This is a genomic window from Bacillus multifaciens (assembly GCF_030756675.1).
GTDB lineage: Bacteria > Bacillota > Bacilli > Bacillales > Bacillaceae_G > Bacillus_A > Bacillus_A multifaciens.
This window is the reverse complement of sequence record NZ_JAVBXD010000029.1, coordinates 1-56,627: the sequence shown is the minus strand read 5'-3', so window position 1 is coordinate 56,627 and position 56,627 is coordinate 1. Positions and strand designations below refer to the sequence as shown.

The 56,627-nt window shown below is 33.6% G+C and carries 65 protein-coding genes, 5 pseudogenes and 1 other annotated feature (1 of these 71 running past the window's edge); of the genes and pseudogenes, 45 read left to right on the top strand and 25 right to left on the bottom strand.

Annotated features, from left to right (window positions below):
- Positions 1-395: the final stretch of an energy-coupling factor transporter ATPase gene (locus Q9306_RS17440; protein ID WP_306200749.1), read on the top strand. It extends 1,303 nt beyond the left edge of the window; only the last 395 of its 1,698 coding nucleotides appear in the window; the start codon falls outside the window, past its left edge; its stop codon occupies positions 393-395.
- Position 396: 1 nt separating this feature from the next.
- The gene (locus Q9306_RS17435; protein ID WP_306200761.1) at positions 397-1,275 is read left to right on the top strand and encodes an energy-coupling factor transporter transmembrane component T family protein; all 879 of its coding nucleotides are present in this window, start codon (positions 397-399) and stop codon (positions 1,273-1,275) included.
- On the opposite strand, the gene Q9306_RS17430 is transcribed toward Q9306_RS17435, so the two are convergent.
- From Q9306_RS17430 to Q9306_RS17420, 3 genes are all read right to left on the bottom strand, one after another.
- Positions 1,272-1,886 carry a Type 1 glutamine amidotransferase-like domain-containing protein gene (locus Q9306_RS17430; RefSeq protein ID WP_306200747.1) on the bottom strand — a complete coding sequence of 205 codons (615 nt, stop codon included), beginning with the start codon at positions 1,884-1,886 and terminating at the stop codon, positions 1,272-1,274. The two genes, Q9306_RS17435 and Q9306_RS17430, sit on opposite strands and share 4 nt — an antisense overlap.
- Positions 1,887-1,920: 34 nt before the next feature.
- Positions 1,921-2,658: an HAD family hydrolase gene (locus Q9306_RS17425; RefSeq protein ID WP_306200745.1), complete on the bottom strand. Its 738-nt coding sequence runs from the start codon at positions 2,656-2,658 to the stop codon at positions 1,921-1,923.
- Positions 2,659-2,740: 82 nt separating this feature from the next.
- Positions 2,741-3,505, bottom strand: coding sequence for a hypothetical protein (locus Q9306_RS17420; protein ID WP_306200743.1), 765 nt, complete (start codon positions 3,503-3,505; stop codon positions 2,741-2,743).
- Positions 3,506-3,752: 247 nt separating this feature from the next.
- On the opposite strand from Q9306_RS17420, the gene Q9306_RS17415 reads away from it, so the two are divergent.
- From Q9306_RS17415 to Q9306_RS17375, 9 genes and pseudogenes are all read left to right on the top strand, one after another.
- The gene (locus tag Q9306_RS17415) at positions 3,753-4,262 is read left to right on the top strand and encodes a GNAT family N-acetyltransferase (protein ID WP_306200741.1); all 510 of its coding nucleotides are present in this window, start codon (positions 3,753-3,755) and stop codon (positions 4,260-4,262) included.
- 212 nt (positions 4,263-4,474) lie between these two features.
- Positions 4,475-5,359 (top strand): alpha/beta fold hydrolase, encoded by an 885-nt coding sequence (locus Q9306_RS17410; protein ID WP_306200739.1) that lies wholly within the window; start codon positions 4,475-4,477, stop codon positions 5,357-5,359.
- Positions 5,360-5,383: 24 nt separating this feature from the next.
- Positions 5,384-5,560 (top strand): annotated as a pseudogene (locus tag Q9306_RS17405) (transposase domain-containing protein); the annotation flags it as partial.
- A 250-nt stretch (positions 5,561-5,810) separates the two neighbouring features.
- Positions 5,811-6,647 (top strand): endonuclease I family protein, encoded by an 837-nt coding sequence (locus tag Q9306_RS17400; RefSeq protein ID WP_306200735.1) that lies wholly within the window; start codon positions 5,811-5,813, stop codon positions 6,645-6,647.
- Positions 6,648-6,844: 197 nt separating this feature from the next.
- On the top strand, positions 6,845-7,708 hold the full coding sequence (locus tag Q9306_RS17395; RefSeq protein ID WP_306200733.1) for a helix-turn-helix domain-containing protein: 864 nt from the start codon (positions 6,845-6,847) through the stop codon (positions 7,706-7,708).
- A gap of 51 nt (positions 7,709-7,759) precedes the next feature.
- Complete coding sequence (locus tag Q9306_RS17390) at positions 7,760-8,137, top strand: VOC family protein (RefSeq protein WP_306200731.1); 378 nt, start codon at positions 7,760-7,762, stop codon at positions 8,135-8,137.
- Between the two features lie 181 nt (positions 8,138-8,318).
- Complete coding sequence (locus tag Q9306_RS17385) at positions 8,319-8,525, top strand: hypothetical protein (RefSeq protein WP_306200729.1); 207 nt, start codon at positions 8,319-8,321, stop codon at positions 8,523-8,525.
- Positions 8,512-8,700: a hypothetical protein gene (locus Q9306_RS17380; RefSeq protein WP_306200727.1), complete on the top strand. Its 189-nt coding sequence runs from the start codon at positions 8,512-8,514 to the stop codon at positions 8,698-8,700. The genes Q9306_RS17385 and Q9306_RS17380 overlap by 14 nt, the downstream gene beginning before the upstream one ends.
- Positions 8,701-9,008: 308 nt before the next feature.
- Positions 9,009-9,719, top strand: a complete 711-nt coding sequence (locus Q9306_RS17375; RefSeq protein WP_306200725.1) for a hypothetical protein — start codon at positions 9,009-9,011, stop codon at positions 9,717-9,719.
- A gap of 317 nt (positions 9,720-10,036) precedes the next feature.
- Here Q9306_RS17375 and Q9306_RS17370 read toward each other — a convergent pair.
- A pseudogene (locus Q9306_RS17370) lies at positions 10,037-10,871 on the bottom strand (VanW family protein).
- A gap of 778 nt (positions 10,872-11,649) precedes the next feature.
- On the opposite strand from Q9306_RS17370, the gene Q9306_RS17365 reads away from it, so the two are divergent.
- On the top strand, positions 11,650-12,138 hold the full coding sequence (locus Q9306_RS17365) for a hypothetical protein (protein ID WP_306200723.1): 489 nt from the start codon (positions 11,650-11,652) through the stop codon (positions 12,136-12,138).
- A 332-nt stretch (positions 12,139-12,470) separates the two neighbouring features.
- On the opposite strand, the gene Q9306_RS17360 is transcribed toward Q9306_RS17365, so the two are convergent.
- Both Q9306_RS17360 and Q9306_RS17355 read right to left on the bottom strand, forming a co-directional pair.
- Positions 12,471-12,935 carry a DMT family transporter gene (locus Q9306_RS17360; RefSeq protein ID WP_306200721.1) on the bottom strand — a complete coding sequence of 155 codons (465 nt, stop codon included), beginning with the start codon at positions 12,933-12,935 and terminating at the stop codon, positions 12,471-12,473.
- A 13-nt stretch (positions 12,936-12,948) separates the two neighbouring features.
- Complete coding sequence (locus Q9306_RS17355) at positions 12,949-13,371, bottom strand: DMT family transporter (RefSeq protein WP_306200719.1); 423 nt, start codon at positions 13,369-13,371, stop codon at positions 12,949-12,951.
- A 96-nt stretch (positions 13,372-13,467) separates the two neighbouring features.
- Here Q9306_RS17355 and yeiL point away from each other — a divergent pair, with 96 nt between their 5' ends.
- Together yeiL and pssA are read left to right on the top strand one after the other, a co-directional pair.
- The gene (gene yeiL, locus Q9306_RS17350; protein WP_306200717.1) at positions 13,468-14,166 is read left to right on the top strand and encodes a transcriptional regulator YeiL; all 699 of its coding nucleotides are present in this window, start codon (positions 13,468-13,470) and stop codon (positions 14,164-14,166) included.
- 240 nt (positions 14,167-14,406) lie between these two features.
- Entirely contained in the window at positions 14,407-14,898 is a 492-nt protein-coding gene (pssA, locus tag Q9306_RS17345; RefSeq protein ID WP_306200715.1) for a CDP-diacylglycerol--serine O-phosphatidyltransferase, read from the top strand.
- Between the two features lie 235 nt (positions 14,899-15,133).
- Here pssA and Q9306_RS17340 read toward each other — a convergent pair whose 3' ends face one another.
- The gene (locus tag Q9306_RS17340) at positions 15,134-15,334 is read right to left on the bottom strand and encodes a DUF1657 domain-containing protein (protein ID WP_306200713.1); all 201 of its coding nucleotides are present in this window, start codon (positions 15,332-15,334) and stop codon (positions 15,134-15,136) included.
- 362 nt (positions 15,335-15,696) lie between these two features.
- Between Q9306_RS17340 and Q9306_RS17335 the strand changes: the two genes are divergently transcribed.
- Together Q9306_RS17335 and Q9306_RS17330 are read left to right on the top strand one after the other, a co-directional pair.
- Entirely contained in the window at positions 15,697-16,923 is a 1,227-nt protein-coding gene (locus tag Q9306_RS17335) for a phospholipase D-like domain-containing protein (RefSeq protein ID WP_306200711.1), read from the top strand.
- 176 nt (positions 16,924-17,099) lie between these two features.
- Positions 17,100-17,204 (top strand): annotated as a pseudogene (locus tag Q9306_RS17330) (tyrosine-type recombinase/integrase); the annotation flags it as partial.
- 22 nt (positions 17,205-17,226) lie between these two features.
- Here the strand turns inward: Q9306_RS17330 and Q9306_RS17325 are convergent.
- Together Q9306_RS17325 and Q9306_RS17320 are read right to left on the bottom strand one after the other, a co-directional pair.
- Positions 17,227-18,405: an MFS transporter gene (locus tag Q9306_RS17325; protein WP_306200709.1), complete on the bottom strand. Its 1,179-nt coding sequence runs from the start codon at positions 18,403-18,405 to the stop codon at positions 17,227-17,229.
- Positions 18,405-18,971, bottom strand: coding sequence for a PadR family transcriptional regulator (locus Q9306_RS17320; protein WP_306200707.1), 567 nt, complete (start codon positions 18,969-18,971; stop codon positions 18,405-18,407). The genes Q9306_RS17325 and Q9306_RS17320 overlap by 1 nt, the downstream gene beginning before the upstream one ends.
- A gap of 223 nt (positions 18,972-19,194) precedes the next feature.
- Positions 19,195-19,450, top strand: a binding site (T-box leader).
- Positions 19,451-19,535: 85 nt separating this feature from the next.
- On the opposite strand from Q9306_RS17320, the gene lysS reads away from it, so the two are divergent.
- The 4 genes from lysS (at position 19,536) to Q9306_RS17300 (ending at position 22,162) form a co-directional block, all read left to right on the top strand.
- Positions 19,536-21,089 (top strand): lysine--tRNA ligase, encoded by a 1,554-nt coding sequence (lysS, locus tag Q9306_RS17315; RefSeq protein ID WP_306200705.1) that lies wholly within the window; start codon positions 19,536-19,538, stop codon positions 21,087-21,089.
- 228 nt (positions 21,090-21,317) lie between these two features.
- On the top strand, positions 21,318-21,524 hold the full coding sequence (locus Q9306_RS17310) for a helix-turn-helix transcriptional regulator (RefSeq protein WP_306200704.1): 207 nt from the start codon (positions 21,318-21,320) through the stop codon (positions 21,522-21,524).
- The gene (locus Q9306_RS17305; protein WP_306200702.1) at positions 21,521-21,952 is read left to right on the top strand and encodes a hypothetical protein; all 432 of its coding nucleotides are present in this window, start codon (positions 21,521-21,523) and stop codon (positions 21,950-21,952) included. Before Q9306_RS17310 ends, Q9306_RS17305 begins: the two co-directional genes overlap by 4 nt.
- Before the next feature lie 15 nt (positions 21,953-21,967).
- On the top strand, positions 21,968-22,162 hold the full coding sequence (locus Q9306_RS17300; RefSeq protein ID WP_306200700.1) for a hypothetical protein: 195 nt from the start codon (positions 21,968-21,970) through the stop codon (positions 22,160-22,162).
- A 124-nt stretch (positions 22,163-22,286) separates the two neighbouring features.
- On the opposite strand, the gene Q9306_RS17295 is transcribed toward Q9306_RS17300, so the two are convergent.
- Positions 22,287-23,006: a phosphotransferase gene (locus tag Q9306_RS17295; RefSeq protein WP_306200698.1), complete on the bottom strand. Its 720-nt coding sequence runs from the start codon at positions 23,004-23,006 to the stop codon at positions 22,287-22,289.
- The gene (locus Q9306_RS17290; RefSeq protein ID WP_306200696.1) at positions 22,993-23,157 is read right to left on the bottom strand and encodes a hypothetical protein; all 165 of its coding nucleotides are present in this window, start codon (positions 23,155-23,157) and stop codon (positions 22,993-22,995) included. The genes Q9306_RS17295 and Q9306_RS17290 overlap by 14 nt, the downstream gene beginning before the upstream one ends.
- A gap of 302 nt (positions 23,158-23,459) precedes the next feature.
- Between Q9306_RS17290 and Q9306_RS17285 the strand changes: the two genes are divergently transcribed.
- Positions 23,460-23,699 carry a DUF3977 family protein gene (locus Q9306_RS17285; protein ID WP_306200694.1) on the top strand — a complete coding sequence of 80 codons (240 nt, stop codon included), beginning with the start codon at positions 23,460-23,462 and terminating at the stop codon, positions 23,697-23,699.
- A 435-nt stretch (positions 23,700-24,134) separates the two neighbouring features.
- Here the strand turns inward: Q9306_RS17285 and Q9306_RS17280 are convergent, their stop codons facing one another.
- Positions 24,135-25,325, bottom strand: coding sequence for a M3 family metallopeptidase (locus Q9306_RS17280; RefSeq protein ID WP_306200691.1), 1,191 nt, complete (start codon positions 25,323-25,325; stop codon positions 24,135-24,137).
- An 11-nt stretch (positions 25,326-25,336) separates the two neighbouring features.
- On the bottom strand, positions 25,337-25,903 hold the full coding sequence (locus Q9306_RS17275; protein WP_306200689.1) for a gluzincin family metallopeptidase: 567 nt from the start codon (positions 25,901-25,903) through the stop codon (positions 25,337-25,339).
- Positions 25,904-26,081: 178 nt separating this feature from the next.
- Here Q9306_RS17275 and Q9306_RS17270 point away from each other — a divergent pair, with 178 nt between their 5' ends.
- From Q9306_RS17270 to Q9306_RS17260, 3 genes and pseudogenes are all read left to right on the top strand, one after another.
- Complete coding sequence (locus Q9306_RS17270) at positions 26,082-26,987, top strand: winged helix-turn-helix domain-containing protein (protein ID WP_306200687.1); 906 nt, start codon at positions 26,082-26,084, stop codon at positions 26,985-26,987.
- 512 nt (positions 26,988-27,499) lie between these two features.
- Positions 27,500-27,985 (top strand): annotated as a pseudogene (locus Q9306_RS17265) (endonuclease/exonuclease/phosphatase family protein); the annotation flags it as partial.
- A 128-nt stretch (positions 27,986-28,113) separates the two neighbouring features.
- The gene (locus Q9306_RS17260; protein ID WP_306200685.1) at positions 28,114-28,839 is read left to right on the top strand and encodes a metallophosphoesterase family protein; all 726 of its coding nucleotides are present in this window, start codon (positions 28,114-28,116) and stop codon (positions 28,837-28,839) included.
- A 499-nt stretch (positions 28,840-29,338) separates the two neighbouring features.
- On the opposite strand, the gene Q9306_RS17255 is transcribed toward Q9306_RS17260, so the two are convergent.
- Positions 29,339-29,782: an Lrp/AsnC family transcriptional regulator gene (locus Q9306_RS17255; protein ID WP_306200683.1), complete on the bottom strand. Its 444-nt coding sequence runs from the start codon at positions 29,780-29,782 to the stop codon at positions 29,339-29,341.
- A gap of 154 nt (positions 29,783-29,936) precedes the next feature.
- On the opposite strand from Q9306_RS17255, the gene Q9306_RS17250 reads away from it, so the two are divergent.
- Together Q9306_RS17250 and Q9306_RS17245 are read left to right on the top strand one after the other, a co-directional pair.
- Complete coding sequence (locus Q9306_RS17250) at positions 29,937-31,235, top strand: APC family permease (protein ID WP_306200681.1); 1,299 nt, start codon at positions 29,937-29,939, stop codon at positions 31,233-31,235.
- 189 nt (positions 31,236-31,424) lie between these two features.
- Positions 31,425-32,090 (top strand): DUF1349 domain-containing protein, encoded by a 666-nt coding sequence (locus Q9306_RS17245; RefSeq protein ID WP_306200679.1) that lies wholly within the window; start codon positions 31,425-31,427, stop codon positions 32,088-32,090.
- A gap of 278 nt (positions 32,091-32,368) precedes the next feature.
- Here the strand turns inward: Q9306_RS17245 and Q9306_RS17240 are convergent, their stop codons facing one another.
- Entirely contained in the window at positions 32,369-32,614 is a 246-nt protein-coding gene (locus Q9306_RS17240) for a cytoplasmic protein (RefSeq protein WP_306200677.1), read from the bottom strand.
- 216 nt (positions 32,615-32,830) lie between these two features.
- A complete protein-coding gene (locus tag Q9306_RS17235) occupies positions 32,831-33,238 on the bottom strand; it encodes a ribosomal maturation YjgA family protein (protein WP_306200675.1) in 408 nt (135 codons plus the stop codon).
- A gap of 417 nt (positions 33,239-33,655) precedes the next feature.
- On the opposite strand from Q9306_RS17235, the gene Q9306_RS17230 reads away from it, so the two are divergent.
- Complete coding sequence (locus Q9306_RS17230; protein WP_306200673.1) at positions 33,656-34,720, top strand: DmpA family aminopeptidase; 1,065 nt, start codon at positions 33,656-33,658, stop codon at positions 34,718-34,720.
- Between the two features lie 91 nt (positions 34,721-34,811).
- Here Q9306_RS17230 and Q9306_RS17225 read toward each other — a convergent pair.
- Positions 34,812-34,910, bottom strand: a pseudogene (locus tag Q9306_RS17225) (cobalamin biosynthesis protein CbiX); the annotation flags it as partial.
- 25 nt (positions 34,911-34,935) lie between these two features.
- Between Q9306_RS17225 and Q9306_RS17220 the strand changes: the two are divergent.
- The 7 genes from Q9306_RS17220 to Q9306_RS17190 all read left to right on the top strand — a co-directional run bounded on the left by Q9306_RS17220 (position 34,936) and on the right by Q9306_RS17190 (position 38,840).
- Positions 34,936-35,328, top strand: a complete 393-nt coding sequence (locus Q9306_RS17220; protein WP_306200671.1) for a hypothetical protein — start codon at positions 34,936-34,938, stop codon at positions 35,326-35,328.
- Between the two features lie 102 nt (positions 35,329-35,430).
- Positions 35,431-35,565 (top strand): hypothetical protein, encoded by a 135-nt coding sequence (locus Q9306_RS17215; RefSeq protein WP_306200669.1) that lies wholly within the window; start codon positions 35,431-35,433, stop codon positions 35,563-35,565.
- 146 nt (positions 35,566-35,711) lie between these two features.
- Positions 35,712-36,608 (top strand): PhzF family phenazine biosynthesis protein, encoded by an 897-nt coding sequence (locus Q9306_RS17210; protein ID WP_306200667.1) that lies wholly within the window; start codon positions 35,712-35,714, stop codon positions 36,606-36,608.
- Positions 36,609-36,648: 40 nt separating this feature from the next.
- Positions 36,649-37,152: an NUDIX hydrolase gene (locus tag Q9306_RS17205; RefSeq protein WP_306200665.1), complete on the top strand. Its 504-nt coding sequence runs from the start codon at positions 36,649-36,651 to the stop codon at positions 37,150-37,152.
- Positions 37,153-37,605 carry a GNAT family N-acetyltransferase gene (locus Q9306_RS17200; protein WP_371932396.1) on the top strand — a complete coding sequence of 151 codons (453 nt, stop codon included), beginning with the start codon at positions 37,153-37,155 and terminating at the stop codon, positions 37,603-37,605. It abuts the gene before it with no gap.
- A gap of 329 nt (positions 37,606-37,934) precedes the next feature.
- Positions 37,935-38,114, top strand: coding sequence for a hypothetical protein (locus Q9306_RS17195; protein WP_371932398.1), 180 nt, complete (start codon positions 37,935-37,937; stop codon positions 38,112-38,114).
- Positions 38,115-38,462: 348 nt separating this feature from the next.
- Positions 38,463-38,840 carry a hotdog family protein gene (locus tag Q9306_RS17190; protein ID WP_306200658.1) on the top strand — a complete coding sequence of 126 codons (378 nt, stop codon included), beginning with the start codon at positions 38,463-38,465 and terminating at the stop codon, positions 38,838-38,840.
- 180 nt (positions 38,841-39,020) lie between these two features.
- Here the strand turns inward: Q9306_RS17190 and Q9306_RS17185 are convergent, their stop codons facing one another.
- The 6 genes from Q9306_RS17185 to Q9306_RS17160 form a co-directional block, all read right to left on the bottom strand.
- Positions 39,021-39,467: a GNAT family N-acetyltransferase gene (locus Q9306_RS17185; RefSeq protein WP_306200657.1), complete on the bottom strand. Its 447-nt coding sequence runs from the start codon at positions 39,465-39,467 to the stop codon at positions 39,021-39,023.
- Between the two features lie 82 nt (positions 39,468-39,549).
- Entirely contained in the window at positions 39,550-39,993 is a 444-nt protein-coding gene (locus Q9306_RS17180; RefSeq protein ID WP_306200759.1) for an aminoacyl-tRNA deacylase, read from the bottom strand.
- A 175-nt stretch (positions 39,994-40,168) separates the two neighbouring features.
- Positions 40,169-41,248 (bottom strand): RNA-guided endonuclease InsQ/TnpB family protein, encoded by a 1,080-nt coding sequence (locus tag Q9306_RS17175; protein WP_306200655.1) that lies wholly within the window; start codon positions 41,246-41,248, stop codon positions 40,169-40,171.
- Positions 41,249-41,253: 5 nt separating this feature from the next.
- On the bottom strand, positions 41,254-41,655 hold the full coding sequence (gene tnpA, locus Q9306_RS17170; protein ID WP_306200653.1) for an IS200/IS605 family transposase: 402 nt from the start codon (positions 41,653-41,655) through the stop codon (positions 41,254-41,256).
- A gap of 221 nt (positions 41,656-41,876) precedes the next feature.
- Entirely contained in the window at positions 41,877-43,109 is a 1,233-nt protein-coding gene (locus Q9306_RS17165) for an MFS transporter (protein ID WP_306200651.1), read from the bottom strand.
- A 4-nt stretch (positions 43,110-43,113) separates the two neighbouring features.
- A complete protein-coding gene (locus Q9306_RS17160; protein WP_306200649.1) occupies positions 43,114-44,157 on the bottom strand; it encodes an ArsR/SmtB family transcription factor in 1,044 nt (347 codons plus the stop codon).
- Positions 44,158-44,356: 199 nt separating this feature from the next.
- On the opposite strand from Q9306_RS17160, the gene Q9306_RS17155 reads away from it, so the two are divergent.
- From Q9306_RS17155 to Q9306_RS17145, 3 genes are read left to right on the top strand one after another with little or no spacing between them, the layout of a single operon-like run.
- Positions 44,357-46,561: a bacteriocin-associated integral membrane family protein gene (locus Q9306_RS17155; RefSeq protein ID WP_306200648.1), complete on the top strand. Its 2,205-nt coding sequence runs from the start codon at positions 44,357-44,359 to the stop codon at positions 46,559-46,561.
- Between the two features lie 9 nt (positions 46,562-46,570).
- Positions 46,571-47,209 (top strand): ABC transporter ATP-binding protein, encoded by a 639-nt coding sequence (locus Q9306_RS17150; protein WP_306200646.1) that lies wholly within the window; start codon positions 46,571-46,573, stop codon positions 47,207-47,209.
- 37 nt (positions 47,210-47,246) lie between these two features.
- On the top strand, positions 47,247-47,993 hold the full coding sequence (locus Q9306_RS17145) for a Nif3-like dinuclear metal center hexameric protein (protein WP_306200644.1): 747 nt from the start codon (positions 47,247-47,249) through the stop codon (positions 47,991-47,993).
- Between the two features lie 83 nt (positions 47,994-48,076).
- Here Q9306_RS17145 and Q9306_RS17140 read toward each other — a convergent pair whose 3' ends face one another.
- On the bottom strand, positions 48,077-48,796 hold the full coding sequence (locus Q9306_RS17140; protein ID WP_306200642.1) for an alpha/beta fold hydrolase: 720 nt from the start codon (positions 48,794-48,796) through the stop codon (positions 48,077-48,079).
- A gap of 269 nt (positions 48,797-49,065) precedes the next feature.
- Here Q9306_RS17140 and Q9306_RS17135 point away from each other — a divergent pair, with 269 nt between their 5' ends.
- Both Q9306_RS17135 and Q9306_RS17130 read left to right on the top strand, forming a co-directional pair.
- A complete protein-coding gene (locus Q9306_RS17135) occupies positions 49,066-49,632 on the top strand; it encodes a hypothetical protein (protein ID WP_306200640.1) in 567 nt (188 codons plus the stop codon).
- 140 nt (positions 49,633-49,772) lie between these two features.
- Positions 49,773-50,525, top strand: a complete 753-nt coding sequence (locus Q9306_RS17130; RefSeq protein WP_306200638.1) for a WecB/TagA/CpsF family glycosyltransferase — start codon at positions 49,773-49,775, stop codon at positions 50,523-50,525.
- Between the two features lie 44 nt (positions 50,526-50,569).
- Here Q9306_RS17130 and Q9306_RS17125 read toward each other — a convergent pair whose 3' ends face one another.
- Positions 50,570-51,286: a HoxN/HupN/NixA family nickel/cobalt transporter gene (locus tag Q9306_RS17125; protein WP_306200636.1), complete on the bottom strand. Its 717-nt coding sequence runs from the start codon at positions 51,284-51,286 to the stop codon at positions 50,570-50,572.
- Positions 51,287-51,703: 417 nt separating this feature from the next.
- On the opposite strand from Q9306_RS17125, the gene tatA reads away from it, so the two are divergent.
- The 6 genes from tatA to Q9306_RS17095 all read left to right on the top strand — a co-directional run bounded on the left by tatA (position 51,704) and on the right by Q9306_RS17095 (position 56,593).
- Entirely contained in the window at positions 51,704-51,910 is a 207-nt protein-coding gene (gene tatA, locus Q9306_RS17120) for a twin-arginine translocase TatA/TatE family subunit (RefSeq protein WP_306200634.1), read from the top strand.
- A 124-nt stretch (positions 51,911-52,034) separates the two neighbouring features.
- On the top strand, positions 52,035-52,799 hold the full coding sequence (tatC, locus tag Q9306_RS17115; protein WP_306200632.1) for a twin-arginine translocase subunit TatC: 765 nt from the start codon (positions 52,035-52,037) through the stop codon (positions 52,797-52,799).
- A 70-nt stretch (positions 52,800-52,869) separates the two neighbouring features.
- The gene (locus tag Q9306_RS17110; protein ID WP_306200630.1) at positions 52,870-53,943 is read left to right on the top strand and encodes a hydrogenase small subunit; all 1,074 of its coding nucleotides are present in this window, start codon (positions 52,870-52,872) and stop codon (positions 53,941-53,943) included.
- On the top strand, positions 53,940-55,664 hold the full coding sequence (locus Q9306_RS17105) for a nickel-dependent hydrogenase large subunit (RefSeq protein WP_306200628.1): 1,725 nt from the start codon (positions 53,940-53,942) through the stop codon (positions 55,662-55,664). The genes Q9306_RS17110 and Q9306_RS17105 overlap by 4 nt, the downstream gene beginning before the upstream one ends.
- A 13-nt stretch (positions 55,665-55,677) precedes the next feature.
- Positions 55,678-56,472, top strand: coding sequence for a Ni/Fe-hydrogenase, b-type cytochrome subunit (cybH, locus tag Q9306_RS17100; RefSeq protein WP_306200627.1), 795 nt, complete (start codon positions 55,678-55,680; stop codon positions 56,470-56,472).
- Positions 56,459-56,593 (top strand): hypothetical protein, encoded by a 135-nt coding sequence (locus Q9306_RS17095; RefSeq protein ID WP_306200625.1) that lies wholly within the window; start codon positions 56,459-56,461, stop codon positions 56,591-56,593. Before cybH ends, Q9306_RS17095 begins: the two co-directional genes overlap by 14 nt.
- The last annotated feature ends 34 nt before the right edge of the window (positions 56,594-56,627 follow it).

The following is a 56,627-nucleotide window of genomic DNA, read 5'->3' as shown; positions in this document are numbered from 1 at the left end:
ATGGACAAAAAAAGCGTCTAACGATAGCCTCGATTCTCGTTACAAGCCCCAAACTTATTATTTTAGATGAACCTACTGCAGGACAAGATTATTTTCACTACAAAGAGTTTATGAATTTTATAGGGGAATTAGCGAAATATGGAATTTCCTTTTTATTGATTACACATGACATGAACTTAGCGTTAGAATACGCCAATCGCGCGATTGTCTTACATAATGGCGAAATCATTGCAGATGATGCGGTAACTACCGTGTTAGCCAATGAGCATGTTTTAAAACGTGCAAACCTCCGCGAGAGCTCACTTACCCGTCTAGCGAAACATGGGAACATACCAATTCCACAGCTATTTGTTCAATCTTATATGGAAGCAAGAAGGAGGAACCGTCGTGAGTAAGATGGGGACATTATACATGAAAGATGAATCATATTTCCACCGTATGGATGGTGCTGTAAAGCTCATCCTATTTATTATATGGATGATTCTTACATTCCTGTTTTTTGATTTTCGTATTTTATTATTTCTATTTCTAATTGGCTGCATACTGGTAGGTATCGCTAAAATTCCATCGCGTAGGATAGTACTTATTTTTACTGTTATTTCCACATTTAGTATTCTGAATTCCACTATGATTTTATTTATTACCCCAACACATGGATCGGAGCTAGCTGGTACATATACACCACTTCTTCACATTGGTTATGCGACTATTACACTCGAAACTCTTTTTTATACAATGACATTATCATTAAAATATTTTACCTTATTCCCGTTTACACTTATTTTCATTTACACAACACACCCAAGTCAATTTGCTAGTAGCTTAAGTAAAATTGGACTACCATATAAAATTACCTATGCAATTAATATTGCACTGCGCTATATTCCGAGCATACAAGCAGAATACGAACTCATTAAACATGCGCAAGAAGCACGGGGGATTCCGTTTCATAAAGGAGAAGCAACTCTTTTTCAACGCATTAAAAATCGAGTGACGATTTTTTGGCCGCTTGTAGTCAATTCATTGGATCGAATTGATACTGTTTCGAATGCTATGGATTTACGAGGTTTCGGAAAAAAGGAGAAACGAACTTGGTACTATAGAACGGAAATGCAGTTTCTTGATTATGTGGCACTTCTTATTGGTTTTTCTGTTTTGATTATCGCTATTTATTTAAAACTTACAATTTTTCATTCATTTTGGTTTCCTTTTTTCTTATATCGTCCAGCATGTACACATTTTCTAAATTCAAATTTTGAAGCGCTTCCGCTTTAAGTTTTGAATAAAATAGACTGGTTATCTGAGACTCTTACAACATTACATTTATTTAAAGTTTCAAAAGCCACTATTCTATCTTCAATTGTTTTTTCAGCATTATTAGCAAATAAATCCTCTCTATCATAATGAGGGAAAATATATGTATCTGTTAATCCTAATGCAGTTAAATCTCTTAAATTTATGGTATTTATTTGAGGTGTAAAGTAATTTACAATATTGATATTTGGACCCAGAATAACTGCCCCGGCACTTACTCCGACTATGATAACATTTTTGTTTGCTAAACTTTTTAAGATTAGGTCACAACCGCTTTTTTTTATATGATATAACAAATGAAATGGATTTCCTCCGCAAATATAAATAACATCGTATTTTCTAAGAGTTTCCGGATCATCATATTCAATATCCGTAAAATCAATCGTATGAAATCCCATTTGTATAAAATCTTTTTTTGCTTTTCTTGCATATTGATTGTTTTCTTTGAGCAGAGAGGCCGTAGTTATGATTGAAACTTTTAAATTACTAATTTCTTTATCAATTAATTGTAAAAATTGTTTTTTGATTTGTTCTGTGAAGAAGCCGTTTGAGGTTAATAATAATTTACTCATTTTAGTTCACCATCTTTTGAAACTAGTTTTTGTTTCAGTCTCCTATGTTACATGTTTGCAATGACATCCAAGTATTTTTAAATGTTATCATATTCTCTGCAACATATAACGGTTTGTGCTCACTTGGCTGTTTATTTCCCTTTGGATTAATCCAGATGGCGAATATGCCGGCATTAATCGCACCGATTACATCATTTTCCCAGGAATCGCCTACGTATACTGCATTATTTGGCTCGATTCCATAATGTGAGAGAGGTATATGAAAGGCTTCACTTTTCGGTTTTTCAACCCTCATTTCTTCTGAGATAAAGATTTCTTGATCAGTAAACACCTTATGTAGATTTAATTTTATGAGTTTGGCTCGTTGTTCATAAACTTTTCCATTTGTGATAATACCAACTTGATAGGTTTTCTTTAATTCATGGAGATATGTATTGACCGCTTCAGCTGGTTTTAATAAGTGGATGAACTGATTAAAGAATTCACTGAAATAGGTATCCGCCTCTTCTACACTGATCTCTTGATCAAAATGTTTAAGTGTATAAATGAGGCGTTGTTGCCTCACTTCATCTAAGGAAATATGTCCTTGATCGTGCAATTTACAAAAATGATGGTCATAATGATGATAGTGAGAGAAAAACTTTTCAAATGATAAATGTTTCGTGATACTAGATTTATAAAAAGTATTTTTAGTAGCGTGTGCATAATAGATATCAAATGAAAAGAGGGTATTATCTAGATCAAATAGTACTAGTTTTATATCTTGTAACATGCGCATTCTCCTCTATTCAGTAGTATTTACAATCTAACCTGTGATTGGTCGTGACTGTTTTTTTATAACTGTTTTTTCAATTTCAGACTATTTTGGTGACGGAAAGTGAGGGGAAACCAGCACGACTCCATAACCATAAAGGAGTATGTACATCGATGGGAGCAAGTCCACTACCAGCTAGTGCTTTTTCCCATGCTTCTGCTACAATTTGACGATCTTCATTAGTCCCGTTTAAAATCTCTGAAGAACATAATCCTAATTTTACGCTAGCTTTCAAAATGTGTGTATCTGGAGCAATCGTAATAAGTTCACGGGATTTCCATTCAATTCCTACGTAAGTTTCCATAACATATAGCCAATAATTGAAAATTTTCGGTCCAGAAAGATAAGGGAATTCTGATTTCCGTTTTATTTGCATGGTGTTTTTTAAAGAAGCAATGTCGAATTGAACAGAATCAATTAATCCTGAGACATCACCTTTGGGAGACGACTGAATAATTCCTTTACAGACTCGTATCCAGATTTCAGGGTGACGATTAGGTTGTAAGGCTACTCGGTAATGAAGTAACACATTACGTAATTCTTCTAGGTCTCTCTTGGCCACAACATGCGGATTAAAAATCCATCTAGAATTATCATCAAGATATGCCTGAGCAATTGATTGCCACAAGGTATATGAATTTCTTTGATAATTTAAAGACATTCCTAATGTCAACACATTTGGTAATTCGCTTTCTGGAACAATACCAATGAGAGCATCTTCAGGCATTATTTCACCACCAAGAAGTCCATCGGCATGCATTTGTATGAGCAAATTCACATTTTGTAAAAAAGATTTATTGGTCATTATTTTCCTCCCTTCAAAGAGTGAAAACTAACGATCTCTTTGTTTTTTGCGTCAATTAAACATTAGAATACCGTATAGTGTATCAAAGAGACTATTCGACAGTATCTATAATGTTCCTTCATTCCAAAGAAAAAAATGTCGAATTTGACAAGAAATATAAAGGATGAGTTAGGACTAAATAGGAATCTTTGGACGTTTTGTAGAATATTCCAACATACTGTTATTTTTTATTGAAGGAGATGTTGTCATGGAAGTAACTATTCGTCCCGTTCAAATACAAGATGCTAGCGCAATTCATCGGATTTGCATACAAGATGCAGTTTTGCCATATATGGTTTTCCTGCCAAGTATGCGAGTAGATGCTATGGAAAATAGAATTCGTAATTTAGGACCTAATCAATTCGAATTTGTTGCAGAGTTTGATAGTAATGTTGTTGGATTTGTAGGTTTAACGCAAGGACAAGGCCGGAGATCGCATGCAGGAGATCTATTTATGGGTGTAGATAGTGAATATCATAATAAAGGCATTGGGAAAGTATTACTCACAAAAGTTCTCGATCTTACAGACAACTGGTTAATGCTTGAAAGAGTGGAACTTGGTGTTCTTGAAACAAATCCCGGTGCGAAATCTTTATATGAAAAGTTTGGATTTCGAGAAGAGGGAATAAAGAAAGGAAATTTGAAGGCAAACGGTAAATTGGTTGATGAAATCATGATGAGTCGTTTTCGTCCAAATGGTTTGATTATGCAAGATTGATTATTGTGTAATTACAACATAGTTAATAACAAATTGAAATTGCAAGTTCTTCAACTGTAGCTCTAAAATCAATATTTATTGTATGAAGTTACTTGGCATTTACGAAACAAATACAAAAAACAGGTATGATGGCGATTGTTATAGAAAGGGAGGAAATTGACGTAAACATGCCTATGCGCTAGTTAATTTTATTAGAAATAGAGGAGAAGAAAATGAACTGCTTTTTTGTAGAGTTTAATGGTTATAAAGTAAGTGTCTGTGAATGGGGAAATAGAAATAACCCTCAAATTATTTGCTTTCATGGTTTAGGAAGTACAAAATTAAGTTTTATAGAGATAGCTGAACTATTAAAAGATAAATATCATATTGTATCGTTTGATTTACCTGGACATGGGAAAACACCAAGTTTTGAGAAAGATGAAGATTACGGTGTATGCCATTTAACAAATTGGGTAGTAGCATTACTTGAGCAGATAGGAAAAGAAACATTTCATATATTAGCACATTCATGGGGAGCAAGCGTTGCGCTTCACTATGCAGCGGAATGTCCTAAAAAGGTTCGTAAAATGGTTCTTTTAGATGGCGGTTATCATCATGGTGAGATGAATAAGAATTATTTTGCAAAGCTATATAAAGATGCAAAAGAAGGAGAGTGTCCACCGCGATCATTAGAAGAAGAAATCACCCATTATGAAAAAGATTTTGATGAATATATTTTTGACAGTAAAGAAGCATTCATCCAATCAGAAAAAATGGTTTACAGCAGATGGTCACCATTGATAGAAAGTGCTGTTTATGATTTAATGCGAGAAGAAGATGGGAAAGTGAAATGGCATGCTACTGGTAATACTGCTAGAGGTGTAATTAAATTTCAGTATACGGTTTATAAAACATTGAAGTTGCACAAGATCAAGAATGACATACTCCTATTGTATTGTGATCTTCCTCATAATTATTTAGAAATAAGAGAATTGCAAGTTGTTGAATTTAAGAAACATATTGATATAACGACTAAGTTGTATAAAGAAACGGAGCATTTAATGCACTGGGATAGACCTAATGAAGTTGCTGAAGATGTTGTAAATTGGCTGAGATAATGAAAGGAAAGTGCGGTGTTCAAAGTTGAAACTGCAGAAGAGAACAATTTAAGTCCCTATCATTATCTTCGTTATTTGTTTGAAACGCTTCCCAATATCGATTTAATCAATAAAGAGGAAATTGATAACGTCTTACCGTGGTCAATGGATTTATCATCTAGTTGCAAAATACCGAAAAAAAGTGAAGAAAACAAAAAGTAACTCTAAAATCAACCTTTATTATTTTGGTTCTAGATGCTAAGCATTTTGTTGTGTGGTTTTCTCTGAAGGTTTTTAACTAGTAACCAAATATGTATAATTGCATAACTAAATTGAAAAATATGGGTTATTATTAAATTATATTTTTCATGTAGACGAGTAGTCTTACTTAAATGTGAAACCGTTTACATTTTTTGGAAAGAATTATTTTTGTTAATGAGTGAAAATTAAATTTTAAAGGGGATTTGTGTATATGATGTTTCGAAATACAAAACTTGCTATCTTTACTATTTCTTCATTTTTTATTTTAGGTTCTGCATCCTTATCATTTACAGATACCGTGTATGGTGAAGGTGTTTCTACGTCTTCAAAAGTAAATCAAGGGGCAACTTCAACTAATTATGATGATACATATTATAATAGCATGAAGGGGAAAACGGGCTTAGAGTTAAAAAAGGAACTTCATAATATTATTGATAATCATGCAAAGATATCATACAGTGCAGTTTGGGAAGCGCTAAGAGATACTGATGAAGATCCAAATAATAAAAATAATGTACTTCTCTTATATACAGGGCGTTCGCAAGGGAAATTTACAAATGGTTCAGGAGTCGATAATTGGAACCGAGAGCATGTTTGGGCGAAATCCCACGGTAATTTTGGGACGGCTGCAGGGCCTGGAACGGATCTTCATCATCTAAGAGCTACAGATGTATCTGTAAATAGCTCACGTGGAAATTTGGATTTTGATAACGGTGGTGTGAATCATTCAGAAGCAACAGAATGTAAATATGATAGTGATTCTTGGGAGCCTCGTGATAGTGTAAAAGGTGATATTGCTAGAATGCTATTTTACATGGCTGTTCGTTATGAAGGGGATAACGGTGAAGTAGATTTGGAACTAAATGATAAAGTAAACAATAACAAAGCTCCCAATATGGGAAAGCTATCTGTTTTACTAAAATGGAATGAACAAGATCCCGTTGATGCTTTTGAGCGAAAACGTAATGAAATTATCTATACAAAGTATCAACATAACCGGAATCCATTTATTGATCATCCTGAATGGGCAAATGAAATCTGGAAATAAATAAGTAAAATCATAGTTTAAAAAATATAAAGTGGAAAGGAGTGGTCGTAAGGATCGCTCCTTTCTCATGTTTACTATACAATAATTGGTCTGTAAGGGATTGGTGAGGAGAGTAAAAGGATTTTTGCTAAACTTCCATTATTATGTATAATTGAATTATTCGAAAATTAAAATTGCATTCTTACGGAGACGGTGTTATGAATTATATGGATTCTACTAATTTTGCTTTACATGCAAAAAGTAAGCAGTTTTATTGGAAAGGGAACGGTCAATTATCTATTAAAACATTTTCTAACGGAAAAGCACATTACAAGACTAGTAAAGGTTTTTTTGCTGTCGAGGAAAGTAGATATTTACTTCTAAATGAAGGATCATATACTATTTCAATTGATGAAAAAAAGGAAGTAGATTCTTTTTGTATCTTTTTTAGAGAGGGATTTGCAGAGGGAATTTTAAACTCATTAAGTGAATCAAATAATAGACTTCTTAGCGATCCTTTTAAGGATAAGAGCGATATCGGATTCTTTGAAAAAACTTATGATACAAGTAAATTTCTATTGTCTCAAATAACAAAATTTAAAGAGAACTTATTTATTCTTAAGAATGATCCCGTTGGTTATGAAGAACAATTTCATAAGTTAATGCAAATCATTCTATTTGAACATCTTGACGCATGGAAAGAAGTTGAATCATTAAGAGCAATACGTAATTCTACAAGAGAAGAATTGTATAGAAGGATTAGTATCGCACATGAATATATAAGGGCTTATTATGATAGACCAATTAAATTGAATGAAATTGCCCAAATTGCTTGTTTATCGCCAAACCATTTATTAAGAACATATTCACAAATATATGGTAAGACACCTCATCAGCATATATCAGAGTTTAGAATTCGAAAAGCGAAAAAGCTTTTAACACAACTAGATTTCAATATGACTGATATAACATTTGAACTAGGATTACAAAATCCTGTATCTTTTAGCAAAATGTTTAAACAGCATGTTGGGATTTCTCCTATTGAATTTCGAAAAAAGGTGATTTTGGATAAGAAAAACTAAGTTTAATTGTATATTCTTAGAATGAAATAATATTTGAAAGGGGAATTCTCATTGGAAACTACTATGATTCAGAAAGTTGGACAAATTGGGGTACCAGTTAAAGATCTAGATAGAGCAATTAATTTTTACAAAGAAAAACTAGGGTTATTACTTCTATTTAATACTGACACTATGGCATTCTTTGAATGTAACGGGTTGCATCTCTTTTTAAGCCTTCCAGAAAAAGAGGAATTTGCTCAATCTAGTTCAGTCATTTATTTTCAAGTTGAAAAAATAAAAGAGACTTATGAAGATCTATTAAGCAAGGAAATTGTTTTTATCGATGAACCACATATTGTAGCAAAAATGGGACAATTAGAAACATGGATGACATTCTTTAAAGATACAGAAGGTAATACACATGCTTTAATGAGTGAAGTAAAATCGTAATGAAAGAGACTGTTATCAACGGTCTCTTTCATTGCTTTCAGTTGTTTAGCCTCTTACAATATAGGGGGATTTATATATCACTTTACCACTATTTCTGTTGTACGGTTAGCTTTGCTAAATATCAAAAGACACATAAAAGGGTAGTATTAACATCCGTAGGGAGAATAAGGTGGTCATTGAAATGCTTGTCAAAGGATTCAGCATTTGGCTTAGTATCGCTGCAGTTGGAGTTATTAGTTTCACTTTGTTATCTGAACATGTAATATTTGCGGTGATTGTACACATAATATGGAGTACAGCAATTGGTTTTGGACAATCTTCATTAACAGTTTTAATTTCAGAATTAAGTTCAAAAGTAAGAGGTACGTACCGTAATGGTTCTGAATAGCTCAGCGATGTACATTGGAATGATGTTTGCATCCGCGGGAGCTTCTTGGTTATTGATAGACGGGCACACATTTTTAGCTATTAGCATAATGTGTGCATTTGCTAGTTTCTTAGTGTTGCCGATTATTCATTTCTTAATAAAAGAGAATTCGCTTTCATCAGTAGATGAACAATGAGTTCAAGCAAAATAATTTGAGAATGTATCTTAGAAAATATTTTTATTGTTACGGTGACATGCCCCATAACCATAAAGTTAATATCTCATAATTCCCCCAGAACGAAAAAATTGTACATTTTGCTTGTTTTTATTGTTTTGGGTTAACTCGTTCTTTTTAGCTTGATGGTGATGGGGCAATACCCCTTATCGTAGTTAGATCCACATTTTCCTGATTCTACTCCACTTGAGAATCGATAAATATGAAAATTAATTTGTGATGATACATAGTTTAGAGCAAAATATGAAAATAATTTAGGAGGGGGATTTATGGAGAGGCATGTATTATTACCAAATGAATTGAAAAAAGAAGCTCAAGATATGGGTTTTTTTCTTATCGAGGGAAAAGTAGATTTGGATTCAGAAATCAACAAAATAGAAATACCAAATTTAAAAGATTTCCTAGAATTTCAAGTTCATGTAGAAAACAAATTATTATTCTTTGAATATGAGTTTGAATATGAGGAAAACTATATTATTTCTGATGAAGATCAGTGTATGTACGAAGAATATGAAGAAATAATACAATCACAGATAAGATTGAAAATCGCTAAACATAATAAAACAATAAAAGATATCGATTTTAATAAACCATATAGTTTATTAATGTATTATATAAAGGACGGATTCCTATTTTATAACCATACCATTAAAGATGATGACTCTTCTATTTATGAAGAAACATTGGAAGATATTATTGAATCAGCGATACAGGAAATACCAGAGGAAACACTAGAAGAAATTAAAATGAATCGCCGTGCAAAGACTGATAAAGAAGTACAGCAGTTAAAAGAACTAATTTTTGCCGATCCAAAATTTAAAACTGCTACAAACGTAACGTTCAGACAAGCATATTCTTCTCGTTTTTTCAAAAATAACTCTGAATATATAGACCTTTTACATCGTGCTAATTACCGTCATCCAAATCTTTTCATAGAAGAAATTTGGAAAGAGTTTAAGGGAAAGGGATTACATAAATAAGCTATAAGGGGTCACAACACATGCCTATCAAGCTAAGATTTTAAAGTACCCCCTAAATGGAAATTTTTTGTTTTTTATAGCACCGAAGTTCATTTTTATCGTTTTGGGGAAGAATGTGTTTCTTAAGTTGATGGATATGTGGCGGGGCCTCACATCCATCAACTTAAGGATTTAGACTATTCTTGAAGTTAAAAGCACGTTACTATTCTTTTATATTAACAAGAAAGAGTGACGTACTTTTTATACATAATTTCAGTGTACACAATGACATTATGTATTTTTTGCACCAGAACCGGATAAACTACTGGTGTGCTATATTAATTTCCACTTTCCTCGTTATTACAAGCTAATAAGGGTTCGTACATCATTATAGCGTGATTCTCCGTTACGTATTGATCTTCTACAAACTGTTTCTGTTGGCTATATACTCTACGTTGAATAACATTATGTCGTATATAACCACCCCAGTATGCAGGTTGAATTGAGTGTTCTTTTTCGTAAATTTCATATTGAAAAAGCTGCGGATAGGTTGTTCTCCATTCGCCAACTAAATGTGTATCTGTGATATAAAGGTGAAGTTGATACGATTGGTCCGTTTCATTTTTAATTTGTAAGTCCAAATAGTTATAGGAACAAGTTGCTCCGCTTCCAAATGGTTGGGTACGCTTGGAATCAGGAAAGACATCAAAGCTATGACGATATCGCTCTGTTACTGTCAGTGGTGTATGTAAGGTCATCCAATATATTAAATTTGAGAGCTGACAAAGCCCTCCTCCAATGCCTGCTTGAAAAGATCCATAGTGCAGTATCCATACCTTCTACATACCCTTTTCTCCTAGTAGGCTTACCAATTAAACGCCAGTAAGAGAATATTTCTCCCGGTCTAATGACGATACCATCTAGCTGTTTAATGGCAATCTTTAAATTAACAACTTTATTCTGTTGATACCACATATCTACATCCTTGAGCTTACGAAGTAGTATCGTTCGGTGCTGAATCGCTGTACAGGGTAACTTTTCTTGTTGTAAAGTTTTTGCGTATGTTTTTCCGTCTGCTAACCACTGGATGTACCTCTTTGTAGAGTAATACCATGTTCCTAGCATAATACGATACTTAGACCGCTGTTTAGGACGTAAGTTCACTATATTCATTTTATTTCCTCTCTCTCTATCGTTTTCATATTTTGACCTGGTCAAGAAAAACTAGAACACTTTCGCTAAATAAGTGTTCAATTTTGCATAACGCTCACAATGGGACAGTTAAAAAGCAATCTCTATATGTTTTACTTAGCCTTGAAGATATTTTGCATCAGATAAAACCAGGAGATACTTATGAAATTCGGAATGCCTATATTGAACAACAAAAATAGCTGAATTAGAAGAATAAGATATTATTTAGATAAAATTTTATTATTCAATTATAGTAGATCTTTCTCCATCCTCAAACAACATAAATTCCGTTTCCCCATCAACTTTTTAGCGTAAATTTAGAAAAGATTTTGCATCTTTTTCCGTAATGAATCAAATCATGAAATAAAAACCTCACTTTAATTAATTTATCGTAACGATACATAATTCGATTAATATCTATATAAATCATCTTTTTTGAACTAAGAATATTATATACATACCAACATCCTCATTTATGCGGAGGAGAACAAAAAATTTGTTCTGCTAAAATCAAATATCTTACAGTACTAGACTAAATACACGCAAAATTCTCGTTTTAGGGAACAAAGAAATTTTTAAGGTGATGGGCATGGAGAGTCTTTATAGTAAAGAACAACAACACTGAAAATTTTTATTGATAAGGATAAAAAAGGAAAAGATGGAATAATATCAAAAAAATAAGATGCATTTTAATTTAATTACGGATAAAATTGTATATATAACTATATAATGGTATTTTGAGGAGGAAGGGAATTTTAAAATGAGAAATAATAAACAAAAATACTTCTACTATTTTGTAATGGTTTTACTTTTTAGTTTAATCGGTTGTTCTTCTAAAGAAGCAAAATCATCTATAGTAATAAACGAGAATGAACAACAAGTGGAATTAAAATTACTAAAGGATAGCGAAATAGAAGATATAAACATATTAAAATCACAAAAGGATAATGGTCATTTAATAACAAGCAGGTCTCTAACTTCAAATGAATCCTTAATTAAAGATATTGTCAAAACTATAAAAGATGGTACACCAATTAAATCTCGTTTTGATGAAAAGGCAAAAAAATCTTCAATAGAAATGGAAGTTAATTTTAAAAACGGTTCAAAAGAAACTCTTTTCGTTTTAATTAATGATAAAGATAAGGTTTCTGTAGTAAAAGAATCCGGTGAAGGTTACAGGCTTAAAGATGATGCTCCTAAGGTAGTAGTTGATTTCATCTTAAGCAAAGAAAGAAGCAAATCAAACTAAAAAATATACTAAATATTACAACTGTAGATTTATCTTTTTCTCTCTACATAACTTTGTAAATAATTTAAAGGCACTAATTTGTACAAACTGCTTTTTCTCGAATAGGTATTTTCTCTTTATGCCTTATATAAATCCTCTTTTTACAATCATTGTGCAAAAAAGATGGAAAAATCAAACTATCTTTAAGAGAAGAGATTTATAAGATGATCAGAATTCCTGGAAATTTTCCTGTTATTATTCAATTTAATAACTATTGTGGAAAGAGAAATTAGATATTTATAAGTTGAATTTATTAGAAAATAATATGCAATTAAATTTATAAGAAACAAGCCTCAATAGGCTTGTTTCTTACTTTGAACAGATAAATCTGTTCGATCTATAATCAAGTTATATGTGAGTCCCATTAATACTAATAAACCGCCGACTATCTTACCAATCGATATTTCATGTGAACTGAAAAAATCAAGGATAATGCCCATACCTAATTGACCGATAAAAATGAGTAATGTCAAATAGAAGGAAGATATTTTAGGAATAATATAGTTCGATAATCCAATTACTACAACACCTACTAATCCACCTAAATAGGCAAGAAACGGTATGGACTGCAATGTTGTGTAGGACATGTTAAAAGATTCATTACTAAAAACTAAAAATAACAACGAAAAAGCGAGACCAGTAATATAGTTGAAAAAAGTACCTTGGAAAATTCCAATTTGCGTTGCTAAATTTGCGTTAATCACCCGTGCGATTACAATAGAACAGCCAGCTAAAATGGCAATACAAATGTATAACATTATTTCTCCTCCATTAATAAATATTCATAACAATAATTCCAGAAGCGATCAGAAGTAAGCCAACCAATTTCTTTTTTTCAAACTTCACAACTTTCATTTCTAATAAGCCGAAATGGTCGATGACAATAGAAGTAATAGCCTGACCGAGTAAGCCTAAAGCGATTGTTAAGGATACACCGAGTGCTGAAAAGCTCATATTTGTAAAAAGTACAGTGAACACCCCAATAGCTCCCGCGCTATATAAGTAAAGCGGAATCCCTTTATAAATCTTAAGTTTAAATTTACCCACTAATAAAATGATAATAACCGCAATTAATCCAACAGTATGAATGAGAACACTAGCGTTATAATTTCCTATAACTTCTGCTAAGATACCATTTAGTGGAATCATCAGTGCGATGAGAGCACCAATAAATGCGGAAAGTAATTTATACATAGTATTTCCCCCTTGCAATTTTAAGGTAAATTTACCATGATTGAAGTATCGTGTATGATGACATATGTCATAGTAAAGAGGGGATTTGGAGGATTTATGAAAAAAATATATGATTCGAAGAAATTAGATGAGTATATTCAAAAGAATAAAATTGAAGCTTTTTTTAGTCAGGGCATAAAGTCTGTGATGGAGCTATTGTTATTTAAAAAGAATGAATACATATGTAGGGAAAACGAAACGCTTCATTATCTTTACTTTTTTGTAGAAGGGAAAGCAAAGGTATATACGACGTTAAGTAATGGTAAATCGTTATTATTAACTTTTTATAATGGGTTTGAAGTCATGGGAGATGTAGAATTAGTTCGTTCTCAAAAAACGTTTTCCAATGTGCAAGTGATAGAGGACTCCTATTGCATTGGAATCCCATTAGAGAAAATTAGAAAACGTTTACTTCATGATGCAACCTTTTTAAGTTTTATTTGTGATTCTTTAGCTCATAAACTCGCAAGACTTGCCCAAAATAGTTCCATTAATTTACTTTATCCACTTGAGAATCGATTAGCGAGTTATATTCTTGCGACAAGTGAAAGTGTTGAAATTGAAAAGAAAATAATGGTATTTCAAGGGAATTTAACGGAAATATCGGAGCTATTAGGGACAAGCTATCGGCATTTGCTGCGAACATTAAATATTCTTTGTGATAAAGGAGTATTAGAGAAGAAGGACAGTTATTTTGAAGTAATGGACGAGTCTTTATTACAAGAGTTGGCGGCGGATGTTTATAAACAAAATTAGACATATGTTTGTAAGTGAAGCTGTGAGTAGAGTAAGATGATTTTCATTAATGATGAAAATACGATAAAAAATGAAATAAGCTCGATCTTCCTTTAGGCAATGCAGCTTTAAGGGCAATTGGTCCGATTTTCTTGTCGAATTTGCTTAGCGTACACTAGTCATGATTTTTAAAGAATAACGGAAGAATATATTGAAAATGCTACATAAATAGTAAGTTTGATCAACTTAGGGGGGACAACTTTGTTCAATTGGATAGTAAAATCTGTACCTAATTTATTTACGATTGGAAATTTATTGTGCGGTGTTTTTTCAATCACCTTAAATATGAACGACTTTTTGGAAGCCGCCTCCATTTTTATTTTCTTTTCGGCTGTTTTAGATTTTTTTGATGGAAGGATTGCAAGAAAATTAAAAGTGAATAGTGAGTTTGGCGTAGAATTGGATTCCTTAGCTGATATTGTTAGTTTCGGAGTTGCTCCTGCACTTCTATTCTATTCGATAGCGGCACCATCTATTTTAACTTCTTTGGCATTTATCCTTTTCCCAACGATGGGTGCTTTAAGATTAGCTAAATTTAGTGTTAAACCAACCATTGGATATTTTAAGGGATTACCTATTCCAGCTGCTGGATTACCATTGGCTGGTATGGGGTTGTTTTCATATAGCAATGCATGGATTACCTTAATCCTCGCTTTCTTAATGGTAAGTCCAATTAGGTTTAAAAAACTTTAATTGGGCTACCGTCCCATGCCTATCAACTTAAGCATTTGAAAACACACCCAAAACGAAAAAATGTGCATCTTCAGATGAAAATGTACATTTTTTTGTTTTGGAATACTTGCTTTTCTTATCTTGATATTGATGTGGTGAGACCCTTTAATTGTAATCATCATTTTGATAATCATTATCTAAGCTAAGCTAAGCACTCTTCCATGTGGGCGATATTCTATGTGAAAGGTATATGTTATTACTGGTACTGAGGCTCTTCTTGTTCAATTTGCTGAAGACGAGGATTTAAAGATTCAATAATTTCTTGAGTTTGTTGTGCTGCACCTTTATATAATTGTTTTGCTTGCTGGTTATCAGTATCAAGAACAAATCCTTCTAGGCATGCTTGAGCACTCTTTAATCCAGCGATAGTTTGTTTAAGTTTAGTGCTTACTGTCATGTAGTATTTCCTCCTTGTAAATGTACTTCAAAATATAGAATGCCTATTTTGTTATTATAGTACGATTTCCAATTTTAGGGTTATCAAAAATAATAACCTTAAATTAGAGTTATGTGAATGAGAAATTTTACAGTTAATTATTTGAAGGAGGACTTTTTTTAACCAATAGATACATGGAATATCGTTAAGTGGTGTTAACTTGATTTGAATGAAATATTTATAAGGAAAATCTACCATGTAAGAATATAATTGACTTACATATTCTATGGTAAAGATTAGCTTCATGGATGGATATGGAATAGTTTTGTCCCGATAACAAAAACTAACAGAAAGAAAACGATAATATATAAAGGAGATTAAATATGCTGAAAAAGATAAGGGGAATTTTCCGAGTACTCCTCTTTGTATTTATCGGCGGATGTTTTGTTTTGCTTGTCTGGGCTGAAATTGACAGAACAACAGCTGAAAAAAGTGGGAGATTTGACCAGAAGCCTAGCCAATACCCTATTCGTCAAAGTGATATTACTATGTATACAGACGGGAAACAGTTAAACAATCAATTATTCTCAGATATAAAGAAAGCAAAACATTACGTGTATATTAACTTTTTCTCTATTGCTGATGATAAAGTAAGTCATCAGTTTCTAGAGTTATTGAGGCAAAAAAGTCAGGAAGGTGTAGAAGTATACTATGCTGTGGACAGGCTAGGTGGAGTTTTACTAAAGAAGAAGGAAAGAGAATTATTAGTTAAAAGAGGCGTGCATTTTACGTATTACAATAAGCCTACTTTCCCTTATTTTTCTTCTTCTTTGGATCATCGGAATCATCGTCGTATTTCAGTTATTGATGGAAAAATTGGATACATTGGCGGATTTAACATTGGCAAGAAGTACTTAGGGGAAAAAGAAAAACTTGGTTACTGGAGAGATTATCACCTTCAAATACGAGGAGAAGGAGTTCAAGATCTAGAACACCAATTTGTGTTAGACTGGAAGAAAAACTCAGAGAAATCGATTCCGATACACAGTGCGATAAAGGAAAAGGGAGCAACCTCGCATCGATTTACAGCATATTATAGCGGAGAAAAACTTGGGCAAGATTATGCAATGCTGTTTCAACAAGCAAAAGAATCCATCATTATATTAACACCTTATTTTATACCAAAGGACAAAACTATTTGGAACGCATTAGTAGATGCAAGAAAGAGGGGAGTCCGTGTCAAAATTCTGTTCTCACCTCATTCGGATGCACTGTTAGTTAAAGAAGCAGCGTATCCATATATCCGAAAAGCATTAAAACAGGGAATAGAAGTATATGGTTATAAAAAGGGAGTGTTACACGGTAAAGTATTTTTGATTGATGAAAAAGTATTGATGGTTGGGACCGTGAATTTTGATTCGCGCTCGTTTCATTTAAATGAAGAAATGAACTGTTATATCCATGACCCTGTCTATATTTCGAAAACAAAGCCAGTCATTAATGCAGACTTACAAGATTCAAAGCCAGTAACATCCTCTGACGTCAATCAATTATCTATAAAAGAAAAAATGAAAGAAAAGATTGCAAAAATGTTTGAGTATTATTTGTAAAAACAAAGGATTTTTATATTAAGGAGTAGTTACTGACACTAATAAAGAAAGCTATGGGGTACCTTCTCATGCCCATCGGGTTAAGATCTTTTAATACCCCCCAGACCGAAAATTTTGGGTATTTTTCGCTTGAGGTAACTCGTTCTTTTAGCTCGATGGCAATATGGCAGGACCCCTATAAGCAAACTAAAGATGAAGCACTGAATCATAGTACATGCCAAATTACACTTAAATATATTGGAATTAACAAAGAAGAAAAAGGTAAAATCTTGGATACTTTTTTAAAAATACGTTATAGGATAGTCACGTTTGTTTTTTTATTTTCCCAAAAAACAGTCCAAGATAACATAGAAGAATAAGACTAAAGGTGTACAATGTATTTGTTAATCCAAATAAATCGGATAGACCGCCACTTAACGTCGGACCGCAGAACATACCAATTGAGTATGCTGTATTATAGATAGCAAAGAGTGTGCCATATGCACGAATTCCATTTTTGTCCGCGAGGTATGTCAGTTCTGGCAGAGCAGGTGCTAATAAGAAACTAAAGCTAATTCCTAGCACAGCAAGAACAACTATTTCAAAGATAATATTAGGAACGAGTGTTGTGAATGGAAAGCATATAGCGGCAATAATAAGTCCAATAATCATTGTTTGATTTCTGCCAAGCTTATTTGAAAGTGTTCCAATTACTGGAGCAGTAAATCCATAAGCGAGAGTGGGAACAGCAAATAAAAGGCCAATTGTTCCGGAACTTAGGTGTAAAACATTATGTAAATATAAAGGAAGAGTGGGCTCTAAAGCGCTAGGCAAAGCCGATCCAATAATAATAATTCCAATAATCATAAATAAGGAGTGCATCTTTAAGATGGAACGATAAGAAATGCGTTGCTCAGAATCTTGTTTCGGTTCATCGTGAAGTAATGTGATTCGTAATATACCATCAATAAGTGCGATTACTGCTGCGAATATAAATGGTAAGTGATAGCCACCCCATTGGTAAAGAAAACCACCAATAGTTGGACCTAATAGCATCCCAATTGCTTGGCCGGATAGAGCGATGCCCATTGCTTTCCCGCGTTCTTTTAGAGGGAATACATCTGCAAGAAGAGCTAACCCAGCTGTCCATGTTGCAGCGGCAGATATACCTTGAAGCATTCGTGCTACAACCAATAACCAAAAACTGTTCGCGAATCCAAATAACAAAGTTGCAGCTGCTAATCCAAATAAACCTAGAATCATTGGGAGTCTTCTTCCTACTTTATCGGAGATCACCCCTAAAATTGGGGTAGCGAGTAGTAATGTAATTGCATAGCTGCCGAATAAAAAGCCAATTTCAGCTTGCGTGGCCCCAAGTGTTTTTGCGTAGTTTGGTAAGATAGGCACGATGATTCCATAAATAAGCATGTCAGTAAAGACAGCGACTGCTACAACCCATAAAGCAGCTTTTTGTATTCGAGACATTTTTATTTTGGGTTGCATCATTTTTCCTCCTCTCTGGTCTTTTCTTCTAATATAGATAACTTCTTTTCTAGCTTTTCGATAAAACGAAGCTGCATCTCACATTGTTCATAAATATTTTCAAATATAAGAGTTACATGTTCAGGAACGTCGATCATTTTCTCTTTAATCGATTGTCCTGCTTTCATATTTTCGTACATGTCTACAATCCCTTTTTTTTGTTCCTGCAAAGAAACTGTAATTTTCTCGATAGAAACTGCATCAGCTGTGAAAAAGGTTAGTGCTGTATATAGCTGAGTTGGAAAACTTACCGAAGATTGCTGGAAAGATTCAATCATTAGCTTGTGAAATTCATCTTTTCCAGCTGGTGTGATACTATATATTGCTTTGGAACGATTTCCTGTTTTTTCAACAGTATCTAGTTCGACTAATCCTTCTTTGTCCATTTTCTTCAAAGCGTGGTAAATAGAAGCAGGAAATACACCTGCCCACGTATCCGTTTGCGCAGATTGCATTGCTTGCTGTAATTCGTAGCCAGACATAGGACCATACTGCATTAATAAACCAAGTACCATTAATCTTGTCATCATTATCCCTCCGTCAAAATAGAAAACATTTAATACTAAACGTTTAGTATTAATGTAAGCTTATTAAATAATTTCCGTTTTGTCAAGATTTGGTATGTGTTTTGTTATTCAACTTAAGTACGTCACTGGTATAACGATACAACCTGCTATAAATAATAACCAAAAATAATTGACAATAATCATTATTCTGATTATTATTAATGCAATTAAGAAATTGAAAATATTAACAGCGATGAAGAGAAGAGTAATTAAGAAATGTTATGTAACAGAGAACTCCGGTAGCTGAGAAGGAGAGGTAGCGTTCTTAATGAAAAAAGACTTGGAGCTTCGTATGGAACTAAGTTGATTAGGGATAATGCGACGGGTTCTCCCGTTATAGAGATAGGGTATACGCAAATTGCCGTACCCGAAGAGGTTGGTATGGCGACATATCAATAAACTGAGGTGGTACCACGATGAGCACAACTCTCGTCCTCAAGATTTATAATCTTGGGGGTGGGAGTTTTTTTATTTTGGAAAAAGGTAAAAGTGAATTGAAATGATTTTATGAAGAGGTGATAGTATATGCACTGGGCATATAAAATAGCAGGCGAATTAATTAATAAATATCCAAATAAAGATACTTTTGTGTGTGCGTCAGGAATTAGTCCTTCGGGATCAGTTCATATAGGGAACTTCAGGGAGATTGTAACAACGCATTTTGTAGTAAAGGCACTGCAAGACTTAGGGAAGAAAACACGTTTTATTTTCTCATGGGACGATTATGATCGTTTTAGAAAAGTTCCTAAAAACGTTGATCCATCTTTTGAAAAATATATTGGTTTGCCGTATTCAGATATTCCAGATCCTTTCGGGTGTCATGCGTCGTATGCAGAACACTTTGAAAAAGAATTTGAAAAGTCTCTAGCAGTCTTTGGAATTGAAGTGGAGTTTCTATATCAAAGTAAGGAGTATAGAGCTGGTAGATATAATAGGCACATTCTTCATGCACTACAACAAAGAAAAGAAATATATGACATAGTCATGAAATTTAAAACGAGCGATATCTCAGAAGAAGAGAAAAATGCTTTCTACCCAATTGCACTATATTGTGAGAATTGCGGAAAAGACCATACAGAGATAAAAAAATTTGATGAAAAAAATAAAACGATTGAATATGTTTGTAGTTGTGGAAACCATTCTATATTATCGGTGATGAGAGCAAATAATATGAAATTGAATTGGAAAATAGATTGGCCTATGAGATGGATGGTTGAAGATGTCATTTTCGAACCAGGAGGAAGAGATCACTCATCAGAAACAGGAAGTTATAACGTATCAAAAGAAATCGCTAGGAGGATTTTTAACTATGAAGCACCTAACTACGTGGCTTATGAGTTTATAGGAATAAAAGGTGATCATAAAAAAATGTCTAGCTCAGCTGGAAATATTATAACGCCAAATGAACTACTAAACATATATTCACCTGAAATCATCCTCTTTATGTTTTCTAAGTATAAACCAAATGCATCTTTTAACATCGGTCTAGATGAAGATGTGATTAGAAATTATTCTGAATATGAAAGGTTTCGAGAGAATTACCGAAATGGAACGATACAAGATAAAGATATATGTCTTTCACTTAAATTATCAAAAGTTAACGATGGAAATGAAGCATTTCCGAAATTTAACCAAGTAGCAGGTGTCTTACCATTAGTAAACTTTCATGTGCAGGCATTACAAGATGTGCTTAGTAAAACAGATGAGGTATATACCGTAACAGAAGTCAAGAAAATAAGTGATCGAGTAGAATATTGGATTAAAAATTGGCATCCGCAAAAAATGATTCGTATAAACGAAAAGAAAGATATCGAATACTATGAAGCATTAGATGTGATTCAGAAAAAGTGGTTAAAGGAATTTTGTGACATACTCCGTAATAATAGGCAGATAGATCAATTAATGGAGAGAATATATGCAATTTGTCATGACGAGGATAAGAAAATCATGAGAGCCAATCAAAAGTTATTATTTAATATGGTATATAAGCTTGTTTTGAATAGTTCAGCTGGTCCACGCTTGCCGTTATTAATTCAGGTGGTAGGGATTGAGCGAATGGTTTCTTTATTAGATTTTTAATAAAAATAGGCTGTGAATAGGTAATGTTGTATCCGTGGATAATATTTTTTCGTTCTATAATGTTTATTAAAAATTATTTCTTGTTTTTTAAAGGGATTTTATAAATTGAAGATACCTTTCAAAATAATGGTTCCTCCTACCTTGAGATACAGAGGAACTGTTATTTTGATGTAATTTATACTTTACATAAAGGAATATATATATTACATTTTAAGTGGAGGGTGTTAAATGAAAAATCATGTAAAGGTTGCTCGTGTAAAAGCAGATTTGACACAACAACAGCTTGCTGATGCGGTCGGTATTACAAGACAAACGGTTAGTCTGATTGAAAAAGGGAAATATAATCCGTCATTAAAGCTTTGTTTACAAATTTGCTATGCCGTAAATGCAAAATTAGATGAAATATTTTGGGTGGATCAGGAGGATTTTGAATGAAAAAAATTACAGATGAAAGACTCATTTTAAGGAATTTACAAAATATTAAAATTGCATATATCGTCCAAACAATCGGGGTTTTATGTATTCTTGGCTACGACTTCATTCAAGGAGGGATGGAGAGAATGTGTGAGAATCCCCTTTGGATGGTATTTATGTTAACCGCTGTTGTAGCTGGCTATTTATCGATGAGTATTGGCGTAGAACATGAAAAAGAAATAAAAGATCCTAAGAAATCATTTGTTATTGGCATGGTCGTATTAACTGTTATTGCGGCAGTTTTTGCTTATCTTACTTCAATTACACCCAACTTTGGCTGGGGAGATGGTTTATTAATAGGAACTATTATATTTATTTGTGGTTTTATACCAATTGTTTATGTGTATAAATTAAGAGTGAAGCAAGTACAGGAGTTAGAAGATGAGTAGAAGGTAGTGATATAATTGTTGTCATTTTTTAAAGAAAAAAAGCTAGTTTGTTATATTTGTTCTAAGGAAATTATTGAAGGAGAAGAATTTGTTGCTCGGTTGAATCTACCAACTAAATCGTTAATGCCAGTTGGGGTGTTAGATAAAGTATTAGTAAAACATGCAAAAGAAATTTTGTGTAAACAATGTCATCAACAAAGTACAAATTAAGGAAGCATTTGAAGATAGCGTATTCTAAAATGTCAGATGCTTTAATAAGGAATCCATTTTGAACCTTTTTTCAAAATGGATTCCTTCTATTTACAGTAAATGCACGTTCAATTAATATCTGACTTTATTTCAAATCAATATCAACCTTCCATCTATTCCACGCTACAATGTACTGTGGTAAATCCTCTGGATGATGTCGAATGGAAGTAGCGATGCGACAATATAAACCTAGTAATATTTCTTCATATAAATCTATTTCATTTTGAGGCTGACCATTGTTTAGAAGGGAAACAGCTGGTTGGATAACATGCAACTCTAAATCGTTTGGCGTTGAACAAAACGCGTATACAAGATCGTAAATGGGAGAGCCTGCAATTGGAGTAGGATCGATCACGCCAACTAATTGTTCATCGCTAAAAAGGAAATTATGAAAACCAAAATCCCCGTGTATTAGGTAAGGCGTATCATTCTTATTTCTTTTCAGCTGATTCGTTACGATGTTCCGAATGAGTTGATGATCTTCAGTATTTAAATGGGATTGAATGGTTTTGTAAGCTTCGGTAATGCGAGTATGTAGGAATAATCCCCATGTTGATTCTGGCTTATCTACCCATCCCCATTTGCTTGCATCACACATTGGATGATAAGAGTTTATTATATGTGATGAAAGGAAAGTTAGTACAGTACGTTTATCACTTTTGCGATTATTAGTTGAACCAGTCATATATTTATAAACTATGTAGTTGTCATTAGGATCCATATACATGAGTTGTGGAAATAAATGCTGGTCTTGGAAGCGATTCAAAAACAGTGATTCAGCTTGTAAGACATTAGGCTTGTTCATTTTCACTACATAATAAGGGAGTATCGTCATATGTAATAGAGCCAACAGTACTGCTGCTTCCGCCGTTTAGGCTTTTATAGTAGCCGAAAGGTTCAATAATTCCTTTATTTTCAAGGTCTTTTAGTATGTCTTCAGTGATAGAGTGCTGCATAATTTTTACCTCCTTAAAATATTTGAAGTTAACTTTTAAAAATGATTATTCTGTATTTTCGGTCATTTATATCTTTTCATAAAATGCTTCTTATGACAATGCTTTACTAGTTTTGATGATAGTCAGTGTCCCAAATGGAATGACTATGGTTTGTTAATGAGCAATAAAAGAAGGATTCTATATTCCATTCATAGAACAAATAGTATGGCCAAAAGAGAAAATCAATATAAGAAACAGAAGTTAACATAATATAATTATGTTAACGTGGAAACTGATAAGTATTTTGATAAGGAGAATTACAATTGAAATATGTTGAATTTGGAATCGGAAATAAGTGGCTTGTTAGGACAGAAATAGAATATGATGACGGAACTGAGACGGAGCAGCGTGGTATTGTGAAGCCAATTCATTTTGAATCGGCATATATGAGATGTTGGGTAAGGAAAACTTGTTTCATTATAGATACAAAAGAAGGTTTTAAGAAAATAAAAAAGAACCGTAATGAATTCAAATTTATTTTTGGGATTGTAAGTAGGAGATAAGTAGAGAGCGAGAGATATAAGGGGAAATAACGATCCAACTGCGGGAGATTTTATTAAAAATAATTTGCTTCACATTCCAAATGAGGAAGAATCAATGTTGTTATTGGGAAAAATAGTGAAAATAAGTTAAAATGAGAAAAATATCTATGAGGGGAGTACTACATAAAACAGAATTTGATTTGTTAGTATGTGAGGGTTTAAGAATGGGAATACGCTTCCGTTATGACTGATTATGGATTTTACTTATATTTAAAAACAAAGGAAGACAAAAAAACAATTTAGCAAAGGTCCTAGGGGTTTTTAGATTTGAATAGTATTTTGCACTATTTGAGTAGAAATAAATCAAGTTCCATAAACGACCGTTTATGGAACTTGAAAATTTACTATCTTGGGCACAAAAAAAATTATTCTGCCTTTGAAATGAACTGGATTAAATTAACTATCTGAAAGATGAATATATTCTTCTATATTCTTAATAATTTGATTAATAGATTGCTGCCAAAATTTTGGATTAGAAAGATCAATATTAAAGTAATAGTATACTAATTCTTCAACTGGCCTTTTTCCAGTTTCACTTAAGAACCTTTTATATTTCGAATTAAATTCACTACCATCCTGTTTTGCAATGGCTAACAGACCTAAACTTAATAGATAGCCAAAAGTATAAGGATAATTATAAAAAGGAATGTTAGGTTCATAAAAATGCCCATATTTTATCCAAACAAAAGGTTGATACTGTTCTAAGCTATCACCATAGGCTCTTTTCTGAGATTCGATTGATAACTCCTCTATTTGAATAGAACTTAATGGACCATCTTTACTTTTTTCATAGAAAAGTTGTTCAAATATAAATGATCCTCGAACTGCCATTAAATAATTTAGGCTACTTTGTATTTTATAGTTAAGTAAAGATTGTTTAATTTCCAAATCACTCGTAACGGTAATTAAATGATCAACAAAAATTAATTCAAATAAAATAGATGAACACTCTGCGATACTCATTGGAAAATGTTCTTCTAAAAAAGAAAGAGAGGGAGCATCTTTTAACTGCTTAAAATGCCATGCATGTCCTATCTCATGTGCTAGTATTCTTACACTCTCTATCGTTCCGTCGTATCGTAAAGAAATTCTAGATTCTCCCTCACTTAGAAAGGGCGCACAAAAACCTCCAGGAGGTTTATTCGTTCTTGGTTCTGCATCTACCCAACCATCTGTTATTACATGAAGTGCAAAGTGAGCCATTTCATCATCGATCATTTCTAATGAATTGAATATTTCTTCTACAGCTTTTGAAAAAGACATTTTTCCTTGTTTATTTTGTTGAGAAGTCATTAATTGATGCCATGTTAACTTTTCCGCATTATTCTTTTTAAAGTCTAGAAAACGAGTTAAATTTTTAAAATTCTTATCTATTGTCTCCCACATTGTAAAGAGTGATTTTTGAGAAATTCCATTCAAATGAAGAGAATCTGATAATATATCATCTTTTTGTAGGACAGAGTTTTGAGACAACCGTAATCGTGCAAAGTTATTAAAAACGGCACCAAAAAGATTCTTTTCCTTATCTAATTTACTTGTTAGAAGCTCAAACGCTTGCATTCTTTTGATAGGGTCATCATGATTCATAGCTAAATCATTCACTTCACTAAAAAAATTACTTTTTTATTATCATCATCAATAAATTCAATCTCTAATTTATTTTTAAGCTGAGTGTACATATCTTTCCAATGATTCAATTCATTTCTTGTAAAATTTATAATTTGTTCTTCAATACCAGTATAAATGTTAGTAGATAAATCAGGAATAAAGGGTTGCACAAAAGGAAGGCTATACCATTTCTTTTGGGTTTCAGCAGGAAGTTTGCTTATATATTTTTGCCAATCTGACAATAAAGAATGAGCTTCATCTTTGAGGGAAGTTATTTTGTTATGCAATGAAGTAGGAATAGAATGATCTTTTGATTCAGAAGTAAGACAGTAACAATAGTATTCTGCTTTTTCAAGTCTGCTGCGGACATCGGAGAAGCTCTGTAGCATTTTTTTATCAATGAAACTTTCACTGTTAAATTTTGAATAAGTCTGTTCTTTTAAATAATGAATTAAAATTTTAATTTCGTTTAATTCATTAGATAAAGTTTGATCACATTCATTTGGATATAATCTTTGTAAGTCCCAGCGTGTAGACTTATGAGGAATTTGATTCATAAATACAACCTCCAATAGTATTATCGCATTAGTTCTTAAAATTAAGAACTAAATTACAAGTTCAATATTATCAGAAAAATATAAAAACGAAAATAAATTTAGAATAATTATTCTTGTTCGAATGTTGCATATTTTGATATTCTATAATTAATATCCTAATAGGAGAGGGAGGTAAGTAATGTCATATCGTGTAACAGTGGATGATTCAATAGTTTATGAATTACTTTTAAGTTTTTTATTATATAAAAGAAGGAAAAATCTAAAATATTTGTATAAAGGTACTAGTTGGATTGAAAATGTTAATGCTAAACTAACTGACCATTATAAAAGTAAACTTGAACAATTTGAAGATGTATCTTTTGGGGATGTGCTATGCTTAATAATTGAAGGGTGTCCTCAAAAAGATGATATTCATTCATTTTTAGATTGGTTCCAGAAAGTATCAATAACCACATTGTATGAATTACTAGCATCACACCTAAAAAAAGAAGATTCTCATCTTTTACTTAATCTAGAAAATCAAAAAAAAAATTATTTTTATTTCCTATCAGAGTGGTATAACCAGTACTTTAAATTTGAGAATATAGAGAAAAAAATAACTAATGAGGCTTCAAAATTTAGTGAAAAAGCCGAAACATATTCACCAGAAGAGTTGGTAGAAGAGTTTGCGACTGGCCTTAAAATAGAAATTCCAACAATTAAGCACGTTGTTCTAATTCCTTCTCTTCACTTTTGTCCGCTCCATACTTTTAGTATTTTTAAAGAAAAAATGTTTGTGTGGTATCCTGTAAGTTTTGAAGAATCAAGAAAAAAAATATTTAACATTTCAAAAGCCCTTGCAGATCAAAAACGTTTAGATATACTTCAGCTCCTTTCAAGAAATAAATATAAATTTACGGATATATTAAATTATATAGGCGGAGCTAAAGGGAACCTCCATCATCACCTGATGATATTGCGATCAGCAAACCTTATACGTGTACATCTATCTAGTAATAATCAATTTTATCTCAGTACACGTACAGAATTTGTTTCTGAAATAGAGGAGAAAATGATAGATTTTATTCAATATGCTAATGCATAGTATTGTCTGTGAAACTAAGTGCTAAATATGTAGATTTGAAATAAAGTTTAATTAAAAAATAACCTCTTCGGATGTGATATCCGTAAGAGGTTATTTTTTTATGAAAAACAGGTGTATTTCATGCATTAAGTTAAAAGTTTGCTTTGCTCAATCTTTGTTCTATTAAAATCAACGTTTGCAGCATCACTCTAATCAAACTTTATTCCAAACCAATAATTGATTCATTTTCTAGAAAAGGAGTCTTAAAGGAAAGAATTTTATATATCTTTCAAAATGGCTATATTCATCGTCCCAAGAACCACAGCAGATCACAAATTATAATTGAATATATTGGAAGGAAAGGATAATATAATTGATATATTTCAAATTTAATTAACAAATATATTTATAATTTATCAAGGAGTACACAAAATGAATAGGAAAAGAAAAAAGATAATTATTACTTTAATTTTATTTTTTATATGCTCCATTATTTATTGGTATATAGCTAGCATTTCACTAATTCATTCCCTATTGCTTCTTATAATATAGAAAATTTTTCAACTCAAACGGATGATGCAAAAGTCACAAGACTAGCAGAAGCAATTGTAAAGAACATGAAACAGCCAGACATTATCGGCCTGATGGAAGTACAAGATAATGATGGACCAACAGACAGCGGCACGACTGATGCAAACAAGAGTGCAGCAGTATTGATTACTAAAATTAAGTCTCTAGGTGGACCTAATTACACTTATACTGATATTGCACCAGAAGACAAAGCAGATGGTGGTGAGCCTGGAGGAAATATTCGTGTAGGATTTCTGTATAATCCGGATCGTGTATCACTTATAAAAGGCACAAAAGGAACAGCGACACAAGCAGTCCACTTTCAAAACAATAAGCTGATTCTAAATCCTCGCCGCATCGATCCAATCAATCCAGCCTTCTGTTCAAGTCGAAAACCATTAGCAGCACAGTTCAAATTTAATGAGAAAGACGTTATTGTAGCTGCTAACTGGTGCCTTTGGGATTTGAACTGAATCTTGAGGTATGAATATTTATTTCATATAAATTAAGGGCGGAATTCTTTTCATATTTATGATGAAATAAAAGTGAAACTATAAATTCTGAAGGGGTAATTGGTATGAAAATTGCTATAATGGCTGACATTCATGGAAATAAAGATGCCTTACAAGCTGTGCTAACAGATATTAATAACCGAGGGATTCAATCTATTTATAATTTAGGGGATAGCTTATATGGTCCTTTATTTCCACTGGAAACCTATGATCTTTTAATGAACCAAAATATTCAAAGTATTAAAGGGAATTGCGATCGAATTTTATTAGAGCCTAATACGTCTAATTTAACGGTTCAATATGTACAGAATTTATTAGAGGATGAGCATAAAACGTGGATTTCTAATTTACCTAATTTCTTACAAACAGATGATTTTTATTTTTGTCATGGAACACCGACAAGTGATGAAGTATATTTGTTAGAGGAAATGAACTCTAGTGGATCAGTGCTTAAAAAGACAGAAGATATTATGAAATTAGTAAGTGGTATTCCACAAAGGCTTATTTTTTGTGCGCATACACATATACCAAGAGTCATTTATCTTCCAAATGATAAAATAATTATTAATCCAGGAAGTGTTGGGCTACCAGCTTATGAAGATGAATTACCAATCTATCATAAAATGGAATCAGGTTCACCATTTGCTAATTATACAATTGTTACAAAACAAGAAAATGATTGGATGATAGAGCAATTACATATTCCTTATAATCGAGATGGAGCAATTAACAAAAGTGAAATAAACGGTCGCTTAGATTGGGCTAGAGCAGTGAAAACAGGAAGAATATAAACTTTTATAAACTGAGAAGTATGATGATAATACCCTTTAGCCATAATTACGACTAAAGGTTTTTTTAGTATAAAAAATGAAACAAATATAAAATTACAAGGAGACAATTTTATGGAAAATAATAAAAATGGAATACTCGCTTTGATTGTTTTTTCTTTAGGTTTAGCATTTTTTGTTGGTGGCATGGTTTATTCATTATGGGGATCATTTTGAATACTTAAATGCTTACATTGTCGGTTTGAAACAAAGATGCACGGTTTGTAAGAAAGTCGTACTGTTTATAAAAAAGATGAACTGAAATAACTTATTTAAGTGGCGAAGGAATTTCATTTCATCCTTTTTATTGAACTAATGGAGCAGGATAGTTGTAGAATATTGGTTAAAAAATATCAACTGTTTTTTTCGTTTTGAGGAGAAATACATTTCTTAACTTGTTAATCATTCGTTCAATAACAAAAACCTGAATTTATAGAGTGATAACTTCCAATTTAAGTGAAACTTAATAATCATGAACAGGGAGCAAAGGGCGATACATAATAGGTGATGAAAGTACTACAGATGTGTTTAATTGTCCGAAAGGAATAAGTCGATCTACGAGGGCTGTTACATCTTTCATTGAGGCAACTGCCACCTTCATAAAATAACTATTTGTTCCTGTCACCCTATGACACTCTAGAATATCCATTTCCTCTTTAATTATCTCCTCAAATCGGTGGCACTCTATTTTTAAGTTTCCTATTTGAATGATTACAAGTGTGTCTTTTCCAATTGCCTCATGAGAAATACGGGCTGTAAAACCTTGAATGACCCCATTTTCTTGCAATCGCCGCAATCGCTCATTTACACTAGGGCGACTAAGATTCAATTTTTTCGATAACTGAATAATTGTTATTCGGCCATCCTCCTGAAGGAGTTCTACTATTTTTCGGTCAATGTTATCCAAAGTTATCCTCTCCTCTTCCTAATTGTAAATAATTATATTGTTATTTATTCAAAATATAAAGTTTCAACAGTCTAAAATATTCAATAGTTTATATAAAATAAGGAAATAACCTTCTACAATGTAATTATACATAAATAGTAAGGAGAGGATGATTTTGTCACAATTATTGAAGCAAACCATTTCAGTTCCACAAGGAATCGCCTTATATGTGGGAGCTGTTTTAGGATCAGGAATTTTGATATTGCCCGGTATGACAGCGGGTATTGCGGGTTCAAATGCATTAGTTTCATGGATAATAATGATACTTCTTAGCATTCCATTAGCCTGTACATTTGCCTTTCTTTCAATCGATTTCCCTAGTCCAGGAGGAATATTGACTTTTGCAAACAAAGCTTTTGGGCATTATGCAGGTGCTCTCTTTGGATGTTTTTTTTTCATTGCAGGAAGTGTAGGGCAAATTATTGTCTCATTAACTGGTGGGACTTACATAGCTTTTGCATTTAACTTGCCACATTTTGCTGCCTATGTCATTGCAAGTGTATTGCTCATCATTGCGGTTATCGGAAACTATGTGGGATTACAAACAAGTGGGAAAGTTCAATTAGGTTTGGCCGGGCTTACATTTTTTATTTTATTGAGTACATCAGTGTTAGCTTTTCCAGTTATTCACCTTGAGAGTATAACACTCCATATTACAAAGAACAGCCTCATTCCAATTGGTCAATCTGCAATGCTTATTTTTTGGTCATTTTTTGGATGGGAAGCTATCTCCAGCTTAGCACCAGAATTTAAAAACCCAAGAAAACAAAACATTATGCGATCTACATGGGGAGCTATTGTTATAATCGGTGTTTTGTACTTTGGTATTATTTTGGCTGTGATTGGTACGGAATCCTATTCAACGGGAGAACAAACTGTTAATCAGGCTATGAATAATGCAGCAATAGCCCAAGTTATGGAAAAAGTTGCAGGGGTAAATGGTGCCTGGGTAACAGCAATTCTCGCTTTTATTATATGTTTAGGAACAAACAATGCGTTTATTGCGAGTATGAGTCGGTTAGGTTATTCCTTATCTCATGAACATCTAGCACCGTCATGGTTGGATCGCATTAACGAAAAATATTCAACCCCTAGTCGTGCGGTTTTATTAGTAGGATCGATTGCAGCACTGGGTTTATTGTTAAGTTTTATTTTTGACATTGGATTAGAACAGTTAATATTTATTCCTAACTCATTAGCAATCGCCACTTATGTTGTTGGCACAGCAGCTGGAGTTAAGTTGATTACAAATGTCTTGGGTAAGGTGTTAGCTGTGATAGCTTGTATACTTTGTCTTGCAGCTTATCCATTCATCGGTTCTTTTATCGCGATTCCAATCATTGTAGCCGTTTCATGTATCGTATATATCACTTGGAGAGAAAAAAGGGAGAAATATCGTGAAGAAGAAGCGTAGTTCCTTTCCTTTCATTTTTAAGAACGCTTGAACTCAGCTACACGAAAGTTCAGTTTATTTCCATCCTTAAGTTGATGGGCATGAGTAGAAGAACAAGAAAGAAATTAGGAGACATTTTATGTTTATTGGAATATTTGATAAAATCATTATTATGGTAATAATTGAGAAAAGTTTAGGGGGATATATTTGATGAGTTCATTAGCATTATATGAATCGTTTCGAAGTGATACGATTCATTCGGATTTAAAGTGGTATTGTCAACCAGAGAATTGGAACATAAAAAAGGAAAATGCTGGTCTTATCATTGAACCTAATGAGAGGACTGATTATTGGCAAAAAACTCACTATGGTTTTGCTGTTGATAATGGGCATTTTCTTTATACAGAAATGAATGAGGATGTCATTATTACGACTAGAGTACGATCATATCCTGTGCATCAATATGATCAAGCGGGACTAATGGTACGCTTTTCTAAAGATTGTTGGATCAAAACATCTATTGAATACGAACCAAATGGCTCATGTAAACTTGGAGCAGTTGTTACAAATCATGGATACTCAGATTGGTCTACTCAAAATTATACTCAGGGGCCATTAGATTTATATTTTCGTATACGTAGGGAATCTGGAGATTATATCGTCGAATTTTTGGAAGTTGAAGAAGATAAAATACTTTCACTAAGTGAACTGATGGAACGAGAGTGGAATCAGCTACGAATTGCTAGATTAATGGAAGATACAGAGGGACAAGTATTTCAATGTGGGATATATGCTTGTAGTCCACAAGGAAAAGGTTTTGTGGCCGAATTTGACTTTTTATCTATCGAAAAAGGAGTTCTGGTACAAAAAATATGAAAGAACAAGAATAACGAACAGTAGTCTTATATTGAAATGATACTTTATGTTATAAGTCAAAACACTGGATAAATAAATTTTCTTACATAAAAACTTTGTGTTATTTGAATATGAAATGAACATAACCATGCATAAATGTCTCGATAAAAATGGTAGTAGGCTGAAAAAGACGTCTTAGTGTAGCGTGGAATTTTAAAAAGCCCTTTCAGAAGAAGATCTGAAGGGGTTTTGCATTTATAAAATTCCTGTTATTTGAAGTTGATGCTGTTATTTTTTAACTAAAACCATCTTTTGTGCATTTCGCTTAAAAACTTGTTTGTGATTTTAAACCCAGAACTTTCTCCTATAATAGAGTCAATCCCGCAATAAGGACAAACTGCTGTGTTATCATCATCCCACCATTCTGTAATTTTTCCCGGATTGAAAATTTTTAAACAATAAAAACAACCACATATAGTATCCTTTTCTAAGTAGTTTTTATTACGAGAACAGAAACGATGTGCTTCCTCAAAATATGTTTCCAATTGTATCCCTCTTTTCGTGATTCTCTCCAATTCTTTACTGTGATTTTCCTTAGCATAACGTATCATTATACGCGGTAAACACAGGGATTAATACTTTATTTTAATGGAACCAAAAAGACAATTTATAATTCCAAATGTTTATTCAATTGGTGTGCTGAAAAAACAGAAGTAAAGTATTTCATTTAACGATGTAGAATGGTGTGTGTAGAGATTGGTTTAAATGAGATTGCTAGGTTTTCGAATCCATACAAATAACATTTCACTTATCACACCTACTCCAATGCCTATTGCATAAGCCAATAAGTCACTCCACAAAAAGCCATACCCTAATATCAATCCACCTAAAGTTGTTTCTCGAATATGATCAATCCAACTAGCATGGTACAGTTGGCTAAATTCAATGATATAGCAAAATGATATAGCTAGTAACGCAACGGTTTTTGTATGAGCTCTTTTAAAAATAAAACCAAAACCAACAAAAATCATTAATGCCCACAGTGCATCTCCTAAGCATGTATTCAAAATATGTGGTAACACATGAGCTATTTTTCTTGATGTTAGCCCTAAAATAATTACAATGATGGTCATCATTGCGTACAGTAATCGATTACGTTTATATGTCATATGGAAATTGCTCCTCAAAGTATTTTTTCAAAAATGAATAGGTGAATGATTTATATTTTTTGCTTATACATTAAAATGGTGTCACGTGGTGCAAATATGTTCTTTTTATGAATACAGATTGTAGTTTATATCATTCCTGTAATAAGAGGATTTTTATATATTATAAGATGAATAACAATAAAAGGAAATATTCAATCGTTGTTTCTATATAGTGAATTAGCGGTGTGGAACGTATAAAAGGAGTTGCTTCGTTATTTTTGCAGTTATATTTTTTTCTGTGGTTTGGATATATCTTCTTTATTGAAAGAATTAGCAACAAGTTTCTTTAGGGTCTGTCCTAAAGAATATTTTTCATAAAAATAGAACCAATTATAATCTGATTTGAACACATTTGTTTGGAAAAATGGAGGCTTATTTATGTTTAGTCAAAAAAGAATAAGAGATTATGGTGTGAAAATAGGACGCTTAGAAACAGGCTATTATAACTCTATTACAGATGTTGAAGGAGTTACTGTTGGGCATGTAACTCTTAGTGATAAGGATATACAAACAGGTGTCACAGCTATTCTTCCTCATCAAGGCAATATATTTAAGGAAAAACTAATTGCCTCAAGCTATGTAATTAATGGGTTTGGCAAGACTATGGGGACCATACAAATCAATGAGTTAGGTACATTAGAATCTCCCATAATTTTAACGAATACATTAAGTATCGGAGCAGCTGCAGATGCATTAATTGAATATATGTTAGAACATAATCCAGAAATAGGACGAACGACTGGGACTGTTAATCCAATCGTATGTGAATGCAACGATATGCTATTAAACGATGTTCGAGCTAGATTTATAACTAAAGAACATGTTATTCAAGCATTAAACAATGCCTCATCCGAAGTCCAAGAAGGTACTGTTGGAGCAGGTACTGGAATGCTTTGTTATTCATTAAAAGGTGGTATTGGTACTGCCTCCAGATTAATGAGAATGGAACATGGAACTTATACGATGGGTGTTTTAGTGTTGTCTAACTTTGGAATCTTGAGTGATTTAAAAGTGAATGGAAAAGCTGTTGGAGAAGAATTGAGAGATGCTATCCTTCAGTCGCGTGAGGAACAAGATAAGGGTTCAATTATTATAATTGTTGGAACAGATCTTCCCGTATCAGAAAGGCAGCTAAACCGGATTATAAAAAGAACTATAACAGGCTTATCACGTACTGGTTCTATCATTACAACTGGAAGTGGTGAGGTGGTAATTGGTTTTTCAACAGCTACAAAAATATCCCATGAAAAAACTGCACATTGCATTTCGGTTCCAATGATTCATGAAGAAGATATAGATTTAGCATTTCGAGCTATTGGTGAGGCTACTGAAGAGGCAGTTTTGAACTCATTAGTGACTGCCACACATGTTATTGGACGAAATGGGAATGAAAGACCCGCTTTCAAAGATTTATTAGAAAAATACAATATTCAATTAACATAGAAAGTGTAAATAATTTTTTATAAGTGATATTTCTTACTAACAAGCCAAGCGATAACACTGATTCTGGGACTTTTCATTCCCAGAATCAGTATTATCGGAAGTCAATGTTGTCGTTAGTTCGGATTCGATTTTTGTATAGTTGACGAAACTTAACGAAAGAGATAATCCTTCAAGGTAAGATATATCCCAGCATATAACCAAAGGACGGTGGTTTAATGAAGGTGATTACTCGTTTATTACTACTATTTAGTCTAGTGATAGCAGTAGCAGCGTGTAAAAATGAAAATCATTCAAGTACCATTTTATCTGTTGGAAAACCTATAGAAAACAATGATATACATTTTAAAAACACAGATGAGAATAAAAAGATTCGTATAATTAATGAGATTTTTAACAACAAGAAATGGGATGTTAATAAGGAGTTTGATGTGAGAGGAAAAACTCCAGATTTAGTTCTCGAAATTAACAATCCTAACAAAGGACTACCTTCATTAAGCGTTATGACATATTTTAATGAAAATGGAGCCAATGTTATAAATTTTAAGGCTGAACATACATTTCTAAATAGTGTAGAAGCTGAAAAAATTAGAGAGGCAGCCAGTATATAAAAAATTAATGTAATTTTAATGAATGACTAGAAAGTAAAACTAGTGAAATGGATTAAATATCTTACTTATTCTTAACAGGAATTTAGGTGGTGGAAACGAATATTGAAATTATTATATAAAATATTTGATGAAAGACATATAGAGCGGTATACCAAATATCATGAAAAGTATCATACATACGGTGTATTTGAGTTAGCTGATGGTGCAGTTTTACGTCATCATCATGAGGACGAGTAAAAGAATGGACAAGCAATTTTCAGCAGTTAGAATATGAAAAAGTAGAATATGTGACGATGAATGGCAACCGCTCTAATGGGTTAGTATATATGGGAAGTTTGAAGTAATAAATTTCTTGAATCTTATGTGACGAAGGGATGAATCCATTGCATACAGTAAAAGTTTATCATTATGATGCATTTAGCAATAAACCAAATAAGGGAAATCCAGCAGGAGTTGTTTTACATGCTGACAAATTAACAGATGATGAGATGCAAAATATAGCTTATAAAGTAGGATTTAACGAGACTGCCTTTTTAATGCAATCAAGCGTAGCAGATTGGAGGATTCGTTTCTTTACACCAGGATATGAAATGGATCTTTGTGGTCATGGAACTGTAGCTGCCATTTACGCAATGCAGACTAGAGGTTTAATAGAAGAGATAGGAAACTTTACAATTGAAACGAAAGCAGGAGTTTTACCGATACAAGTAGAGTTAGATTTCAACAGTAGACCATACATAACGATGAAACAAGCAAACCCACAGTTTCAAAAATTTCATAGTTCAAGAGAAAAATTATCTTCTTCTATCGGTCTACATGAGAATGATTTAGAAGAAAACTTACCAATTGTATATGGAAGTACAGGGAATTGGACTTTATTAGTTCCAGTGAAAAAGCTGACGTCATTTAAAAAGATGAAACCTAACAACAAGTTATTTCCATCTATCTTAACAGAAATGCCTCGGGCATCGATTCACCCTTTCTGTTTAGAAACATACGACTCAAATGCTCACATGCATGCGCGTCATTTTTCATCAGCATATGCTGGTACAATAGAAGACCCGGTAACTGGTACAGCGTCTGGCGTTATGGGAGCATATTACGTTACGTTTATTGATGAAAAGTTTAAAGAGAAAAAAGAACTTTTAGTAGAGCAGGGACACGAAATGGGAAAAGATGGACGAGTGAGAGTAATGGTGAGAAAAGAACAGGATGATACTTTAGAGGTTAAGATTTCGGGGAGTGCCGTGTATGTGGACGAGTTTGAAGTTACTTTATAAAAATGTTTGGCAATTGTTAACGGATGGAGGTATTTAGATTTTGAATGTATTATTAGGAATTTCAGAAATTGATGAAAATAAAGTTAAAATAAACTACAGAGAAGCTGTCAGAGCTATTATTATTCAAGACAATAAGATTCTTCTCGTTCATTCTAACTTAGGAGATTATATATTTCCTGGGGGCGGGGTTGAAAAGAATGAAAGCCATGCAGAAGGATTAATGAGAGAGGTGGCTGAAGAAACAGGTTACCTTAACTGTGTAATTAAAAATAAAATGGGTGTGGTTGTTGAAAGGTATATAGATGAATATGATGAAAATGCTATATTTGAAATGACTTCACACTATTATTTTTGTGAAGTGAATGGTGTGAAAACAACTCAAAAATTAGAAGGCTATGAGCTTGAACAAGAATTTACACCACAATGGGTGAAGCTTGGAGATGCGATAAATCAAAATGAAAAAGTTATGACCCAATGTGAGAAAAATTGGTGGATACATCGAGAAAATTTTGTTTTAAAGGAACTGAAAAATATCAAAAGTTGAATGAATTATGTAATAGAAAGTGAGGATGGAAATTTGAAAGTTAGAATAGCAAATGAATTAGATTATCCTGCTTTAAGGCTGATATATTTAGAATCACGTCGTAAAAATTTCCATTGGGCGGATATAGAAGAAATGACTTTAGAAGATTTTGATAAGGATACTGTGGAAGAATATATTATTTTAGTAGAAGAAAATAATCATATTCTTGGATTTGTTTCTTTATACTTGCCTGAAAACTTTATACATAATTTATTTGTTCATCCTGATTATTCTGGTAAGGGTGTTGGTGGAGAGTTGCTTAATGCCTCCATCGAAAAAATGAATAAACCATTAAGATTGAAGTGCGTGTCTGAGAATGAAAAAGCGATGAAATTCTATGAAACCAAAGGTTGGAAGAAGGTTGTTGAAGAGGGAGGCCCTGGAGAAAAATATTGGGTTATGGAATATGAATAAAAATATATAATGAAGAGCCTGTTTGGTTAGGCTCTTTTTATGGTATCTTTGCTAACTAGATAGGTAAGTTGCAGTGGAAATATAAAAGGGATTCAATTTGTTTTCATTTACCTTTGTTTAGAAGGGAGCCTTTTCATCTAAGTTTGAGTTATATTACGAGCGTGTGTGTTTATTATAAAGAATACTAATTATTACTAACGTTTTTTAACTTCATCTATAAGGAAAAGAAGTAACATACTTAGTGATTCTATATAGCTATATAATTAATAGAGAGGTAAAAAACCTTGAGTAAGAAACGAATTGTATTTTCATGTTTAAGTTTTTCTGTTATTTTAGTAGTGTTTTTTTACACAAGAGGGTACAGTGGTGAATTTGTGCAATGGGGTGACAGTGTAAATTCTGTTAATACAGATATTCTTGAAAGAAATAATATTCCATATAAGGTAAAAGATAATAAAGTGTATATTCCCGAAGATGCCTTCGATAAGGCGATATGGTGTTGTTCTTAGGAGTGTAGATAAGTATTAATAAATCAACATTTATATTCTGTTTTTAAGCTGAAGGGGAATGTTATAAGAAGACCAAATTTTTATGGTATTTCATAAATAGAATTTTCTATTTTGATAATTATATATTTCTAATTTTAACACAAAACATCCATGATCCTTCGCTCTCTTTTTGATTATACTTTATTTCAGACCTACAAATATTGAATGAGGTAGGTTGAATTTAACATTTTGTATCTTCTTTTATCATGTCTCTGTATATTAAATACAAGAATAATTTGATATTAGTTAACTTTGTATGCAAACAGTGAAATTAAATGAATCATGAAATGTTTTTTAGGAGGGATATTGATGGGATTACAAGTAGGCGAAAAAATCACCTTTGAGCGAACATTTACGAAAGAAGATGTTGTAATATTTACGAAGGTATCAAAGGATGAAGGTGTTCATCATGTGACACCGGATGAACAAGGGCGATTTGTTGTACAAGGACTTTTAACATCAACACTCCCTACAAAAGTTGGCGGTGATTATAATGTATTGGCACGTAAGATGGATTTTGAATTCTTACGCCCAGTTTTTAGTGGTGATACGATACGTTGTGATGTAATTATTGAACAATTTGAACTGGATGAAAAAAATCGCACAAAAATTACTGCGGCGTTTTCATGTATAAATCAACTTGAAAAAGAAGTATTAAAAGGTAGTTTCTCAGGTGTAATTCTTTAATCATTTATCAAAATATGTAGTATAGCTTATAACAGGATTGAAAAATCATATAAGATAGATGGGCAATTTTGTACTATAGCGACTTACAGCGTTAAGGATATTCCAGCTTTAAAAATCCCAATCCCTCAATGATATAAATGAGAAATTGGGATTTAATTATTCAACAATTTCGCTCAATTGTTAAAGAGCATCCATTTTCCGCAAATGCTTTACAAATCTATAACCAGTTATTTCATAACCTAGGAATTTATACAGTTCGTGTGCCTTTACTCTTTTTTCACTTTTTCCACTTAGAAGATAAATAAAATCAGAGCCTCTTTTCAAAGACCATTCTTCTACATATTTAATCAATGCTTTCGCAATACCTTGACCGCGATATTCTTTCTTTGTAACTAGCGAGGTTATTTGGATCTTTCCATCGTTGTTTGTGTATGTAGTATGAACTGTTATTCCTATCATCCCTACTAAGTTTTTATCATTTATTGCAACAAAGGTGTAGTAATTTGGATTAGATTCGATACGTGCCATTCTTACTTTCATTTCATCTAATGAACTAGGATAACCTAAATCTGGCATTAAATCTGTTAATGGTATGATGTCGTCAGAATTATATTTTCTTATCTCCACTAAGGACCCCTCCACATTTTTTCTCTAATTGTATCATTTTTAGTAGGACCTTTAATCCAAGTGAACTTCTTTAATCAATACCTTAATCGAGAAAAGCAATAACTTGATTTATGTTTTCTATCGCATTTGGGTCAATCTTCAACGTTGATGTTGGTTCGCCTGTACCTCCGTAAACAAATGGATAGCACATAAGTCTTTTATCTAGGATACAAGGCAAAGGAAGAACTAGAGATACGCAGCCAACATTGTATCCAGTTATTTGCTTAACTTCTTGCGGAGTCGCCATTTTCAATTGATCGCATCCTAAAATTCCCGATACTTTTTGTAAATTTACACGTCCGCGACCACCAGAAACAATTAATGCAAAAAAATCTTTTTCTGACTTGATCACTAATGTTGCGGCCGTTTGACCAATCTCAATCCCAAAATAATCTGCACCCTCTTGTGCTGTACGTATTTGTTTTTCGTGATGAATAATTTCAAATGGAACTTCATGTTCTAGCAAAGTCATTTTTAAATTATTCATTGGCAAAAATCCCCCTTAGTTTGAGACTCCCACGACTAAAGTCGCAAGCCCTAATCCTTACGAATTAACGGGTGGGATTCTTGAATGACTAAATGTTCGCAATCCATTTCTGTTTTGAACAGCCTTCAAGATTAGGGCATCTCATTGCCCCTCCTAAACCAGACCATATAGGTGCTTAGGCTGATTGACTGTTACCATCAATCACAGTTGCGTAGCGAATATTCATCGCCCCAACGATATCACGATGTTTCTCAAATCCGCATTGACACTTGTACTTTCTGTCTTGTGCCTTGTTCTTTTCAGAACATTTCGGACATGTTTGACTTGTATAAGCAGGGTTCACATATTCGACCTTAATACCAACTATTTTCGCTTTGTACTCGATGAATTGCGCCAAACGATAGAATGACCAAGTGTGTAGATTTTTTTCGTTTTTACGGCTTGTTCGTGCCGTCTGCCTAATATTCGTTAGTTGTTCTAATCGAATGACAGAAATGTTATTATCAGTTGCAAAATTAATTATTTCACGACTTATTTTGTGGTCTTGATCTTGCATCCATCTTTGCTCTTTATCATCAAGTTGTCGAATGGCATTCAATTTCTTGCTTTTCCCTAACTTCTTACGGCCACCACGAAATTTCCGTTTCATGTATTTGTTTTGTCTACCGTTTCCAAAGAATCTAACTGTGTCATCATCCGTGATGGCTACCGCAGGAACTTTAAGACCTAAGTCTACACCTAAAATTTTTGTTCCCTCTCTTTCATTTGTGGAAATCGTTACAGATATTTGGGCAATCCACTTATTGGATTTTTTTGTTATGCGAAGTGTACCTAACTTGTGTTTCAACAAATCCAAGTTACGATTATGTTTATCCATTAACAAAGCCCGAACTTTTAAACGAGTTGATTTTCCACTCACCATAAACGGAATTGAAATGTGTGTGGAGTCAAATGAATAGTTTTGGTTGTTCCATACACAAACAGGTTTCTTTAGAATCGGAACAATTTTGTATCTACTTTTCTTCACTTTTGTAGAAAATACACTTTTCGCATCTTTAATTGCTTGATTTTTCATCGCACTTGGAATATCGGCTTCGATATCTTTTGTACTTTTCTTAGTGCTTTTCTTTGCTTCAACCATTTCAGATACAAGTGTATTAATGACTTTAATATACTCCTGGCTACTTTGTTCTAATAGTTGGATTTGTTCTTTTGTCGGAAGCAATTTAACCTTGACCGTGATAGTTTGTGACACAAGTTTCACCCCCTCGTTTTTTGATTTTCAACATAATGTTTTATTGTCTCACTTGATACATTTCCTGCAGTAGAAACAAAATAGGAGCGCGTCCATAGGCTTGGCAAGTGTTGAAGATGCGGAAATTCTTCTCTCAATTTTTTAGAAGTCACTCCTTTGATTTTTGCCATTGTATCAGCAGGACTAAGTGTTGGTAGTGTATTTAAGAACAAATGAACGTGGTCTTTGTCGCATTCCATTGCGACAATAACAATATCAAGTTCTCCGCATATTTCTTGAGTCAACTCTTTGAAACGTTCTTCTACTTTTTCATTAAGGAAAATCTTTCTTCTGTATCGTGGACAAAACACAAAATGGTAGTTAATTAATGACACCGTTGTTTTGGTTCTTCTATAATTATTTATCATATTTAAATTGTATCAGTTAAATTTATGAACTGCAACACAAAGACGAAAGAAAATAAAAATAAAAGCCACCGACATTTTGGATACTTAAAGCACCACAAACCTTGTGGTTTTCAGTGGCACTCCGTATCCAACCTCACTTGCACCCCATGCCTAAAGGCGATGGGCTTTCCCGTTCGGAAAGAGCTGTAAATTATACTATCTTTTGGATAGCATATAGAAAACTACGTGTTAGTAACGCTATCATTCTCCTCATTTAAAAAGGAAAAGAAGGGAAGTAACATACCGAATAAAGCAGGAATCATAATAAAGCTACCGATCATGATATACAAAATACGGATGCCGGATAATTCGACAATTTGCCCTGCGAATAAAATACCTAAAGGCATAGTTGCTCGAATCAAGAAGAGACGAACAGAAAATATTTGTCCCATTAGATGAGAAGGTACGATTTTTTGCAGAAGACTCGTTTGGTGAATATTGAAAAACGGGAAACAAATACCTCCAAGAATTTCGCATAAAACAGCAAGAGGAAAGGAGGTTACAAAGCCAAGTAAGAAAAAGGATAAGCCGCCCATAAGTAGACCAGAAAGCATCATATATCTTCGCGGCCATGTATCTCCCCATCTTCCCACTAGGAAAGAACCAATTACATATCCGAAAGGGAAACTCCCCATGAAAATGCCATATGAAAAAGATGTTTCGTTTAATTCTTCTATTATAAATGGAACATTGATTACCATCGTTACCCCAACGCTAAATTGAACTAAAGAAGTAAAGAATCCAAGCCATATAAGCGGACGTTGTTTGAAAAAATATTGATATCCAGAAATAATTTGTTTTAACCAAGTAACCTTTTTCTTAACGTTTGTAACTGAAGATTCATGAAGATACGCAAGGCTGCAGGCGCTTATAAGAAATAAAGTTCCTACCATTATGTAAGTAGATGAAGCTCCTATGTAAGCAATTAGAAGTCCTCCTAATGTAGGGGCTAAGAAGCTCATTGTGCGGACTGTGCCGTCAAGCCAAGCATTTGCTTGTGTGAGTTTATCATGTTCGACAATTGTAGGAAGCAAGGATGAAGCAGCTGGAACATAAAGAGGCTGCAAAATTCCAAGTACAACTTGAATTAGGAACAAGCTCCATATTTCAATCTGACCTGAAAATATAAGAATAACCGGTAAGAAGAACACAATTCCTCTTAAAATTTGAGACCACAGCATAATATATTTACGACTTATCCTGTCGATGAATGGACCGATAAAAAGTTGAAGAATTAAAGACGGGATAAAGTAAGTTAACCATAGCGTCCCCATTGCCGATTTTGATCCGGTCAATTCATACAATAATAACGAATTACATAGAGCGCCTATCGCTCCTCCAAGTTCAGAAATGGTTTCCCCAAGCCATAAACATAAAAAAGAACGGTTCGTAAATACATGATGATTTCCCTTCATTTTTTCACCTCTTTTCTAGAAAACGCTGTAATTTTTCTTGGAGAGAAGATAAATGATCAAGCTGTATATAATAACGAGAACCTTTGCCATTAATGATGCGTGCTGCTCGAAGTAAAGACAAATGATGATGAAGAGTCGTTTTTGGAATTTTGAGCTGCTCGGTTAGCTCTTGAAGTGAGTGATCTCTTTCAGTTAGCAACTTAATAATTTTTAATCGCGTTTCATCGCCAAGTGCCTTATAACTATGAACTAATGTAGAAGGCGGAGAATACGGATCTTCGATTAAACTCACATTATCGTCTGAGATAGGATAATAAAATACTTTCATTCCCGGTAAAGCCGTTTCTACATTCCAAGGCCGATACACGTATTGCGGAATAAGGATAACTTGATGAATGGAAGGCTCAGGTTGATATATGCTGCCTGTTATATATTTAACAAGCTCTTCTGGATGATACGCAGATTGAAGTGAACGTTTTTGCTGGGCATCCCGTTCAAGCATGCTCGTAAACTCGATGTAATTAGGTTGCACTACTGTTTCATACCAACCTTCAGAGATGATTTTTAAATGTTGTGTAAGCAAGGAAGTATCAATAGATGAAATATGTTTAATATATGCTGGAAAGAACTTATGATGTTGGCAAGCTTTTATAAGGGATGTGATTGCTGCACTGTCTTGCTGGGATGCTTTTCGACGATTATCTTCATGCTGCAAACCGATATAAGGTAAAGAGTGCCAACGTAACTCCTCTTCAGTTCGTTCATCAAGAAAACAAAAGAAGTTTTCAAGAGAATTAAAAGATTGGGAATGAAGTAATTGCAGCAAAGCGAACCATGTGTTGTGTTTGTGTGTGTACTGTAGTTCTTCGCGAACGGCCGCAGGTAATTGTTTCTCAATATCCTTCCAATACTCTATCGGCTTTTCAAAAGTGTGGTGAAAATCATAATACGTAAAAGCTGCAATGCCTAATCCCATTTCGAATAAAATCGAATGTTTAATTTGAACAGAATACGTTTCTCTTGTCGCATTTAAGTTCATTACTTTCATTGTTTAGCCTCCTTTTTTATTTTATTCTATATTTTTTGAATTTTATTTTCAATTATTTTCGAATTATTATGTTCAAGTTATTAATAAATTTCATTTTGAGGTGAAAAATGATGATTGAACATAAAGATATATAGACAACATTCGTCTTGATATTCCCTTTTTTCTGAAAATATACTAAAATATGACAGAGGGGGACGTCATGAAAAAAGTTGTTGTGGTTTTTCTAATTGTAGCTTCTATATTGTCAGGTTTTATTGCATTTCAACAAACCGATCATAAAGAATTCGAAAAAATGGAAAAGGTAGAGCAGAGGATAGGTAAAGAGTTTGTTATTCCAGATGTACTGGGTTTTGCGAATCCTAGTGAAATTTATCCTATATTACTCGAGGCAGCAAAGGAGTCGCATACAAATATTTTTCGTACAAATGTTACGTATCACAAAGATGAACAAGCAGAAATTTTGAAATATGTGTTACTGACAACGGAAACGGCATATTTCAAGCAGTTTCAGTTAAGTAGAGGGAATGTGTTAACGCCAAAAGACACGTTCGAAAGTAATGCTTTTTTATCGACAATACATACGAAGAATACAAATCAAAAGGGAATTATAAAGGATTTTGGAGATAATCATACGATTACAATTAAGTCACTTCAAACGTCGTATGAGCATTTACCTATGGCAGGGCGCTATGTTGTAGAAGGGGTAGATGATAAATCATACAATGCATTTTTAAAGATTTTCTCTAAAAAGCTAAATCAGCATTTTAAGCCGAAACAGTATATTGTTGCTGACGATTTTAAACGGAATCTTAGTAATAACGAAGAAACTCTCGGTTCACCAATTAATTCTTTATCCTATATTCAGTATATCGTGTTTATCGTTCTCCTGTTTTTTCTTATTTATTATGTTTTTAATGAAGCGAAAAGAATTGGTGTTATAAAAATGCACGGCGTATCGAATGTACGTTTATGGTTTATCGTTATAGGTAAAATAATCGCCATTATGTTTGTTTTATCGTTACTCATTTCAGTGCTTGTATCAGCTTTTATAAAAAATGTAACGTCAGAGTTTATTTATACTGTTGTATTCCATCAATGTAAGACGTATTTTATCATTACGATATTATCTCTCGCTTCTTATTTCTATATTTCTAAGATCAAAGTCAATCAAATGATTAAAAATAGAAAAGATACAAAGGGGATTTTTGTATTAAATACGCTGTTGAAAGTTACTTGTTCTATTATATTTGTTTTATTAGCGACGTCTATTTTAGAACAATATATTACAGTGAAAGAAAAACAAGTGAATTTAAAAAACTGGGAGAAAAACAAAGATTATGGAGTGTTTTATCCGCTTTCTGGAGGGAATGAAGAAGATCAACAAGGGATGAATAAAACAGTGTCCATTATAAATGGAGAGCTTTATCCGATTTTGAATAAAATGGGAGCGATATTAATTGATTCCAAGAAGTATGAAGAATTAAATTTATCTATAAACAAGGATTATAAAGGAATACAGTCAGTTATAGTAAATAATAATTACCTTCACGAATTTCCACTATATGATATACATAATAAGAAATTGCAAGTTTCTGAAGATGCAGAAAACTGGATTTTATTAGTACCTGAAAAATATCAGAACAGGGAAAAAGAAATTCTTCGCTTTTTTGAAGAACGGAGAAAGCCAGCAATAGAATATGAAGAAAAAAGAATGCATAGAGAAGTTCCAAATCATTTGCGGAATCGACAACTAGAAGTGATTTGGATCAAAAACAATCAGGAAATCTTTAGTTTCAATCCAGATGTATATAAATCTAACCATAACAAAATTAAAGATGAAATTATTGAGGTTATGACAGAGAAAAATAGTTTTGTTGGAGAAAGAGACCTTATATTAGGCGGAGGGGCGAAAGATCCTTTAAAGATTAAGTTAATTGACAGAGATGCAGGATTAACTTATAAGGCTTTGGAGCCAGAACTTAAAAGGCTAGGACTAGAAGATAATTTAAAATATCTTGTAACAGTTGATCAATATATTTTAAAAGATATATACGATCTGCAAAAGACAATGAAAATGCTATTGACGGTTACTGGTGGGCTAATTGTCGGCATATTATTTTTGGTCACACAAAATATGATTATATATTTCAATAAAAATCAGCAGAAAATAGTAGTGCATCGCTTATTCGGTGTAAGTTTTTTTAGAACGTATAGAGGATACATGTTGTTATTTGTATTAACGTGGGTCGTACAACTATTAATTTGCTTCATCGTAAAAAAAGAGTTTGATATAAATTTTCTTGCGGTGGTGGCTATGCTTATATTCATTGAATTTACCGCGTCTATTATCGCATTAATTAGTATGGAACGAAGAAATAAAACAACGGTGATAAAGGGAGGTTAATAGAAACGAATGCAATATATATGTGAACTGATAGATGTTAGTAAAAGTTATGGAAATCATATGATTTTAGATGAGTTCAATTTAAAAATTTATGAAGGGGAAATGGTTGCGATTACTGGAAAAAGCGGATCCGGTAAAACAACGATTCTTAATATTATGGGAATGCTTGAAAATCCAGATAACGGAGTCGTTAAATTGTTTGGTGAAGAGAGTCCTAGTATGGGTTCTAGTAAAGCGAATAAACTTCTAAGAACGAGAATGTCGTATCTCTTTCAAAATTATGCACTCATCGACAATGATACAGTAAACAAAAATTTAGAAATTCCCTTGATTTATGCAAAAAAAACAAAGACGGAAAAGAAAGAACTAAAAGCAGCCGCCTTAGAAAAAGTTGGACTGAGCGTATCATTACAGCAAAAAATACACGAGCTTTCAGGTGGTGAACAACAGAGAGTCGCCATAGCAAGGATACTTCTAAAGCCTTGCGAGTTAATATTGGCCGATGAACCAACGGGTTCTTTAGATGATAGTAATAGAAATGAAATTATACAAATTTTAAAAAATCTAAATAAAGAGGGAAAGACAATTGTTATTGTTACGCATGATCCATATGTAGCACAAGTATGTGATAGAGTCATTAAATTATAATTTTACGAAAGTGAGATAATTAAGGGGAGAGGGAAAAATGAATATACAACAATTCAATCAACGCATTGAAGAATTATTTGGAGAACATTTACGTAAGTACGGCGATGAGTTTGGGGTAACAAACGTAAGTAATGAACATTTTCATAAGATAGGTTATGCTACTAATTTAACGCTTGAAACGGTTGAAGAAGCAAAGAAAGAAAATGTAGATATGATGATAACTCATCACGATGCATGGGAGTTTCTATACGGAATGGAAGAAGCTTGTCTAACTAAACTGAAAGAATATAACATCAATCACTTTTGGGTACATTCACCGTTAGATTTTGTTGAATTCGGAACGTGTACTTCGTTATTTCACACAATCGAAATTGATGAAATGATAACGTATTCTTCTTGTGACGATGAAGAATTACCTGGCGTTGGTGAATATACGAATCCAATTTTATTTTCAAAGCTTGTAGAAAGAGTAGAGGATAAACTCGGTGAAAAGGTGAAGGCGTGGAAAAATAATGATAAAGATGTCAAACGAGTTGGTATTATAACAGGCGCAGGCCATTCAACTGATCATATTCAAGCAGCGCTGGACAGTGGCTGCGATACATATATTACAGGAGAAAAGACGTTATATACAGTTCAGTATGCGCAGTTTAAGAAGATAAATCTTATCGTAGGTAGTCATACATTTACAGAAATATTTGGTGTGGAAAGTTTAGTGAAAAGGTTGCAGGAGTTGGATAACTCGCTTGAGGTTGTTCGATTGAATGAGGAGCACATGGAATAGATAAAGGGTGATGAATTTATGACAACAATTTATGCAAATTTCGGCCTAGAAAAAGCATGGTATTTCTAACCATGCTTTTTCTATTATTCATGAACGCTCCTGTGTATAAAATCTTCGACGATAATATTAAAAAGATTAGGAGCATCGTGATGAACTAAATGACCAGCTTTAGGAACGACAGCTTTTTCAATAAAAGTAGAATTATTAAAATGTGAAAATAAATATTTCGTATCAAATTCAGCGTTTGCTCCTGCGATTAATAGAGTAGGTATTTCTATCTCTTGTAATTGCTGAATTTGCTCAAAAGGATACCAGTTACTTTGAAAACTAATTTCAAGGAGTGTTTTCCAATCATTTTTCATATGAAGTTCATTAAAATAGTGTATGGAATTTTGGTCCTTCATTAACAATTGTGAACGATGTGCGTTTTCTTCGTTTAATACCTCCCAGTTTTCAGGTTTTTCTAACATAATACCAGCAAGAGTACAGGAAGAAATGTTTTGTTTGTTAAGTTGTAACATATGAACAGCAATAAGAGCACCTAAGGAGGTACCAACAATATGGTATGTTTCTAAGTGGAGCTGCTCGGTTAATTCTAGTATATCTAGTGCGGCTTGTTGAAAATAATTAGTGAAATCTTCAGCGTACGAATGACCGTGTCCTCTTAGATCGGGAACAATAACACGAAAACGGTTACTAAAATAATCAATTTGATGTTGAAAGCTTGACGCCCCGGTTTCTAGACCAGGATGCAAAAAAATAACAGGGTCTCCTTTTCCGTATTCTTCAAAGTGTAATTGCATATAACCACCTCTATTGTATAGAATATATATATTATAATGTATTTTCTGAATTTTAATTAGAGCAAAACCTTAAAAATAAGTCCATAAGCCTTCAGAAATCGTTGTAAATGTAGCTGTTAACTATGGGGAAATTACAGATGTTCAAGTAGGAGGCTTTGCTTCTAATTTTCAAGAAGTATATATTTTTATATAAATTAAGAAATATTAATAATCATACTTATGTGAAGAACGAGAGCCATATTTTAAGATTAATAATGTTGGAGGTATATATGCAATTTAAATATGAGTTAATTGGTACCGGTTGGGCAAACGGATTTATTGAACTAAATTCCCAAAAAATTTTATTTAGCCCCAGTTATATAACTGATGCATTTGGAAATTTATTAGGTGGTTTAACTGACTTATCAAATGGTGTGGAACGTGTTGTAACTTTTTTATGGGAGGAAGAGCCCCATGGATTAGGTTGGAGATTCGAGCTTCAAGACAGCAAGGAACTATTCTTAACTATAACAGAATATAATGACACACTAGACTATATTAAGGGGAAGGAAGGCGTGACCATTGTAGACGCCACTTGTAATTTTTTTGACTTTGTTAAAATGGTTATAAAAGAAGCGGATAAAATATTACTTAGATATGGAATTGTGGGTTATCAAAATTTATGGGCCGAACACGAATTTCCATTAAGCAGTTACTTGCAATTGAAATATATCTTAATGGAAGCAGACAAAATCTCCTTACAGACTAAAGAGAAAGTTGGGGGACAGAGTAAGAGTTGTGAAAAAAATGAATTAAAACAAGAGCTTCAATTTCTTATTCGTAATTTTGATTTTTAATTTCCACTATTAAAAAGGGGATAAACAAATGACGAATGTATGGATGGACGTTTTAAAATAGGGAACGTACATATTAGCTTTCATGAGCATCGTGATGGCAATTCGAAATAGAAACATATGAAAGGAATTATATTTTGGAAATGAAACAACAATACATAAAAGGAATACCATTTTGTAGTTTGGAGTACAAACAAGTAGTAAATATATTAAAAGATTGGTTAGCAGTAAAGAACGAGAAACCAAGATTTATTGTGACTGCCAATCCTGAAATTGTAATGTCTGCGAAAGAGACATCAGCCGAATCTGTACATTTCAAAAATATTTTGTTATCTGCGGACTTAATCACTGCTGACGGAATCGGTGTTATACTCGGTTCTAAAATTGTAAATGGCCATCTGAAAGAGCGGGTGACAGGTGCAGATTTAACACATGACTTAATAGATTATTGTAATCAAAACAAATACCGTGTGTTTCTTTTTGGAGCTGCACCAGAAAATAATGAACAAGCAATAGAAAATTTAAAAGTGAGTTTTCCACACGCTATTTTTGAAGGACAACACGGTTTTATAGGTAAGGAACAAATCGAAGAAGTGAAAAATCAAATCAAACAGTTTCAACCACATTTGTTACTAGTAGGTCTAGGTTCTCCTAAGCAAGAAATGTTTATCTATGAAAATCTTCATGAATTAAATGTACCATTGTCCATTGGTATTGGCGGGATGATCGATATTATATCAGGCAATGTCAAAAGGGCACCAAAGATTATGAGAGATACGGGAACGGAATGGTTATATAGGTTGGTAACACAGCCCAAGAGAATAAAACGGCAGCTTGTACTGCCGAAATTTTTGTTGTCAGTTATGGCGGATAGAGTTAGAAAAACAACGAATTAAAAATATAAAAAGAGATGGAAAAACCATCTCTTTTTATATTTTAACTACTGTATCCAAAGTTTAAACAGCCCTTCTGTAATCCCTATATTGTACATGTAATATACCCCAAACATTATACTAATGCTCCCAGTTATTTGGGTGAGTGTTTTATTCAGACTTATTTTTTTGGCACTAAAAACAAATGGAATCCCAATAATTGTTGTAAAGAAAAGCATCCCAATAACAGTTCCTACACCAAATATAAGAATATAAATAGCCGCTTCCCAAACACTCTTCACCGTACTCATAGTTAATAGAACCATTGCTCCACTTCCAGCAAGTCCGTGCACTAAACCGATCAACATGGATTTTAAATATGAAACATTTTTATGTTGGTGCCCGTGCTCGTGTGTACCGCTATGTATATGAGAATGGATATGTTTATGTTCTTCTCCATCGTGTTCATGTTGATGTACATGAATATTTTTTAAAGAGAAGACGGTGGTCAAACCAAGATAAACGAGCATAATGCCTACTAAAAATTCTAATGACATCGCCCACTTTTCTGGTATTTCACCTTTCATAAAAATAAGAATAATTCCAATGATAAATAATGTAGCAGTATGACCGATTCCCCAGAATACGCCCGCTAAAGTGGAGCGAAATAATTTTTTGCTTTGACTAGCAATAGTAGAAACAGCGATTACATGATCGGGCTCAATTGCATGCTTGATTCCAAGTACAAATCCTAAAGATAGAATAGATAGAAATCCTATTTCCATTCATATCCCTCCTTCAATAATATAATTTGTGAGATTAAAAATTTAGAAACCTGTTATGTGAGTAAATAAGAAGAAACATCCAACAAAAGACAATGCAGGAATGTTATTACAAAGGTAAATTATAACAGAGAAAAATGAATTGCTTTTATAAAAGTGGAAAAATTCATAAATTCTTCTTAAACTAGCTGATACGTTAATATAAGAAAAAAGTTCTATAGATAAGTGCAATGTTGTTGCATTTAACTTATTGATGTGCAAATCAATATGAAAAGTACTTTATTACACTAATAATAAAACTGACATATTTTGTTCATATTCGAACTTCCTGTGAACTTTCCACAATTTAGGGCATCATTTACCAAAATAATACTATAATCAATTTAGCGATACATATCAGAAGTGAAGGGAGGAATTCGCATGTTTTCTAATATTGGTATTCCTGGTTTAATTTTAATTCTAACTCTTGCGCTTATTATATTTGGCCCTAAGAAGCTCCCTGAAATTGGTCGTGCGTTTGGTCAAACGTTGAAAGAATTTAAGAAATCTACAGCCGAATTAAGGGATGATGTAGTAAGTGAAGTAAAAATCGAGAAGAAGGAAGAGCAAAAAGTTGAAATAAAGTAAGATGTAGGAGCAAGAATTTGGAATGTCTGCGGTTTTACTTTTTCGTGAAAACGATTTCGTATTTTATGCGAGTTGTTTTTGTAAAGCGGTAGCCGCAACCAGTGTGAATGGGTAGGGATAGAGGATGATAGAGAAAGAATTACATATTGTGGACCATTTAGAGGAATTGCGCAAACGGATTATTATTTCAGCTGTAGCATTTATCGTTTTTTTAATCGTTGGTTTTACGTTTGCTATTGATATTTATAAATGGTTTACAAAGGGTATAGATATGAAACTATCGGTACTCGGACCAAGTGATATATTATGGGTGTATTTTATGCTTGCGACGGTGATTGCAATTGCAGGCACAATCCCTGTCATTGCGATGCAGATATGGTTGTTTGTACGTCCTGCGCTGCGTCCGAAGGAGAGAAAGATCACGCTTACGTATGTACCAGCACTCTTTTTCTTATTTATCATGGGGTTAGCGTTTGGTTATTTTATTATATTTCCTATGATTTTTTCGTTTTTGCTTCATTTGGGTCAGGATATGTTTATAGCTCAATTTACAGCGGAGAAATATTTTCAATTTCTAATGAATGTGACATTGCCGTTTGGGGTTTTATTCGAGCTTCCAGTAGTAGTTATGTTTTTAACTTCGCTTGGTATTTTAAACCCTTATGTATTATCAAGCATTCGGAAGTATGCCTATTTTGTTTTGGCTGTAATTGCTGTTGTCATTACTCCACCAGATTTCATATCCGATTTTATCGTAACAATCCCCTTATTCGTGCTGTATGAAATCAGTATTTCTCTTTCTAAGGTTGTTTTTCGAAAGAAATTGAAGCGTCAGCAGAAAGAAGAGAACGAAAGGAATGTTTACGAGCAAGGGGGAGCTATTAAATAGTTATGAAAAGTAATTAAAGAATTTCTGAGTACTACTTACTTGTTTCATGGAAAATGGAGGGGGCTAGCAAATGAAAAAGCAGAAAACAATCTATGAAACTGCGATGGATAATGGGGTTACCCGAAGAGATTTTTTGAAAATGTGTACTGTATTGGCTGCGTCGATTGGTCTTGATTTTTCAACAACGGATAAAGTCGTAAAAGCGATGGAGACGAGTACAAGAGTTCCTGTGGTTTGGCTGCAATTTCAAGATTGTACAGGCTGTTCAGAGTCGTTTATCCGGTCGTCACAACCTAAAGTTGAAAGCGTTTTATTCGATATGATTTCACTTGAATATACAGAAGTTCTTTCGGCTGCATCTGGATTTCAAATTGAAGCAGCGATGGAACAGGTATTGAAAAAATACAAAGGAAAGTATCTTCTAGCTGTTGAAGGAAGTATTCCTCAAGAGGGCTTTTTAAACATTGGGGGGAAATCTGGAAAAGATACTTTTATTGAAATGGCTGAGAACGCGCAAGCTGTTATTGCTTATGGATCTTGTTCAGCATGGGGGGGGATTCCTGCTGCTTATCCGAATCCAACAGGCGCAAAACCAATTACGGACTTTCAAACGAGTACACCTACAATTCTTGTTCCTGGTTGCCCGCCGATTGCAGAGGTAATGACTGGTGTAATTGCTCACATTATAACATTCGGAAAATTGCCGGAATTGGATCATCACGGACGTCCGAAGGCGTTTTATCGCCATCGTATCCATGATAAATGTAACCGCCGTGCCTATTTTGATGCAGGATTGTTTGTGGAATCTTTTGATGATGAAGGTGCAAAACAAGGATATTGCTTATATAAGGTTGGCTGTAAAGGGCCTACAACTTACAATTCATGTGCTGAAATGCGCTGGAATGGAGGGGTTAGCTATCCGATTCAATCGGGAAATCCTTGTATTGGTTGTTCGGAAAAGGGATTTTGGGATAATGGTCCTTTCTACACAAGAAGAGCAAAAGTTCCAGGCTCACAAATAACGATTAATCCGGATACGATTGGGTTAGCAGCTGTTGGTGTTACGACAGCAGGTATTGCTGTTCATGCAGCAGGAACTGTAATTAAGAAAAAAATCGATGACAAACGAGGGGAAGACGAATGAGCGAGCGTATAGTAGTAGATCCAATTACGAGAATTGAAGGCCATCTTCGCGTGGAGGTAGATATCGATAATACGGGGATGATTAAGGATGCATTTAGTTCAGGGACCGCGGTTCGAGGACTGGAGTTAATCGTTCGAGACCGTGATCCTCGTGATGTGTGGGCGTATATTCAACGTATTTGCGGTGTTTGTACATCGACTCATGCCCTTGCATCACTTCGATCCGTTGAAGATGCACTAGAAATTAAAATTCCGAGAAATGCTCATTTGATACGAGATATTATGAATATGGTTATCTTCTTTCATGACCATGTCGTTCATTTCTATCATTTGCATGCATTAGACTGGGTCGATGTAGTAAGTGCGTTGAAGGCAGATCCTTCTGAAACATCACGAATTGCACAATCGATTTCAAGTTGGCCAAAATCTTCCCCGGGCTATTTTGCAGATGTGCAAAATAAAATAAAGAAGCTTGTAAATAGCGGACAGCTTGGCATCTTTGCGAACGGATACTGGGGACATAATGCATATAAACTTCCGCCAGAAGTGAACTTATTAGCAGTTGCTCACTATTTAGAAGCACTTGACTGGCAAAAAGAAGTTGTAAAGGTGCAAACTATTTTTGGAGGTAAAAATCCGCATCCTCACTATGTAGTAGGAGGGATGGCAACTCCACTTGATATTAATAGTGACAATGGTATTCATGCAGAACGATTAATGCATGTATCTCAAATCATTGATCAAGCTCGTGAATTCGTAAGTCAAGTGTATGTGCCTGACGTAATTGCCATCGGTTCTTACTATAAAGATTGGACATATGGCGGCGGGTTAGATAACTATTTATGCTATGGTGATTTTTCTACGCGAAGTATATATGATACGAAATCATACCGATTCCCAAGAGGAATTGTTTTAAATGGAAACATGAATGAAGTACATGATGTAGATCTCAAAGATCCTGAACAGGTGAAGGAGTTTATTGATCATTCTTGGTATACGTATGATGGCAAGGAAGGCGGCGGTGTTGGAAAACACCCGTTTGAAGGAGAAACTTCCCTTCATTACACAGGACCGAAAGCACCGTATAAGAATCTGGATACAAACAAGCAATATAGTTGGCTGAAAACACCGCGCTGGAAGAATCAGCCGATGGAAACAGGTCCACTCGCCCGAATGATGGTTGGTTATGCAGCAGGAAATAATGAGATTAAAAGCTTGATGGACGATACGCTGAAAAAGCTAGATCTTCCAATTACTGCAATGAAATCAGCGCTTGGTCGCACAGTGGCACGTGCCCTTGAAACGATTCTTCTATCGGATTGGATTCGACATGATATGGATGAACTACTTCATAATGTGAAGAATGGAAACCAAGTCACATTTGACCGTACAAAATGGGAGCCAAGCACTTGGCCGAAGAAAACAAAAGGAGTTGGCTGGGTAGAGGCACCGCGCGGAGCACTAGGGCACTGGATTGATATTGAAAATGGAAAAACGAAAAACTATCAAGCTGTTGTTCCATCTACTTGGAATGCATCGCCTCGTGATCACAACAATAATCTGGGAGCTTATGAAGCGGCATTGAAGGGAACACCGATACTGAATAAGGAGCAGCCGTTAGAAATTTTACGGATTATTCATTCTTTTGATCCTTGTCTTGCTTGTGCGGTACATTTAACAGATTTAGAGTCTAATAAAACGACTGAAATCCGATTAGGTTAGGAGGAGACTCATTATGTCAGACCTCATGCCAACAGCACATAATACGAATACGTCCGTTCCGGAAAAAAACAGCGAAGTGACGCTTCATCCAGAACGTCCAATTCAATATAAGAAAACAAAAGATGTCGTCAAAGTTTATGTCTGGGAATTACCAGTTCGAGTGTTTCATTGGATTAACGTAGTAGCAATTATTTTGCTTATGATAACGGGAATTTATATTGGAAAACCATTCGTTAGTTCAAGTGTACAAGAGGAAGCATATTACTCCTATTTCATGGGCTGGGCGAGATATATACACTTTTTTGCAGCATTTCTGTTCACAATCAATCTTCTTTATCGATTTTTCTGGGCGTTTATAGGAAATAAATTTGCTACATCAAACCCATTTCGCTTTGTGTTTTGGAAAGAAGTATTAGAAACGATTAAATTTTACTTATTCTTAAAAAATAAAAAGCCGCATTATATTGGACACAATCCACTGGCACAGCTTAGTTATTGGATTTTTATCGGTCTTGGTTCTTGGATAATGATGCTAACAGGCTATTATATGTATTTTGAGCCGCAGCCAGAATCATTCTGGGCTAAGCTATTTGTTTGGGTTCCGACTCTGTTTGGCGGAGATAGTTATACGATTCGTTCATGGCACCACTTAGTGGCATGGGCGTTTATGTTATTTACAGTTATTCATGTCTATATGGCAGTTCGTGATGATTATATGGAACGAAATGGTACTATTTCGTCGATGTTTACAGGCTACAAGACTGAACCCAAAAAAATAGTTGGTGATAAGAATGATGAATCAAAATAAGAAAGCGAAAATCACAATACTTGGAATTGGCAACACCCTCTTTACAGATGAGGGTGTTGGCACTTTGTTGAAAAAAGATTATGTCAAAGAAAATGCCAAATTTTTTTGGCATTTTCTTTGATTTATATTTGTTTTATAAAGTAGTTTCTTCTATA

Excerpts from the sequence above, each read along its gene's own strand:
- Q9306_RS17415 (WP_306200741.1), top strand. The coding sequence starts at position 3,753 with ATGGAAGTAACTATTCGTCCCGTTCAAATACAAGATGCTAGCGCAATT.
- Q9306_RS17310 (WP_306200704.1), top strand. The coding sequence starts at position 21,318 with ATGAAAAATCATGTAAAGGTTGCTCGTGTAAAAGCAGATTTGACACAA.
- cybH (WP_306200627.1), top strand. The coding sequence starts at position 55,678 with ATGTCAGACCTCATGCCAACAGCACATAATACGAATACGTCCGTTCCG.
- yeiL (WP_306200717.1), top strand. The coding sequence starts at position 13,468 with ATGAAAAAAATATATGATTCGAAGAAATTAGATGAGTATATTCAAAAG.
- Q9306_RS17360 (WP_306200721.1), bottom strand. The coding sequence starts at position 12,935 with ATGTTATACATTTGTATTGCCATTTTAGCTGGCTGTTCTATTGTAATC.
- tnpA (WP_306200653.1), bottom strand. The coding sequence starts at position 41,655 with ATGATAAATAATTATAGAAGAACCAAAACAACGGTGTCATTAATTAAC.
- Q9306_RS17340 (WP_306200713.1), bottom strand. The coding sequence starts at position 15,334 with ATGACAGTAAGCACTAAACTTAAACAAACTATCGCTGGATTAAAGAGT.
- Q9306_RS17220 (WP_306200671.1), top strand. The coding sequence starts at position 34,936 with ATGAAGGTGATTACTCGTTTATTACTACTATTTAGTCTAGTGATAGCA.
- Q9306_RS17430 (WP_306200747.1), bottom strand. The coding sequence starts at position 1,886 with ATGAGTAAATTATTATTAACCTCAAACGGCTTCTTCACAGAACAAATC.
- Q9306_RS17180 (WP_306200759.1), bottom strand. The coding sequence starts at position 39,993 with ATGAATAATTTAAAAATGACTTTGCTAGAACATGAAGTTCCATTTGAA.
- Q9306_RS17235 (WP_306200675.1), bottom strand. The coding sequence starts at position 33,238 with ATGACATATAAACGTAATCGATTACTGTACGCAATGATGACCATCATT.
- Q9306_RS17260 (WP_306200685.1), top strand. The coding sequence starts at position 28,114 with ATGAAAATTGCTATAATGGCTGACATTCATGGAAATAAAGATGCCTTA.
- Q9306_RS17270 (WP_306200687.1), top strand. The coding sequence starts at position 26,082 with ATGTCATATCGTGTAACAGTGGATGATTCAATAGTTTATGAATTACTT.
- Q9306_RS17400 (WP_306200735.1), top strand. The coding sequence starts at position 5,811 with ATGATGTTTCGAAATACAAAACTTGCTATCTTTACTATTTCTTCATTT.
- Q9306_RS17365 (WP_306200723.1), top strand. The coding sequence starts at position 11,650 with ATGAGAAATAATAAACAAAAATACTTCTACTATTTTGTAATGGTTTTA.
- Q9306_RS17420 (WP_306200743.1), bottom strand. The coding sequence starts at position 3,505 with ATGACCAATAAATCTTTTTTACAAAATGTGAATTTGCTCATACAAATG.
- Q9306_RS17305 (WP_306200702.1), top strand. The coding sequence starts at position 21,521 with ATGAAAAAAATTACAGATGAAAGACTCATTTTAAGGAATTTACAAAAT.
- Q9306_RS17230 (WP_306200673.1), top strand. The coding sequence starts at position 33,656 with ATGTTTAGTCAAAAAAGAATAAGAGATTATGGTGTGAAAATAGGACGC.
- Q9306_RS17335 (WP_306200711.1), top strand. The coding sequence starts at position 15,697 with ATGCTGAAAAAGATAAGGGGAATTTTCCGAGTACTCCTCTTTGTATTT.
- Q9306_RS17130 (WP_306200638.1), top strand. The coding sequence starts at position 49,773 with ATGAAACAACAATACATAAAAGGAATACCATTTTGTAGTTTGGAGTAC.
- Q9306_RS17290 (WP_306200696.1), bottom strand. The coding sequence starts at position 23,157 with ATGCAGCACTCTATCACTGAAGACATACTAAAAGACCTTGAAAATAAA.
- Q9306_RS17140 (WP_306200642.1), bottom strand. The coding sequence starts at position 48,796 with ATGCAATTACACTTTGAAGAATACGGAAAAGGAGACCCTGTTATTTTT.
- Q9306_RS17410 (WP_306200739.1), top strand. The coding sequence starts at position 4,475 with ATGAACTGCTTTTTTGTAGAGTTTAATGGTTATAAAGTAAGTGTCTGT.
- Q9306_RS17165 (WP_306200651.1), bottom strand. The coding sequence starts at position 43,109 with ATGAAGGGAAATCATCATGTATTTACGAACCGTTCTTTTTTATGTTTA.
- Q9306_RS17435 (WP_306200761.1), top strand. The coding sequence starts at position 397 with ATGGGGACATTATACATGAAAGATGAATCATATTTCCACCGTATGGAT.
- Q9306_RS17125 (WP_306200636.1), bottom strand. The coding sequence starts at position 51,286 with ATGGAAATAGGATTTCTATCTATTCTATCTTTAGGATTTGTACTTGGA.
- Q9306_RS17355 (WP_306200719.1), bottom strand. The coding sequence starts at position 13,371 with ATGTATAAATTACTTTCCGCATTTATTGGTGCTCTCATCGCACTGATG.
- Q9306_RS17385 (WP_306200729.1), top strand. The coding sequence starts at position 8,319 with ATGCTTGTCAAAGGATTCAGCATTTGGCTTAGTATCGCTGCAGTTGGA.
- Q9306_RS17425 (WP_306200745.1), bottom strand. The coding sequence starts at position 2,658 with ATGTTACAAGATATAAAACTAGTACTATTTGATCTAGATAATACCCTC.
- Q9306_RS17275 (WP_306200689.1), bottom strand. The coding sequence starts at position 25,903 with ATGAATCAAATTCCTCATAAGTCTACACGCTGGGACTTACAAAGATTA.
- Q9306_RS17105 (WP_306200628.1), top strand. The coding sequence starts at position 53,940 with ATGAGCGAGCGTATAGTAGTAGATCCAATTACGAGAATTGAAGGCCAT.
- Q9306_RS17200 (WP_371932396.1), top strand. The coding sequence starts at position 37,153 with ATGAATTATGTAATAGAAAGTGAGGATGGAAATTTGAAAGTTAGAATA.
- Q9306_RS17155 (WP_306200648.1), top strand. The coding sequence starts at position 44,357 with ATGAAAAAAGTTGTTGTGGTTTTTCTAATTGTAGCTTCTATATTGTCA.
- Q9306_RS17190 (WP_306200658.1), top strand. The coding sequence starts at position 38,463 with ATGGGATTACAAGTAGGCGAAAAAATCACCTTTGAGCGAACATTTACG.
- Q9306_RS17135 (WP_306200640.1), top strand. The coding sequence starts at position 49,066 with ATGCAATTTAAATATGAGTTAATTGGTACCGGTTGGGCAAACGGATTT.
- Q9306_RS17110 (WP_306200630.1), top strand. The coding sequence starts at position 52,870 with ATGAAAAAGCAGAAAACAATCTATGAAACTGCGATGGATAATGGGGTT.
- Q9306_RS17395 (WP_306200733.1), top strand. The coding sequence starts at position 6,845 with ATGAATTATATGGATTCTACTAATTTTGCTTTACATGCAAAAAGTAAG.
- lysS (WP_306200705.1), top strand. The coding sequence starts at position 19,536 with ATGCACTGGGCATATAAAATAGCAGGCGAATTAATTAATAAATATCCA.
- Q9306_RS17280 (WP_306200691.1), bottom strand. The coding sequence starts at position 25,325 with ATGAATCATGATGACCCTATCAAAAGAATGCAAGCGTTTGAGCTTCTA.
- Q9306_RS17095 (WP_306200625.1), top strand. The coding sequence starts at position 56,459 with ATGAATCAAAATAAGAAAGCGAAAATCACAATACTTGGAATTGGCAAC.
- Q9306_RS17325 (WP_306200709.1), bottom strand. The coding sequence starts at position 18,405 with ATGCAACCCAAAATAAAAATGTCTCGAATACAAAAAGCTGCTTTATGG.
- Q9306_RS17380 (WP_306200727.1), top strand. The coding sequence starts at position 8,512 with ATGGTTCTGAATAGCTCAGCGATGTACATTGGAATGATGTTTGCATCC.
- Q9306_RS17320 (WP_306200707.1), bottom strand. The coding sequence starts at position 18,971 with ATGACAAGATTAATGGTACTTGGTTTATTAATGCAGTATGGTCCTATG.
- Q9306_RS17160 (WP_306200649.1), bottom strand. The coding sequence starts at position 44,157 with ATGAAAGTAATGAACTTAAATGCGACAAGAGAAACGTATTCTGTTCAA.
- tatC (WP_306200632.1), top strand. The coding sequence starts at position 52,035 with ATGATAGAGAAAGAATTACATATTGTGGACCATTTAGAGGAATTGCGC.
- Q9306_RS17150 (WP_306200646.1), top strand. The coding sequence starts at position 46,571 with ATGCAATATATATGTGAACTGATAGATGTTAGTAAAAGTTATGGAAAT.
- Q9306_RS17295 (WP_306200698.1), bottom strand. The coding sequence starts at position 23,006 with ATGAACAAGCCTAATGTCTTACAAGCTGAATCACTGTTTTTGAATCGC.
- Q9306_RS17375 (WP_306200725.1), top strand. The coding sequence starts at position 9,009 with ATGGAGAGGCATGTATTATTACCAAATGAATTGAAAAAAGAAGCTCAA.
- tatA (WP_306200634.1), top strand. The coding sequence starts at position 51,704 with ATGTTTTCTAATATTGGTATTCCTGGTTTAATTTTAATTCTAACTCTT.
- Q9306_RS17145 (WP_306200644.1), top strand. The coding sequence starts at position 47,247 with ATGAATATACAACAATTCAATCAACGCATTGAAGAATTATTTGGAGAA.
- Q9306_RS17245 (WP_306200679.1), top strand. The coding sequence starts at position 31,425 with ATGAGTTCATTAGCATTATATGAATCGTTTCGAAGTGATACGATTCAT.